The organism is Streptomyces gelaticus (assembly GCF_014649535.1).
GTDB lineage: Bacteria > Actinomycetota > Actinomycetes > Streptomycetales > Streptomycetaceae > Streptomyces > Streptomyces gelaticus.
On sequence record NZ_BMTF01000025.1, the window covers coordinates 75373 to 118681 of the forward strand.

At 71.2% G+C, this 43309-nt stretch carries 40 protein-coding genes; 21 read left to right on the forward strand and 19 right to left on the reverse strand.

Features of this window, described 5'->3' with window-relative positions; genetic code table 11:
* Window positions 1-335: 335 nt before the first annotated feature.
* On the reverse strand, window positions 336-1307 hold the full coding sequence (locus IE107_RS28230) for a tetratricopeptide repeat protein (protein WP_189547171.1): 972 nt from the start codon (window positions 1305-1307) through the stop codon (window positions 336-338).
* Window positions 1308-1624: 317 nt separating this feature from the next.
* Between IE107_RS28230 and IE107_RS28235 the strand changes: the two genes are divergently transcribed.
* The gene (locus IE107_RS28235) at window positions 1625-2254 is read left to right on the forward strand and encodes a TetR/AcrR family transcriptional regulator (protein WP_373302515.1); all 630 of its coding nucleotides are present in this window, start codon (window positions 1625-1627) and stop codon (window positions 2252-2254) included.
* Window positions 2255-2263: 9 nt separating this feature from the next.
* On the opposite strand, the gene icmA is transcribed toward IE107_RS28235, so the two are convergent.
* From icmA to IE107_RS28260, 5 genes are all read right to left on the reverse strand, one after another.
* The gene (icmA, locus tag IE107_RS28240; RefSeq protein WP_189547172.1) at window positions 2264-3964 is read right to left on the reverse strand and encodes a coenzyme B12-dependent isobutyryl-CoA mutase large subunit; all 1701 of its coding nucleotides are present in this window, start codon (window positions 3962-3964) and stop codon (window positions 2264-2266) included.
* 100 nt (window positions 3965-4064) lie between these two features.
* On the reverse strand, window positions 4065-4397 hold the full coding sequence (locus IE107_RS28245) for a DUF3817 domain-containing protein (RefSeq protein WP_189547173.1): 333 nt from the start codon (window positions 4395-4397) through the stop codon (window positions 4065-4067).
* A gap of 98 nt (window positions 4398-4495) precedes the next feature.
* Entirely contained in the window at window positions 4496-5005 is a 510-nt protein-coding gene (locus tag IE107_RS28250) for a MarR family winged helix-turn-helix transcriptional regulator (protein WP_189547174.1), read from the reverse strand.
* 171 nt (window positions 5006-5176) lie between these two features.
* The gene (locus IE107_RS28255) at window positions 5177-5470 is read right to left on the reverse strand and encodes an MTH1187 family thiamine-binding protein (RefSeq protein WP_014048385.1); all 294 of its coding nucleotides are present in this window, start codon (window positions 5468-5470) and stop codon (window positions 5177-5179) included.
* Complete coding sequence (locus IE107_RS28260) at window positions 5467-5817, reverse strand: DUF3817 domain-containing protein (RefSeq protein ID WP_189547175.1); 351 nt, start codon at window positions 5815-5817, stop codon at window positions 5467-5469. Before IE107_RS28260 ends, IE107_RS28255 begins: the two co-directional genes overlap by 4 nt.
* A gap of 234 nt (window positions 5818-6051) precedes the next feature.
* On the opposite strand from IE107_RS28260, the gene IE107_RS28265 reads away from it, so the two are divergent.
* The 4 genes from IE107_RS28265 to IE107_RS28280 all read left to right on the forward strand — a co-directional run bounded on the left by IE107_RS28265 (window position 6052) and on the right by IE107_RS28280 (window position 8697).
* Window positions 6052-6684 carry an AIM24 family protein gene (locus IE107_RS28265; protein ID WP_189547212.1) on the forward strand — a complete coding sequence of 211 codons (633 nt, stop codon included), beginning with the start codon at window positions 6052-6054 and terminating at the stop codon, window positions 6682-6684.
* Complete coding sequence (locus IE107_RS28270) at window positions 6684-7334, forward strand: AIM24 family protein (RefSeq protein ID WP_189547176.1); 651 nt, start codon at window positions 6684-6686, stop codon at window positions 7332-7334. Before IE107_RS28265 ends, IE107_RS28270 begins: the two co-directional genes overlap by 1 nt.
* Window positions 7331-8095, forward strand: coding sequence for an AIM24 family protein (locus IE107_RS28275; RefSeq protein WP_189547177.1), 765 nt, complete (start codon window positions 7331-7333; stop codon window positions 8093-8095). The genes IE107_RS28270 and IE107_RS28275 overlap by 4 nt, the downstream gene beginning before the upstream one ends.
* Window positions 8096-8220: 125 nt before the next feature.
* Complete coding sequence (locus IE107_RS28280; RefSeq protein WP_189547178.1) at window positions 8221-8697, forward strand: MarR family winged helix-turn-helix transcriptional regulator; 477 nt, start codon at window positions 8221-8223, stop codon at window positions 8695-8697.
* A gap of 18 nt (window positions 8698-8715) precedes the next feature.
* On the opposite strand, the gene IE107_RS28285 is transcribed toward IE107_RS28280, so the two are convergent.
* Window positions 8716-10188 (reverse strand): sensor histidine kinase, encoded by a 1473-nt coding sequence (locus IE107_RS28285; RefSeq protein WP_189547179.1) that lies wholly within the window; start codon window positions 10186-10188, stop codon window positions 8716-8718.
* A complete protein-coding gene (locus tag IE107_RS28290) occupies window positions 10185-10847 on the reverse strand; it encodes a response regulator transcription factor (RefSeq protein WP_189547180.1) in 663 nt (220 codons plus the stop codon). The genes IE107_RS28285 and IE107_RS28290 overlap by 4 nt, the downstream gene beginning before the upstream one ends.
* A gap of 119 nt (window positions 10848-10966) precedes the next feature.
* On the opposite strand from IE107_RS28290, the gene IE107_RS28295 reads away from it, so the two are divergent.
* On the forward strand, window positions 10967-11599 hold the full coding sequence (locus IE107_RS28295; RefSeq protein WP_189547181.1) for a PepSY domain-containing protein: 633 nt from the start codon (window positions 10967-10969) through the stop codon (window positions 11597-11599).
* A 20-nt stretch (window positions 11600-11619) separates the two neighbouring features.
* Here IE107_RS28295 and IE107_RS28300 read toward each other — a convergent pair whose 3' ends face one another.
* The 4 genes from IE107_RS28300 to IE107_RS28315 form a co-directional block, all read right to left on the reverse strand.
* Complete coding sequence (locus IE107_RS28300; protein ID WP_189547182.1) at window positions 11620-13941, reverse strand: serine/threonine-protein kinase; 2322 nt, start codon at window positions 13939-13941, stop codon at window positions 11620-11622.
* Between the two features lie 28 nt (window positions 13942-13969).
* Entirely contained in the window at window positions 13970-16453 is a 2484-nt protein-coding gene (locus IE107_RS28305; protein ID WP_189547183.1) for a serine/threonine-protein kinase, read from the reverse strand.
* A gap of 167 nt (window positions 16454-16620) precedes the next feature.
* Window positions 16621-17580, reverse strand: coding sequence for a methylmalonyl Co-A mutase-associated GTPase MeaB (meaB, locus tag IE107_RS28310; RefSeq protein ID WP_189547184.1), 960 nt, complete (start codon window positions 17578-17580; stop codon window positions 16621-16623).
* 68 nt (window positions 17581-17648) lie between these two features.
* Window positions 17649-18851: an acetyl-CoA C-acetyltransferase gene (locus tag IE107_RS28315; protein ID WP_189547185.1), complete on the reverse strand. Its 1203-nt coding sequence runs from the start codon at window positions 18849-18851 to the stop codon at window positions 17649-17651.
* A 134-nt stretch (window positions 18852-18985) separates the two neighbouring features.
* On the opposite strand from IE107_RS28315, the gene mce reads away from it, so the two are divergent.
* From mce to IE107_RS28350, 7 genes are all read left to right on the forward strand, one after another.
* Complete coding sequence (gene mce / locus IE107_RS28320; protein WP_189547186.1) at window positions 18986-19414, forward strand: methylmalonyl-CoA epimerase; 429 nt, start codon at window positions 18986-18988, stop codon at window positions 19412-19414.
* 164 nt (window positions 19415-19578) lie between these two features.
* Window positions 19579-23439 carry a polarized growth protein Scy gene (gene scy, locus IE107_RS28325; protein ID WP_189547187.1) on the forward strand — a complete coding sequence of 1287 codons (3861 nt, stop codon included), beginning with the start codon at window positions 19579-19581 and terminating at the stop codon, window positions 23437-23439.
* Window positions 23440-23623: 184 nt separating this feature from the next.
* Window positions 23624-24562: a coiled-coil domain-containing protein gene (locus IE107_RS28330; RefSeq protein WP_189547188.1), complete on the forward strand. Its 939-nt coding sequence runs from the start codon at window positions 23624-23626 to the stop codon at window positions 24560-24562.
* 85 nt (window positions 24563-24647) lie between these two features.
* Window positions 24648-25640, forward strand: a complete 993-nt coding sequence (locus IE107_RS28335) for an ABC transporter ATP-binding protein (RefSeq protein ID WP_189547189.1) — start codon at window positions 24648-24650, stop codon at window positions 25638-25640.
* Window positions 25641-25645: 5 nt separating this feature from the next.
* Entirely contained in the window at window positions 25646-26425 is a 780-nt protein-coding gene (locus IE107_RS28340; protein ID WP_189547190.1) for an ABC transporter permease, read from the forward strand.
* Between the two features lie 145 nt (window positions 26426-26570).
* A complete protein-coding gene (locus tag IE107_RS28345) occupies window positions 26571-27698 on the forward strand; it encodes an ABC transporter ATP-binding protein (protein ID WP_189547191.1) in 1128 nt (375 codons plus the stop codon).
* Window positions 27695-28579: an ABC transporter permease gene (locus IE107_RS28350; RefSeq protein WP_189547192.1), complete on the forward strand. Its 885-nt coding sequence runs from the start codon at window positions 27695-27697 to the stop codon at window positions 28577-28579. Before IE107_RS28345 ends, IE107_RS28350 begins: the two co-directional genes overlap by 4 nt.
* 21 nt (window positions 28580-28600) lie before the next feature.
* Here the strand turns inward: IE107_RS28350 and IE107_RS28355 are convergent, their stop codons facing one another.
* Window positions 28601-28930, reverse strand: a complete 330-nt coding sequence (locus tag IE107_RS28355) for an Rv1322 family protein (RefSeq protein WP_189547193.1) — start codon at window positions 28928-28930, stop codon at window positions 28601-28603.
* Between the two features lie 408 nt (window positions 28931-29338).
* Between IE107_RS28355 and IE107_RS28360 the strand changes: the two genes are divergently transcribed.
* Complete coding sequence (locus tag IE107_RS28360; RefSeq protein WP_189547194.1) at window positions 29339-30382, forward strand: LLM class flavin-dependent oxidoreductase; 1044 nt, start codon at window positions 29339-29341, stop codon at window positions 30380-30382.
* Window positions 30383-30484: 102 nt separating this feature from the next.
* Here IE107_RS28360 and IE107_RS28365 read toward each other — a convergent pair whose 3' ends face one another.
* The gene (locus IE107_RS28365; protein ID WP_072486734.1) at window positions 30485-30877 is read right to left on the reverse strand and encodes an SCO5389 family protein; all 393 of its coding nucleotides are present in this window, start codon (window positions 30875-30877) and stop codon (window positions 30485-30487) included.
* Between the two features lie 270 nt (window positions 30878-31147).
* Here IE107_RS28365 and nucS point away from each other — a divergent pair, with 270 nt between their 5' ends.
* On the forward strand, window positions 31148-31819 hold the full coding sequence (nucS, locus tag IE107_RS28370) for an endonuclease NucS (RefSeq protein WP_189547195.1): 672 nt from the start codon (window positions 31148-31150) through the stop codon (window positions 31817-31819).
* Between the two features lie 68 nt (window positions 31820-31887).
* On the opposite strand, the gene IE107_RS28375 is transcribed toward nucS, so the two are convergent.
* The 4 genes from IE107_RS28375 to IE107_RS28390 form a co-directional block, all read right to left on the reverse strand.
* A complete protein-coding gene (locus tag IE107_RS28375) occupies window positions 31888-34356 on the reverse strand; it encodes an ATP-binding protein (protein ID WP_189547196.1) in 2469 nt (822 codons plus the stop codon).
* Window positions 34357-34572: 216 nt separating this feature from the next.
* The gene (locus IE107_RS28380) at window positions 34573-34896 is read right to left on the reverse strand and encodes an STAS domain-containing protein (RefSeq protein ID WP_072486732.1); all 324 of its coding nucleotides are present in this window, start codon (window positions 34894-34896) and stop codon (window positions 34573-34575) included.
* 236 nt (window positions 34897-35132) lie between these two features.
* Window positions 35133-35981, reverse strand: a complete 849-nt coding sequence (locus tag IE107_RS28385) for a 3-hydroxyacyl-CoA dehydrogenase family protein (RefSeq protein WP_189547197.1) — start codon at window positions 35979-35981, stop codon at window positions 35133-35135.
* 165 nt (window positions 35982-36146) lie between these two features.
* A complete protein-coding gene (locus IE107_RS28390) occupies window positions 36147-36788 on the reverse strand; it encodes a TetR/AcrR family transcriptional regulator (RefSeq protein ID WP_189547198.1) in 642 nt (213 codons plus the stop codon).
* Window positions 36789-36871: 83 nt separating this feature from the next.
* Between IE107_RS28390 and IE107_RS28395 the strand changes: the two genes are divergently transcribed.
* The 3 genes from IE107_RS28395 to IE107_RS28405 are packed head-to-tail and all read left to right on the forward strand — an operon-like array spanning window position 36872 to window position 39005.
* Window positions 36872-37663 (forward strand): ABC transporter ATP-binding protein, encoded by a 792-nt coding sequence (locus IE107_RS28395; RefSeq protein WP_189547199.1) that lies wholly within the window; start codon window positions 36872-36874, stop codon window positions 37661-37663.
* Window positions 37663-38412 carry an ABC transporter permease gene (locus tag IE107_RS28400; RefSeq protein WP_189547200.1) on the forward strand — a complete coding sequence of 250 codons (750 nt, stop codon included), beginning with the start codon at window positions 37663-37665 and terminating at the stop codon, window positions 38410-38412. The genes IE107_RS28395 and IE107_RS28400 overlap by 1 nt, the downstream gene beginning before the upstream one ends.
* 20 nt (window positions 38413-38432) lie before the next feature.
* Window positions 38433-39005 carry a cob(I)yrinic acid a,c-diamide adenosyltransferase gene (locus IE107_RS28405; protein ID WP_189547201.1) on the forward strand — a complete coding sequence of 191 codons (573 nt, stop codon included), beginning with the start codon at window positions 38433-38435 and terminating at the stop codon, window positions 39003-39005.
* A 52-nt stretch (window positions 39006-39057) separates the two neighbouring features.
* On the opposite strand, the gene IE107_RS28410 is transcribed toward IE107_RS28405, so the two are convergent.
* Window positions 39058-39600, reverse strand: a complete 543-nt coding sequence (locus IE107_RS28410) for a hypothetical protein (protein ID WP_189547202.1) — start codon at window positions 39598-39600, stop codon at window positions 39058-39060.
* 151 nt (window positions 39601-39751) lie between these two features.
* On the opposite strand from IE107_RS28410, the gene IE107_RS28415 reads away from it, so the two are divergent.
* From IE107_RS28415 to IE107_RS28425, 3 genes are all read left to right on the forward strand, one after another.
* The gene (locus IE107_RS28415) at window positions 39752-40948 is read left to right on the forward strand and encodes a sensor histidine kinase (protein WP_229867298.1); all 1197 of its coding nucleotides are present in this window, start codon (window positions 39752-39754) and stop codon (window positions 40946-40948) included.
* Window positions 40945-41595, forward strand: coding sequence for a response regulator (locus IE107_RS28420; RefSeq protein WP_189547204.1), 651 nt, complete (start codon window positions 40945-40947; stop codon window positions 41593-41595). The genes IE107_RS28415 and IE107_RS28420 overlap by 4 nt, the downstream gene beginning before the upstream one ends.
* Before the next feature lie 179 nt (window positions 41596-41774).
* A partial coding sequence (locus IE107_RS28425; protein WP_189547205.1) for a glycosyl hydrolase family 18 protein occupies window positions 41775-43309 on the forward strand: 1535 nt, incomplete at its 3' end.

Genomic DNA, 43309 nt, shown 5'->3' on the forward strand with positions numbered 1-43309 from the left:
CGCCGCACCGACTGGCAGCCGGGCTGGCGTTATTGGACCGAGCGTGGCCGATCGTGGTGCATTCCCGCCCTTGGCACAAGGGGGTTCGTTACTCACTAGTAACGGCCCGATAACCGATGCGCGACCGGCTGGTACCGCCCGGCCACACAGGGTGGTGCCGGACCGAAGGACGAAACGGAGGATCAGGTCGCCAATACGGACAGATCCCAGTGCGCGATTTACTGCGAGTAACAGGCCTCTGCTTTATCAAGATTTGGTAAAGCAGAGGCGCCTCTTATCGCCCGATCGCGAAAACGGCCGCGGCACCCGGAAGGGCACCGCGGCCGCTTGTCACATCAGAACAAGACCCGCGCCAGCGCCGTACGCGCGGCGACGACCCGCGGGTCGTCGGGGCCGATCACCTCGAACAGCTCCAGCAGCCGCACCCGCGCGGCATCCCGGTCGTCGCCCAAGGTGCGGCGCACCGTCTCGACGAGCCGGCCGAAGGCGTCCTCGACATGGCCGCCGACCAGATCCAGATCGGCGGCGGCGAGCTGCGCCGCGACATCGGCCGGGTTCGCGGCGGCGTCCTCACGGACCCGCTGCGCGTCCATGTCCTTGACCCGGGAGAGGAGTTCGGCCTGGGCGAGGCCGAGCTTGGCCTCCGTGTTGGCCGGGTCGTCGGACAGGACGTTCTTGTACGCCTGGACGGCACCGGCGAAGTCATTGGCGTCCAGGGCCTGCACGGCCGCTTCGAGCAGGGCGTCGTACGGTCCCGCGGGCACCTCGGCCGGGACCCGGTCGGCCCCCTCGGCGTCCTGGTCGACCTCGATCCCGGTGAGTCCGAACCGCTCCTCACCGACCTGGATCAGCTGGTCCAGCGTCTGCCGGATCTGGGCCTCGGGGGCCGCGCCCTGGAAGAGCGGGAGGGCCTGCCCGGCGACGACGGCGAAGACCGCCGGGATGCCCTGGATGCCGAACTGCTGCATCAACATCTGGTTGGCGTCGACATCGACCTTGGCCAGCACGAAGCGGCCCTTGTACTCCAGGGCCAGGCGCTCCAGGAGCGGACCCAGCTGCTTGCACGGCTCGCACCACTCGGCCCAGAAGTCGATGACGACCGGGACCTCGGCGGAACGCTGCAGGACATCGCTCTCGAAGCCCGCCTCATCGACATCGATCACCAGGGCGGAGGGCGGTACGGCGCCGCCGCCACCCTGCCGGGCGGCCTCGGCACGGGCCTGCTCCGCCTTCACCTTGGCCTCGCCGGCCGCCTTCACCGCGGCGAGGTCGACGACGCCGCTCATGGACATGTTCCTAGGCTGCATACGTACATCCTCCCCCCTTGGCGCACCGATCCGGAAAGCGATACGGGAACCGCGCCCGTCCGCCGCCCCCGCCGGAGTGCGGGGTGCACGGACAGACACGGCCCGAGGGCCCCTGAAAGACCCGTTTCGGCGCCGGGTCCCCACCCGGTGCCTGTGGCTGTCAATCGGTTGCGGCGTCACGACGGCACGACCGTCGTCTTTACGCTACGACCCGTAGCGTAACTGTCCGGCACCCTTCGCGCACAGGTGCGTCCGGTGATCTGTCTCACGGAGATCGGGACCGGTCCGTTCTACTTACTGACCGGTATGGTCACGGCATGCTGAGCCGCAGCAACCCCAGAAACCTTCGAACGGGACGCCCGCGCAGTGCCGCGGCCGATGAAGCGATCCTGGAGGCGACCAGGGCCTCCCTGGTCGACCTCGGCTGGTCGAAGCTGACGATGAGCGACGTGGCGGCGCGGGCCGGGGTCGCCAAGACGACGCTGTACCGCCGGTGGGCGGGCAAGAACGAGCTGGTCGTGGATGCCGTGGCGGTCCTCTTCGACGAGCTGGAGATGCCCGATCTGGGCAGTCTGTCGGCCGATGTGCAGGCAATGGTGCTGCAGTTCGCGGCATTGCTGGAACGGCCGGAGACCCGGACGGCACTGATGGCGGTGGTCGCGGAGTCGACGCGCGACGAGGCGCTGCGGACCCGGATCCGCGACTCGATCGTGGACCGGCAGAAGCGGCTGGTACTCCAGGGGCGCCAACGGGCCCAGGAGCGCGGGGAGTTGCCCGTGGAGGCGGACGAGGAGGCGGCGTCGGCGACCGCCGATCTGATCTTCGACGTGATCGCCGGCGCGGTCGTGCACCGGACACTGGTGAGCGCCGAGCCCGTCGATGCCGACTGGGCCGGGCGCTTCACCGCGCTGCTGCTCGCGGGGCTGGAGGCGGCGGCCTCCACGTAAGCCCTGTCCTCAGAAGCCGGGTGGCTCCGTGTAGGTGCCCCACTCCTCGCGCAGAACCCCGCAGATCTCGCCGAGCGTCGCCTCGGCCCGCACCGCGTCGAGCATCGGCGCGATCATGTTGGAGCCGTCGCGGGCGGCGGCCAGCATCGCCTCCAGCGCCGACTTCACCCGGGCATCGTCCCGGGCGTCCTTGCGTCCGCCGAGCACCCGTACCTGCTCGCGCTCGACCTCGTGGCTGACCCGCAGGATCTCCAGGTCGCCGGTGACCGAGCCGTGGTGGACGTTGACGCCGACGACCCGCTTGTCGCCCTTTTCCAGCGCCTGCTGGTAGCGGAAGGCGGACTCGGCGATCTCGCCGGTGAACCAGCCGTCCTCGATGCCGCGCAGGATGCCGGAGGTGATCGGCCCGATGGGGTGCTGCCCGTCCGGGTGGGCCCGGGTGCCGCGCTCCTTGATCTGGTCGAAGATCTTCTCGGCCTCGGCCTCGATCCGGTCGGTGAGCTGCTCGACGTACCAGGAACCGCCCAGCGGGTCCGCCACGTTGGCGACGCCGGTCTCCTCCATCAGCACCTGCTGGGTGCGCAGCGCGATCTCGGCGGCCTGCTCCGAGGGGAGCGCGAGGGTCTCGTCGAGGGCGTTGGTGTGCAGCGAGTTGGTGCCGCCGAGGACCGCGGAGAGCGCCTCGACCGCCGTCCGTACGACGTTGTTGTACGGCTGCTGGGCGGTGAGCGAGACACCGGCGGTCTGGGTGTGGAAACGGAGCCACTGCGCCTTGTCGGTCTTCGCGCCGTACGTCTCCTTCATCCAGCGGGCCCAGATCCGGCGGGCCGCGCGGAACTTGGCGATCTCCTCGAAGAAGTCGAGGTGCGCGTCGAAGAAGAAGGAGAGGCCGGGCGCGAAGGTGTCGACGTCCAGACCGCGGGAGAGGCCGAGCTCCACGTAGCCGAAGCCGTCGGCGAGGGTGTACGCGAGCTCCTGCGCGGCCGTCGCCCCGGCCTCGCGGATGTGGTAGCCGGAGACGGAGAGCGGCTTGTAGGCGGGGATGTCGCGGGCGCAGTGCTCCATCAGGTCGCCGATGAGACGCAGATGGGGCTCGGGCTGGAAGAGCCACTCCTTCTGCGCGATGTACTCCTTGAAGATGTCGGTCTGGAGCGTGCCGTTGAGCACGCCCGGGTCGACACCCTGGCGCTCGGCGGCGACCAGGTACATGCAGAAGACGGGCACGGCCGGGCCGCTGATCGTCATGGACGTCGTGACGTCGCCGAGCGGGATGTCCTTGAAGAGGACCTCCATGTCGGCGGCGGAGTCGATGGCGACGCCGCAGTGCCCGACCTCGCCGAGCGAACGGGGGTCGTCGGAGTCGCGGCCCATCAGGGTCGGCATGTCGAAGGCGACGCTGAGCCCGCCGCCGCCCGCAGCGAGGATCATCTTGTACCGCTCGTTGGTCTGCTCGGCGTTGCCGAAGCCGGCGAACTGGCGGATGGTCCAGGTCCGGCCGCGGTAGCCGGTGGGGTGGAGCCCCCGGGTGAAGGGGTACTCACCGGGCCAGCCGATCCGCTCGAATCCCTCGTACGTGTCCCCCGGGCGGGGACCGTACACGGGCTCCACCGGGTCCCCGGAGAGCGTGGTGAAGTCCGCGTCACGCTTGCGGGCCTTGTCGTAACGGGCCTGCCAGCGGCGGCGGCCTTCCTCGATCGCGTCAGCGTCCATACCATCGAATTTACTAGGACGTCCTAGTAAATGTCGATGGCAAACCGCCCGGTGCTTCGCACGGGGCGGTTCGGGCGGCGCGGACCGGGGTCCGGCCGGGTCAGGCCTCGGCGGTCGCGGGGGCGCCGTCGGCGATCAGCGGCTCGACCTCGCGGACGACCTTGCGCTCGACGAAGAACGCGGCCGTCGGGATGGTGCCGGAGATCAGCACCCAGAGCAGCTTGCCCATCGGCCACTTCGCCTTGGAGCCGAGGTCGAAGGCGAAGATCAGGTAGATGATGTAGAGCACACCGTGGACCTGGGAGACGACGAGCGTCAGGCCCTCGCCCTTGTCGAAGCCGTACTTGAAGACCATGCAGGTGCAGAGCACCAGCAACATGACGGCGGTGACGTAGGCCATCACCCGGTACCGGGTCAGCACACTGCGTTTCATGGCATCGAGCGTAACCGGACGGCCTGGGCGATCTTGCAGCGGGCCGGGCTCTCGAAACGCCGTTCTACGCCCCGTGTTCTCTCCGCCACGCCTCTCTTCTACGCCTCTTCGAAATCGTGGGCGGCGATCCGCAGCGGGCGCAGCATGGCGAAGATCTCCGCGCACTCCTCGGCGTCGTACACGCCGAGCCCGAACTCCATGTCGACCAGGTCCCTGGTCGCCGCCTCGACGACCTCACGGCCCTTCTCGGTGATGGAGGCGAGGGTGCCGCGGCCGTCGTTGGGATTGGGGCGCTTGGCGACCAGGCCGGAGCGCACCAGCCGGTCCACGGTGTTGGTGACGGAGGTGGGGTGGACCATGAGCCGCTCGCCGATCTTGGACATCGGCAGCTCACCGGCCTTGGAGAAGGTGAGCAGCACCAGCGCCTCGTACCGCGCGAAGGTCAGCCCGTACGGTTTGACGACCGCGTCGACCTCGGCGAGCAGGATCTGCTGGGCGCGCATGATCGAGGTGATCGCCCCCATCGAGGGCACGGGGCCCCAGCGCTGCTGCCAGAGCTCGTCGGCGCGGGCGATGGGATCGAAGGGGAGACTGAGCGGCTTCGGCACGGAACCGACCTTACCCACTGGTCATATGGTGGTCAGCCCTGTCTCGAACTTCGGTCCGAATGCGGTGGGCGGGGGTGGGCCGACGTCCTGTGCGCGCTCGCCGGACCGGCGGCGGGAACGTGACGAGCCCCCGGCCGGGGGCTCGTCACGGAGGCATCGTGCGCCGGGGTGTCAGTCCGCGAGGTAGCGCTCGACCGTCTCGACCTTGGAGGTCAGTCCATCGGTGACGCCGGGGCGGATGTCGGCCTTCAGCACGAGGGAGACACGTCCGGCGCGGGCCTCGACGGCGGCGACGGCCCGCTTGACGACGTCCATGACCTCGTCCCATTCACCCTCGACGGAGGTGAACATGGCGTCCGTACGGTTGGGGAGGCCGGACTCGCGGACGACCCGGACGGCGTCGGCGACGTACTCGCCGACGTCCTCGCCCACTCCCAGCGGGCTGACCGAGAACGCGACGATCACGCGCTGACCACGCCTTCGCGGCGGGCGCGGGCGGCGATCACGCCGTCGGCCTCGTAGCGCTTGAGCAGCTTGTCGCCGTACAGACCGCCGAACGGCACCAGCGCGAGCAGGAAGAAGAACGCCACGCGCTTCAGCGGCCACTTGGTCTTGGACCAGACGTCGAGCAGCAGGACGGCGTAGATCACGAAGAGCACGCCGTGCAGGATGCCGAGCGGCATCATCAGGAAGTCGATGTCGGAGACGCGGCTCAGGACCGAGCCGAAGATGATCAGCGCGGGGAAGGAGAGCGCCTCGGGAATCGAGATGAGGCGCAGCCGGTGCAGGGCGGTAGCGGTCTTGATGTCCACGGGGGCACCTTCGGTGGGAGGACGGTGACAGCTTGTGAATACAGGCACAAGCTCGCCCCATTGTGGCATCGATGTGCGCGGCACTCGGCGCCGGGGGCCGGATCGCCGCCGGGGATACGTCCTGATTGCGTACGGGTCCGGTACCGGATGCGTATCAGGGGCGGTTCAGGGGCCCGGATCCACCTTCGGGCCCTGTCCAGGCCGGGAGCCTGCCGATAACGTCGCCCCGTGGCAATGTTCCGACTCCAAGGCAGCAGGACGCTCGCCGTCGACCTGGCCGGCGACGCCGTCAAGGCGAAGAACGGTTCGATGGTCGCCTACGACGGCCGGGTGACGTTCAAGAAGATGACCGGCGGCGGTGACGGGCTGCGCGGCATGGTGACCCGGCGCCTGACCGGCGAGCAGATGTCCGTGATGGAGGTGACCGGCCAGGGCACCTGCTATTTCGCGGACCGCGCGAGCGAGATCAACCTCGTCCCGCTGCACGGTGACAAGCTCTACGTCGAGGCGAGCAATCTGCTGTGCACCGACGCCGGGCTGCGCACCGGCACCACCTTCACCGGCCTGCGCGGCGGGGCGAGCGGCAACGGCCTGTTCACCACCACCGTCGAGGGCACCGGCCAGGTGGCGATCATGTCGGACGGCCCGGCGGTGGCGCTGCGGGTCTCGGCCCAGTACCCGCTGTTCGTCGACCCCGGCGCCTACATCGCCCACCAGGGCAACCTCCAGCAGCACCTCCAGTCGGGGGTGAACTTCCGGACGCTGATCGGTGAGGGTTCCGGGGAGTCCTTCCAGATCCGGTTCGAGGGCGAGGGCGTCGTCTACGTCCAGCCGAGCGAGCGGAACACCCTCGGGGGCGATGTCTGATGCCGTTCCGTGAGATCAACTCGAAGATGATCGAGGCGACGGTGGTTCCCGGCCAGCGGCTGTACAGCCAGCGGGGCGCGATGCTCGCCTACCGCGGCGAGGTGTCGTTCACGCCGAACATCCAGGGCGGCCAGGGCGGCGTGATGTCGATGATCGGCCGACGGGTGGCGGGCGAGGCGACCCCGCTGATGACGGTCGAGGGCAGCGGAACGGTGATGTTCGGCCACGGTGGCCACCACATCCAGGTGATCGACCTGACCGGCGACACCCTGTACGTGGAGGCCGACCGGCTGCTCGCCTTCGACGGGACGCTCCAGCAGGGCACCATGTTCATGGGCTCGCAGGGCGGCGTGATGGGCATGGTGCGTGGCCAGGTGACCGGGCAGGGCCTGTTCACCACCACGCTCAAGGGCCACGGCGCGGTGGCGGTGATGGCCCACGGCGGGGTGATCGAGCTGCCGATCACTCCCGGCCGCGAGGTGCATGTGGACCCGCAGGCGTACGTCGCGCACCACGGCGACGTAAGGAACAAGCTCTCGACCGCGCTCGGCTGGCGCGACATGGTGGGGCGCGGCTCCGGCGAGGCGTTCCAGCTGGAGCTGAGCGGAAACGGCGCGGTGTACGTCCAGGCCTCGGAGGAGAAGCTGTGAGCACGCCCGTGGTCTTCGACCCGATGACACTGCCGTCGGACGACAACGTCGACGCGTACACCTTCTGCGTGGAACTCAAGGGGAGCCAGTGGTTCCTGCAGAAGGGCAAGATGATCGCCTACTACGGGCGGATCGATTTCAACGGCATCGGTCACGGCCGCTTCGAGCGGCTGCTCCGTACGAGCTTCCACTCGCCGCTGCACGCGAACGACTGGGTGGTGGCCGAGGGCAGCGGCAAGATGCTGCTCGCGGACCGAGCCTTCGATGTGAACTCCTACGACCTGGACGACGGGAATCTGACGATCCGGTCGGGCAATCTCCTCGCGTACCAGCCGTCGCTGGCACTCAAGCAGTCGATCGTGCCGGGTTTTCTGACCCTGATCGGTACGGGGAAGTTCGTGGCCGCCTCCAACGGTCCGGTGGTCTTCATGGAGCCGCCGCTGCGGGTCGACCCGCAGGCCCTGGTGGGCTGGGCCGACTGCCCCTCGCCGTGCCACCACTACGACCACGGCTACATGACGGGCGTACTGGGCGGACTGCGGTCGATGACGGGCCTCGGGGGCACCTCGGGCGAGGAGCACCAGTTCGAGTTCGTCGGCGCGGGGACGGTGCTGCTCCAGTCGACGGAGATCCTGATGGCCGAACAGCCGACGGGCGCGGTGCCGGGTCAGGCCGGGGTCCCGGGCGGCGGAAGTCAACCTGGCGCCACACCCCGCATGCCCGGTCAGCTCGGGGACCTCCAGCGTCGCTTCGGTTTGTGAACGGTAGTCTGCGGAGTGTGACATCGATCGTCCGCACCCCGCCCCCGGACCCGTCTCCGGACGGGTGCCGGCCGTCACACCCTGCTACTTCGTCCGGCTTTCAACTTCTTAGGTAGAATCCATATATGGAGACCGAGACGCCCACCCGCTGGCTGAACGACGCGGAGCAGTGCGCCTGGCGCACCCACCTGGACGTCAGCAGGCTGCTGATGCACCAATTGGAGAAGGATCTCCAGCCGTTCGGCCTGACCAACAACGACTACGAGATCCTGGTCAACCTCTCGGAGTCGGACGACCAGCGCATGCGGATGAGCGACCTCGCCGCCGCGACGCTGCAGTCCAAGAGCAGGCTCTCGCACCAGATCACCCGTATGGAGACCGCCGGCCTGGTCCGCAGGGAGAACTGCGAGTCCGACCGGCGCGGTCTGTACGCGGTCCTCACCGAGGACGGCGCGGAGACGATGCGCAAGGTGGCACCGCACCATGTGGCGTCGGTCCGCAAGCACTTCATGGACCTGCTGACGCCGGAGGCGCTGGCGAACCTGCACGCGGCACTGACCCCGGTCGCGGAACACCTGCGAGGACGACGCGGCAAGGTGTGACCCGGCGCCGGGCGGCGTTCAGCGGGCTCCGGGCAGCCAGAGCTCGAACCGGGCGCCGCCCTCCCGCGCACCGTCCACCGTCAGCCGCCCGCCGTGCCGGACAGCCACGTCCCGGGCGATGGCCAGTCCCAGGCCCGCGCCGCCTTCGTCCCGGGTGCGGGCCTCGTCGAGCCGTACGAAGCGCTCGAAGATCCGCTCACGCTCCTTCGGCGGCACGCCCGCCCCGTCGTCGCTGACCGCGACGACCACTGCGCCCCGCTCCGCCGCGCGCACCGAGACCGTCACCGTGCTGCGCGCGTGGCGCTCGGCGTTGTCCAGCAGATTACCGATCACCCGCGCCAACTGCCCGCGCGAACCGGCCACTTCGAACCGCCCCGGGTCCGGCCCGGGGTCCGGCACCGACACCGTCACCGCGATCCGGTCGCCGGTGCGCTGCGAGACCTCCTCGCGGACCAGCGCACCCAGGTCCACCACCGCGGGCCCCGGCCGCTCCCCCGCGTCCAGCCTGGCCAGCAGCAGGAGATCGGCGGCCAGTGCCTGGAGCCGTACGGTGTCGGCGACCGCGCCCGGCACGTCGAGCAGCTCCGGATGGGCCGCGCCCACCTCCAGCTGGGTGCGCAGCGAGGCGATCGGGCTGCGCAGTTCGTGCGAGGCGTCCGCGACGAACCGCCGCTGCCGCTCCACGGAGGCCTCCAGAGCGGTGAGCGTCTCATTGGTCGTACGGGCCAGCCGGGCGATCTCGTCGCGCGAGCCGGGCTCCGGCACCCGCCGGCTCAGGTCCTCGGACGCGGTGATCGCGGCCATCTCGCGCCGGATGCCCTCGACCGGGCGCAGCGCCCGCCGGGTCACCAGCCAGGTCACCCCGGCGACGACGAGCAGCAGCACCGGCAGCCCGATCAGCATCGCGCCGCGCACGGTGCCCACGGCTTCCTGCTCGGCGGCCAGCGGGGCGCCCCCGTGGACGGTCAGGGTCACCCCGGCGGGAGTCGTCGCCTTCAGGGACGCGAAGCGGTAGTCGGCCGTCTCGCCGTCGACGGTGGCGGTGCCGTTGTCGAAGTCCGCTTCGTCGGAGTCGACTTCGCCGCGACCGGGGGCTGCGCGACGGTCGTCGTCATCGCCTCCGTCCTCGCCTGCGTTGTCGTCGTCGCGCCCGCCGCCGGACGCCCCGAAGGCCGGTGAGGGGAGCGGGGTGACCCGGTCCGTGCCGGTGCCGGAGATCGCCTGGAGGTCCTTGGAGACGGCGACCACCCGCCCGTCCTCGTCGGTCACCTGGACCGGATGGTCCTCCTCGTCGCGCATCTCCAGCCGGTCGTACGGCACACCGAGGGCCAGCTGCCCGGCCACTTCCCGGGCCACCACCTCGGCCTGCAGCCCGGCCTGGTCGGTGAGGTCGGCGCGCAGCACGAGGAGTACCGAGAGCCCGGCGCCGATCAGCGCGAGGGCGACCACCACGGTGGCGCCGAGCGCGGCCCTGGCCCGTACCGATCTCACAGCGCCTCCAGCCGGTATCCCGCGCCGCGCACCGTGCTGATGGCTCCTGCGCCGAGCTTGCGGCGCAGCGTGCTCACGTACACCTCGACGATGTTCGGGTCGCCGTCGTAGGCGAAGTCCCAGACGTGTTCGAGGATGTCCGCCTTGCTCACCACCTGTCCGGGCCGCAGCGCGAGCTGTTCCAGCACCGCGAACTCCTTGGCCGTGAGGGTGATTTCGGCTTCGCCGAGGTGGACGCGGCGGGCGGCGGTGTCCATGCGCAGGGCGCCGACGGTGACCACCGGCGAGCCGGATCCGCCTCCCCGGCGCCGCAGCAGCGCCCGGATCCTGGCCACCAGGACGACGTACGAGAAGGGCTTGGTCAGGTAGTCGTCGGCCCCGGTGTCGAGGCCCTCCGCCTCGTCGTACTCCCCGTCCTTGGCCGTCAGCATCAGGATCGGCGTCTCGTGCCCGGCGGCGCGCAGGGCGGCGCAGACGCGGTAGCCGTTCATCCCGGGCAGCATGATGTCGAGGACGACGAGGTCGTACGCGCCCTCGGCGGCCCGGTGCAGCCCTTCGAGGCCGTCGTGCACCACGTCCACGGCGAAGCCCTCGGCGGTGAGCCCCGCGGCCAGGGCCGTCGCGAGCCGCTTCTCGTCCTCCACGATCAACAGGCGCATGCGCACAGGGTCGCAAACCGAACCTGAAGACGCCTTCAGGTGGCTTCAGGCTGCGTTCAGCATCACCCCGGCACTGTGGTCCCCGTCGAAACCGTCCACCCGATCGGGGAGGAACCCTCATGAAGCGCAAGATCGTCATCGCCGCCGTCACCGCGGCCGTGCTCGCCGGCGGCGGAGCCGCCACGGCGGTCGCCTTCGCGGGCGACGACGACCACGACCGCGGGACCCGCTCCAGCGTGAAGAGCGGTGAAACCGCCCGGATCGGCGTGGCGGAGGCGATCGAGACCGCCGTCAAGGCCGTCCCCGGCACCGTCAACGAGGCCGAGCTGGACGACGAGGACGGCGGGCTCGTCTGGGAGCTCGACGTGTACGGCTCCGACAAGGTCTGGCACGACGTGACGGTGGACGCGGGCAACGGAAAGGTGCTCGGCGAGCACACCTCCGACGACGATGACGACGACCGTGACCGGCATGCGCCCCGGTCGGCCCCCGTGTCGCTGAAGGAGGCGGTCGACGCCGCGCTGAAGGCGAACCCGGGGACGGTGACCTCGGTCGACCTGGACGACGACCACGACGACCGGAGCGGTGGAGCGCCGCACTGGGAGGTCGACGTCCGGGGCAAGGACGGCAAGCGGCACGAGCTGAACGTCGACGCGAACACGGGCAAGGTGACGGCGGACCGGGTGGACGACGGCCATGACCGTCATGACGACGGCCACGGGGACGACCGGGAGGACCATGACGACGACTGACGCCCGGGGCCGCCGGGCCGTCAGGGCGCGTAGACGGATATGACCGTCCCGTCGTCGAAAGTCAGAAACACCGCGTCGCCCCGTGCGACGAGCGTGATGGACGACGGGTCGAGTGGGCCGTCGGGCGTGTCGGGCCATTCGGAGGGCAGGCCCGTGCCCACGTCCTCCGCCTCCCCGACGGAGGCCACGGCCAAGGCAGTCATCCCGTACCCGTCCACGACAACGGCGTTGTCACCGGCCACGGCCAGCCCGCCCGCGGTCTCCAACCCCTCACCGCCGTCGTACGTCGCCCAGTACTGCCGCCCGTCGGCCAGGCCGAACGCGTACACCCTCAGTCGGCTGCTCACCAGGACCTTGCCGTCCCGTGATACGGCGGGCCGGTAGGCGACGTCCACGCCGTCGGCGATCGTCCGGCGGTTCTGCGGGGCCGTCACATCGACGACCGTCAGGCCGTTCGAGCCCGAACAGAGGAGTTCCTTGCCCTTCAGAACGGGCGTACGGCAGGTGATGTCACCGGCCCCGATACCTCCCAGCCGTGCACCGTTCGCGCTCTTGAACACGGTGACACCGTCGCCGACCGCGACGAGCCGGCCGTCGGCAAGAGCCAGTTCGACTTCGGCGGCCGGGTCGTCCCACGGCTTGTCCCACTTGAGGGCGTGCTTGCCGGTGAGTTCGTGGGCAAGGATCCTGACCCCACCCGTGCCGGTGGCCTTCGTGGCGTAGTAGAGGACGCCGCCGGACTGGACGGAGTCGGCCACCCCGGTGCTGTCCGGCAGCGGCTCCCGCCACTTCTCGGCACCGTCGGCCAGGCCGCGTGCCACCAGGGCACGGCCCTCGAAGGCATATACGGTCGTGCCGATGACGGCGGCCACCGAAGCCGGACCCGTGCCTGCCTTTCCCGGCGGGGTCTGCCAGCGCTGCCGGCCGTTCGCGGCGTCCAACACGGTGATGCGCTTCGGGCCGCCGCAGACCAGGGACGTGTCCGCGAGTACGCACTCCACCGGGCCGTCTGCGATCTTGGCCTTCCATGCCTTCCAGCCCAGTGGCTTGGTCGAGACGTCCGCGGCGGCCGCTCCGAAGTCACCGGTGTGCCCGGCGTCCGCGCCGGGAATGACGGCGGGCCCGGCCTTGGTCCGCGCCGCGTCCGAGGCGGAAGCGGTCGGATTCGCCGCTCCGCCGCCGGTTCCTCCCGCGTTGTCGTTGCCTCCGCCGTCCCTGCTGAAGAGCCCCGGCAGCAGTACTGCCCCGAGCACCACGCACACCGCGACGGCGGCTGCCGTCAGCCCGATCCACAGTCCCTTGTTCCCCCGGCCGTCGCCCGGCACGGCCACCGGCACGACGGGCGTCGGGGCGAGTGCGGCCGGACCGCCACGATCCGGGGTGTGGAACGGGGCCGGCGGCGCGGCGGCCGACGGTACCTCCGCCTCCGCGACGGCGCGCGCCCCGGCCGCGTGTGTGGCGAGCAGCCCGCGTATCGATTCCGTCCAGCGAAACGGCCCGGTGGCCGCGACGCCCGCCCGGTCTCCCGGTAGCAACATGTCGACCAGTTGCCGAGGGCTGGGCCGCGCCTCGGCATCGCTGCGCAGGCACTCCTCGATGACGGCGCGCAACTGCGGTGGTACTCCGGAGAGTTCGGCCTCTCCCTGGGCGATCCTGAAGATCACGGCAGCCATGTCCGAGTCGTCGAACGGCCCCCGTCCGGTCGCCGCGAAAGCGAGCACCGCACCGAGGCAGAACACGTCCGACGCCGGTACGAGCGACTGTGAGCCGTTGACGTGCTCGGGCGAGATGTAGCCGGGGCTGCCCACCACGACACCGGTCCGGGTCAGCTGGGTGGCGTCGAAGGCCTGCGCGATCCCGAAGTCGATCACCTTCGCCCCGTCGGCGCCGAGCAGCACGTTGCCGGGCTTGAGGTCGCGGTGGAGCACACGTACGGCGTGCATGTCGGCGAGCGCGCGGGCGAGGTCGGCGCCCAACTCCCGTACGACCTGCTCGGGCATGGGCCCGCCTCGGGTCACCGCCTCGGCGAGCGAGGGGCCGGGGACGTACTCGGTCGCCAGCCAGGGCAGCCGGCCGCTCGCGTCACCGCCGACGAGGGCCGCCGTGTACGGACTGCGGACGGCACCCGCCGCGTCGATCTCCCTGCGGAAGCGGATCCGGAAGCCGTCGTCGAGGTCGAGGTCCGGGCGCACGGTCTTCAGCGCGACCAGCCCGGCGAAGGCGTCCCGCGCACCGGCCGGCCGGGCCAGGTACACCTCGCCCATACCGCCCGCGCCCAGCAGGCCGAGAAGCTGGTACGGGCCGATCAGCCGGGCCCGGCCGGGTGGAAGCGGCTCGATCACTGCGCGGTCCCCTTCCTCGTCCGACGGTTCACTTGGGCAGCGGCACCGAAATCACGGTGCCGTCGTCGTACACGACATGCACGACACCGCCGACCGGCAGCACCTGTGGGTCGAGCAGTTCCTGCTCCAGATCGACGCCATTGGTGACGGAGTCGTACGTCGGTGTCCTGGTCGGGCCCGGAGCGCCCGGAATCCGAGTCCGGGTGAGTGAGCCCAGGGTGCCATCGGGGCGGATCGGGACCGTGTACAGCGTCGTGCTGTCCGCCCACACCACGGTGTCCGCGACGATCATGGGGTCGGAGACCGGGTTGCTCATGCCCTGTGCCACCTTCCCGCCGAGCGGGAACCGGCCGAGCGCCCGACCGCCATCACGGCCCACGACGACGAGTTCGTCCGGCACACCCGACTGGTACTCGCTGCTCCGCCGCAGCGTGATCACCCGGTCGCCGAGTGCTGTCAGCGTCGCGCCGGCGGCGAGCGAGGAGTCCACCGGCACCCGCCCCCGCGTCCGGAGCGTCCCGGCTGCGAACCGCAGCACGGCCATGTCCTCGCCGAAGCCGGAAGGGTCGTCGTTGATGACGTACGTCGCGCAGAAGGCGAAACGACCCCGCACCCGGAGCGATCCACACCCCGAGTTCGTCCTGTCACCGGCCCCCTGCACAGCCTCGCCTCCGGCCGTGCCCAGCAACGAGCCGTCCTTCGGCCGGAAGGCCCTCGGTGCGTCCTCGCCGACCGCGTACACCACCGTGCCGTCGGTGGCGACCGGCCAGAAGTTGCCCTTCTGCGCGTTGGAGATGTCCTGCGAAGCCAGCGGCTTCTGCCACTTGCGGGCGCCGGTCTTCAGGTCGTACGCGGCGAGCGCTGCGTCCTCGGGCGTCGATGTGGTGGCGGCGAGGACCAGGCCGTCGACGACGACCGGCGCGCTGTTCAGGTCGTGCGCGCCGCCGGACCGGGTCTCCCAACGGACCGCGCCGGTCTTCGCGTCGACCGACTGCAGCCGTCCGCCCGCGGCGAGCAGCACGGTGTCGTCGTACACGGTGGGCCGGGTGGCATTGGCCGGCATGAAGAACTGGTTACGGGGGCCCCAGCCCGCCCTGTTCGAACTCTGTCCGGTGTCGAGTGTCCACATCCGGTGACCGTCGGCCGCCGACACCGCCTCGTACGTGCCGTCGACCAGTCGGCAGACCACCACGTCACGGCCTGCGGAGCAGCCGATCGGCGGCTGGGCGAACGCGCCCTTCCAGGACTTCTTCCACCCCGCCGGACGGACATTGCGGCCGTACGGGACCGTGCCCGAACCGTCCGGGCCGCCGTTCTTGTCCACACCGGCCACGATCCTGGGGGCAGCGGGTGAACCACCCCCGGGGGATGCCCCGTTGGGCGTGGTGCGGTTGTTGCGCCACGCCAGGATCCCCCCGGTGGCCGCCCCCAGCACGATCAGCGCGGCAAGGGCCGCCCCCAGGGCGCGGCGGGAGCGGCGCGGGGGCGGGGCGAGGCCGGGGCCCTGGGTGGGCGCGATGTGCAGACCGGGGGTGAAGTCGGTGCCCCGGGTGGGCAGTTGGTGGGGCGCGACGCGGCTTCCGGTGGCCGCCTCGGTCGGTGTGTATCCCGGCAGCAGCGGCCCGTCCAGCGCCATCACCCGGGCCAGTTCGCGCTCGTGCTCGGCGATGTGCTGCGCCACCGGGTCCGGCCACCGGTCCCCCGCGCCGGGGTCCAGCAGCTCCGCGAGTGCGGCGGCGGCCGGGCGGGCGGCCGGGTCGGCCACCAGGCAGCGCTCCAGCACGGCACGCAGCGCGTCCGGCACGCCGTCGAGATCGGCCTCGACGTACTTGACCCGGTAGAGCACGGCGGCGACCGGCCCGTCGCCGAAGGGGTCGCGTCCGGTGACGGCGTAGCAGAGCAGGGAGGCGAGGCAGAAGACGTCCGAGGCGGGGACGACGCGTCCGCTGCCCGCCACGTGTTCCGGCGACATGAAGGCCGGGCTGCCGACCATGCGGCTGGTGGTGGTGAGCGGGGTGGCACCCGAGTCGCGGGCGATCCCGAAGTCGATCAGGCGGGGGCCGTCCGCCGCGAGCATCACATTGCCCGGCTTCACGTCGCGGTGGACGATCCCGGCCGCGTGCACGGCGGCCAGGGCGCGGGCGAGTCCGGCGCCGAGCATCCGCACCTCGGCCTCGTCCATCGCGCCCGCCCGGCGGACGGCGGCGGACAGGTTCGGCCCGGCCACGTAGCCGGTGGCGAGCCAGGGCACCTCGGCGTCGGCGTCCCCGTCGAGCAGCAGCGCGAGATGGGGTCCGGCGACGGACCGGGCGACGGTGATCTCTCGGCGGAAGCGGCCGCGGAAGCCGGGGTCCTTGGCCACGTCGCGGCGGACGGTCTTGACGGCGACCGGTTCGCCGCCGCCGTCCCGGACGCCGAGGAAGACCTCCCCCATGCCGCCCGCGCCGAGCCTGGCCCGTATCCCGTACGGACCGATCCGTCTCGGCGAGTCCTCCCGCAGCGGACCCAGCATGCGCCACTCCCCCCATCGGTACGCATGGTCAGCGGGCACTCCGTGCACGCATCCGGCCGTATCTTGCCACGGACACGTCACCGGCCACAGCGGCGGACGAACGTGACCGGGCGGCACCGGGAGCGGCCCGCACGCCGCCCCCGGTGCCGCCCGGTCGAATCGTCCGGTCAGGCCCCGCCGGTGAGTCCCGCCACCAGTTCGTCGGCCGCCGCGTACGGATCGAGGCCACCGGCCACGATGCGCTCCGCGAGCGCGCCGAGGTGGCGGTCGCCGTGCAGATCACCGATGCGCTCGCGCAGCCGTGTGACGGCGATGGTCTCGACCTCGTGGGCCGCACGGGCCGTGCGCCGCTCGGCGAGCACTCCGTGCTCCTCCATCCACGCCCGGTGCTTCTCCAGCGCCTCGACGACCTCGTCGATGCCCTCGCCCCGGGCGGCGACCGTCTTCACGATCGGCGGCCGCCAGTCGCCGGGACCCCGCGCCTCGCCGAGGCCCAGCATGTGGTTGAGCTCGCGCGCGGTGGCGTCCGCGCCGTCCCGGTCGGCCTTGTTGACGACGTACACATCGCCGATCTCCAGGATTCCGGCCTTCGCCGCCTGGATGCCGTCGCCCATGCCGGGTGCCAGCAGGACGACGGAGGTGTCGGCCTGGGAGGCGATCTCCACCTCCGACTGGCCGACACCGACCGTCTCCACGAGGATCACCTCGCAGCCCGCCGCGTCCAGCACCCGGATCGCCTGCGGTGCCGACCAGGCGAGACCACCCAGATGGCCGCGGGTGGCCATGGAGCGGATGTAGACGCCCGGGTCGGAGGCGTGCTCCGACATCCGGACCCGGTCGCCGAGGAGCGCGCCGCCGGAGAACGGCGAGGACGGGTCGACGGCCAGGACGCCGACCCGCTTGCCGGCCCGCCGGTACGCCGAGACCAGCGCCGAGGTCGATGTCGACTTGCCGACACCGGGCGAGCCGGTCAGGCCGACGACGTACGCGTTGCCCGTCAGCGGCGCCAGGGCCGCCATCACCTCGCGCAGTTGCGGCGACGCCCCCTCCACCAGGGAGATGAGCCGGGCCACGGCCCGCGGCCGGCCCGCACGTGCCTGCTCGACCAGGGTGGGGACGTCCACCATCACCGCTCCGTTCACTCGCCGGTTGCTCTACGTGTACCGCGTACTGCCTGTTACTTGCCCGGAACCCGTCACTTGCCCGGAACGCGGATGATCAGCGCGTCGCCCTGACCGCCGCCGCCGCACAGCGCCGCCGCCCCGGTGCCGCCGCCGCGCCGCTTCAGCTCCAGCGCCAGGTGCAGCACCACGCGGGCGCCGGACATGCCGATGGGGTGACCCAGCGCGATGGCACCGCCGTTGACGTTCACCTTCTCCGGGGTGACACCGAGGTCCTTCATCGACTGGACGGCGACCGCGGCGAAGGCCTCGTTGATCTCGATGAGGTCGAGGTCCGCCACCTCCAGGCCCTCCTTCTTGAGGGCGTGCTTGATGGCGTTGGAGGGCTGTGACTGGAGCGAGTTGTCCGGGCCCGCCACATTGCCGTGGGCGCCGATCTCGGCGATCCAGTCCAGGCCCAGCTCCTCGGCCTTGGCCCTGCTCATGACGACGACCGCGGCCGCGCCGTCGGAGATCTGCGAGGAGGTGCCCGCGGTGATCGTGCCGTCCTTGGCGAACGCGGGGCGCAGCTTGCCGAGGGACTCCGCGGTCGTCTCCGGGCGGATGCCCTCGTCCTTGACGAAGAGGACCGGGTCGCCCTTGCGCTGCGGGATCTCGACCGGGGTGATCTCGGCCTCGAACAGGCCGTTCTTCTGGGCCGCGGCGGCGCGCTGGTGCGAGAGGGCGCCGATCTCGTCCTGGTCGGCGCGGCTCAGCCCGAGACGGGAGTTGTGCTTCTCGGTGGATTCGCCCATCGGGATGTTTTCGTAGGCGTCGGTCAGACCGTCGTACGCCATCGAGTCGAGCATCTCGATCGCGCCGTACTTGTGGCCCTCGCGGGACTTGGGGAGCAGGTGCGGGGCGTTGGTCATGGACTCCTGGCCGCCGGCGACGACGACGTCGAACTCACCGGCGCGGATGAGCTGGTCGGCGAGCGCGATCGCGTCGAGCCCGGACAGACACACCTTGTTCACGGTGAGCGCGGGAACGTTCATCGGGATGCCCGCCTTGACCGCGGCCTGGCGCGCCGGCATCTGGCCCGCACCCGCCTGGAGCACCTGGCCCATGATCACGTACTCGACCTGGTCGCCGCCGATGCCGGCCCGGTCCAGCGCGGCCTTGATGGCGATGCCGCCGAGGTCGGCGCCGGAGAAGCTCTTCAGCGAGCCGAGGAGGCGGCCCATGGGCGTACGCGCGCCCGCGACGATCACTGAGGTGGTACCGGTCGTTCCAGACATGAGGGGCGCCCCTTGGGATGAGGAGTGAACGAGGGTTTACTTGAATGTACTGAGCGGTACCCCGCCCGTCATCCGGCAGCGGGTGTGACGGCGCGCACGTTGCGTAACCATCCGTGTGGCGCTGCACTGGTTTCATGCTGACGCGAATCGATCACATCGGGATCGCCTGTTTCGACCTCGACAAAACCGTCGAGTTCTACCGCTCGACCTACGGGTTCGAGGTGTTCCATTCCGAGATCAACGAGGAGCAGGGCGTACGGGAGGCCATGCTCAAGATCAACGATACGTCCGACGGCGGAGCTTCCTACCTCCAGCTCCTGGAGCCGACCCGGGAGGACTCGGCCGTCGGCAAGTGGCTGGCGAAGAACGGGGAGGGCGTCCACCACATCGCCTTCGGCACCGCGGACGTCGACGCCGATGCCGCGGACATCCGGGAGAAGGGGGTCAGGGTGCTGTACGAGGAGCCCAGGACGGGTTCGATGGGGTCCCGGATCACCTTTCTGCACCCCAAGGACTGCCACGGAGTCCTCACCGAACTGGTCACGTCCGCAGCGGAGCACTGACCTCCGGATACCCGGCCCGGTAGAGTGGGCCGTTCCGGGCCGGGGCCGGGTCGGGGCCGCGCCGCGTCCCCAGCCGTTGATCTGTCACCATTCCCCGGGGGACCGTTCACCGGGGAACGGTACTCGTTGGAGAGTTGCGACCAGGGGACGGATGGGACCGCGCAGTGCGGGGCTACGAACGCCAGGAGAGCCACCGAGCTGACGACGACCATCTCTCGCGGTTCGAAGCCAAGATGGACCGGCTGAAGACCGACCGGGAGAAGGCCGTCCAGCACGCCGAGGACCTCGGTTACCAGGTCGAGGTCTTGCGCGCCAAGCTGCACGAGGCTCGGCGCAATCTCGCGACCCGTCCCGCGTACGACAGCGCGGACATCGGCTACCAGGCCGAGCAGTTGCTCCGTAACGCCCAGATCCAGGCGGAACAGCTGCGGACCGACGCCGAGCGGGAGCTCCGCGACGCCCGCGCGCAGACACAGCGGATCCTCCAGGAGCACGCCGAGCACCAGGCCCGGCTCCAGGCCGAGCTGCACAACGAGGCGGTGCAGCGGCGCCAGCAGCTCGACCAGGAGCTCGCGGAGCGCCGCCAGACCGTCGAGTCCCACGTCAACGAGAACGTCGCCTGGGCCGAGCAGCTGAGGGCCAGGACGGAGTCCCAGGCCCGTCGGCTGATGGAGGAGTCGCGGGCCGAGGCCGAGCAGTCCCTGGCGGCCGCCCGCGCCGAGGCGAGCCGGCTGGCGGAGGAGACCCGCCAGCGGCTCGGTTCCGAGGCGGAGTCCGCCCGTACCGAGGCCGAGGCGATCCTGCTGCGCGCCCGCAAGGACGCCGAGCGGCTGCTGAACGCCGCCTCCAGCCAGGCGCAGGAGGCCACCAGCCACGCCGAGCAGCTGCGTACGTCGACGACGGCCGAGACCGAGCAGACCCGGCAGCGGACCGCCGAGCTGAACCGGGCCGCCGAGCAGCGCATGCAGGAGGCCGAGACCCAGCTGCGCGAGGCCCGGCTGGAGGCCGAGAAGGTCACCGCCGAGGCGAAGGAGGCCGCGGTCAAGCGGCTGGCCGCCGCGGAGTCGCAGAACGAGCAGCGCACCCGTACGGCCAAGTCCGAGATCGCCCGGCTGGTCGGCGAGGCGACCAAGGACGCCGAGACGCTCAAGGCGGAGGCCGAGCAGGCGCTCGCCGACGCGCGCGCCGAGGCGGACCGGCTGAAGTCCGAGGCGTCCGAGAAGGCCCGCACGGCCGCCGCCGAGGACGCCGCGGCCCAGCTCGCCAAGGCCGCCAGGAGCGCCGAGGAGGTGCTGACCAAGGCGTCCGAGGACGCGAAGTCCACCACCAGGGCGGCGAGCGAGGAGGCCGACCGGATCCGCCGCGAGGCGGAGGCCGAGGCGGACCGGCTGCGCGGCGAGGCCGCCGAGCAGGCCGATCAGCTCAAGGGCGCGGCCAAGGACGACACCAAGGAGTACCGGGCCAAGACGGTCGAGCTCCAGGAGGAGGCGCGCAGGCTGCGCGGCGAGGCCGAGCAGCTGCGCTCCGAGGCGGTCGCCGAGGGCGAGCGGATCCGTGGCGAGGCCCGCCGCGAGGCCGTCCAGCAGATCGAGGAGGGCGCGAAGACCGCCGAAGAGCTGCTGGCCAAGGCGAAGGCGGACGCGGAGGAGCTGCGCGGCGCCGCGGGCACCGAGAGCGAGCGGGTCCGCGCCGAGGCGTCCGAGCGGGCCGGTGCGCTGCGCAAGCAGGCCGAGGAGGCCCTGGAGCGCGCCCGTGCCGAGGCCGAGCAGCTGCGTACCGACTCCGAGGAGCAGGCCGGCGCGACCACCACCGCGGCCGAGCAGGCAGCGGCCGAGCTGCGCGAGGAGACCGAGCGCGCGGTGGCGGCCCGGCAGGCGGAGGCGGCCGAGGAGCGGGCCCGGCTGCACACCGAGGCCGAGACCAGGGTCGCCACCGCCGAGCAGGAGCTCACGGACGCGCGCGCCGAGGCGGAGCGCATCCGGCGCGAGACGAACGAGGAGTCCGAGCGGCTGCGCGCGGAGGCCGCCGAGCGGATCCGAACGCTGCGGGAGCAGGCGGAGACCGAGGCGGAGCGGCTGCGCGACGAGGCCGCGGCGGACGCGTCGCAGGCGCGTGCGGAGGGCGAGTCCGTCGCCGTACGGCTGCGCTCCGAGGCCGCCGCCGAGGCCGAGCGGCTCAAGTCCGAGGCTCAGGAGAGCGCCGACCGGGTGCGGTCCGAGGCCGCCGCCGCCGCGGAGCGGGTCGGAACGGAGGCCGCGGAGGCGCTGGCCGCCGCCCAGGAGGAGGCCAACCGGCGCCGCCGGGAGGCCGAGGAGACCCTCGACGCGGCTCGCACCGAGGCGAACCAGGAGCGCGAGCGGGCCCGCGAGCAGAGCGAGGAGCTGCTCGCCTCCGCCCGCAAGCGGGTCGAGGAGGCGCAGGCCGAGGCGCAGCGGCTGGTGGAGGAGGCGGACAGCCGGGCGGCCGAGCTGGTCTCCGCGGCCGAGCAGACCGCCCAGCAGGTACGGGATTCGGTCAGCGGGCTGCAGGAGCAGGCCGAGGAGGAGATCGCCGGGCTGCGCTCGACCGCCGAGCACGTCGCGGAGCGGACGAAGTCCGAGGCGCAGGAGGAGGCGGACCGGGTCCGCGCCGACGCGCACGCCGAGCGGGAGCGGGCCGGCGAGGACGCGGCCCGGATCCGCCGGGAGGCGCAGGAGGAGTCCGAGGCCGCGAAGGCGATGGCCGAGCGGACCGTCGCGGACGCGATCGCCGAGTCGGAGCGGCTGCGGGCGGACACCGCCGAGTACAGCCAGCGGATGCGTACCGAGGCCTCCGACGCGCTGGCGTCGGCCGAGCAGGACGCCTCGCGCAGCCGTGCCGAGGCCCGCGAGGACGCCAACCGGATGCGTTCCGATGCCGCGGCCCAGGCCGACCGGCTGGTGGGCGAGGCGACCAGTGAGGCCGAGCGGATCGGCGCGGAGTCGACGCAGCAGGCCACCGCGCTCGTGGAAGAGGCGACGCAGCAGGCCACCGCGCTGGTCGACGAGGCGAAGCAGCAGGCGGCCCGGCTGTCGGACGAGGCCGCGGACGAGGCCGAGCGGCTGCGTGCGGAGGCGGCGGCCACCGTCGGCTCGGCGCAGGAGCACGCGGCCCGTACCCGCGAGGAGTCGGAGCGGGTGCGCGCCGAAGCGGAGGCGGCGGCGGAGCAGTTGCGCACGGAGGCCCGCCAGGAGGCGGACCGGCTGCTCGACGAGGCGCGGGAGGCGGCGGCCAAGCGCCGGGCCGATGCCGCGGAGCAGGCCGATCAGCTGGTGAACAAGGCACAGGAGGAGGCGCTGCGCGCCGCCACCGAGGCCGAGGAGCAGGCCGACACGATGGTCGGCGCGGCCCGCAAGGAGGCCGTGCGGATCACCTCGGAGGCGACCGTCGAGGGCAACTCCCTGGTGGAGCGGGCCCGTACGGACGCGGACGAGCTGCTGGTCGGCGCGCGCCGGGACGCCACGGCGATCCGGGAGCGGGCCGAGGAGCTGCGGGCCCGGATCGAGGGCGAGATCGAGGAGCTGCACGACCGCGCCCGGCGGGAGACCTCCGAGCAGATGAAGACCGCGGGCGAGCGCGTCGACAACCTGATGAAGGCGGCGACGGAGCAGCGCGACGAGGCGGCGGCCAAGGCCAAGGAGCTGCTGGCGGACGCCAATTCGGAGGCGAGCAAGGTCCGGATCGCCGCGGTGAAGCGCGCCGAGTCGCTGCTCAAGGAGGCCGAGCAGAAGAAGGCCACGCTGGTCCGTGAGGCCGAGAAGCTGCGCGCCGACGCCGAGGCCGAGGCGAAGCGCACGGTCGAGGAGGGCAAGCGCGAGCTCGATCTGCTGGTGCGCCGACGCGAGGACATCAACACCGAGATCTCCCGCGTCCAGGACGTGTTGGAGGCGCTGGAGTCCTTCGAGACGCCGACGGGCGGCGGCAAGGGCTCGGGCGGTTCCTCCGGTAACGTCAAGGCCGGGGCCGCGGCTGGCACTCGATCGAGTGGCAAGTCGTCCGAGGGGTAGTCACCTTGTCAGTTCCCGTACTCAGACAGGAACGTTCAACCCTCCGAGTGGCAAGAGTTGCGGGGGTCAGCCACTCAAAAGGGGTGTCATTCTCCAGACCAAAAGGGCATCCGCTCGATGACACGCCGTTCCGGCCCCTAGGATTCCCCCTAACACCTCACCGGTCTCATTCGACAGGAACCCCATGAGCGACCCTTCCTCCCCCTTCGGCTTCGAGCTCGTGCGACGTGGATACGACCGCGGTCAGGTGGATGACCGCATTACCAAGCTCGTCGCCGACCGTGATAATGCCCTGACCCGCATCACTTCTCTGGAGAAGCGCATCGAGGAGCTCCACCTCGAAACGCAGAACGCCCAGGCCCAGGTCAACGACGCGGAGCCGTCGTACGCGGGCCTCGGCGCGCGCGTGGAGAAGATCCTCCGCCTGGCCGAGGAGGAGGCGAAGGACCTGCGCGAGGAGGCCCGTCGCGCCGCCGAGCAGCACCGCGAGCTCGCCGAGTCGGCCGCCCAGCAGGTGCGCAACGACGCCGAGACGTTCGCCGCCGAGCGCAAGGCGAAGGCCGAGGACGAGGGCGTCCGGATCGTCGAGAAGGCCAAGGGTGAGGCCGGCACGCTGCGCGCTGAGGCGCAGAAGGACGCCGCGCAGAAGCGCGAGGAGGCGGATGCCCTCTTCGAGGAGACCCGCGCCAAGGCCGCCCAGGCCGCTGCGGACTTCGAGACCAACCTGGCCAAGCGCCGCGACCAGTCGGAGCGCGACCTCGCGTCCCGTCAGGCCAAGGCCGAGAAGCGTCTCGCCGAGATCGAGCACCGCGCCGAGCAGCTCCGCCTGGAGGCCGAGAAGCTCCGTACGGACGCCGAGCGCCGGGCCCGTCAGACGGTGGAGACCGCGCAGCGCCAGTCCGAGGACATCGTGGCCGACGCGAACGCCAAGGCCGACCGGATCCGCAGCGAATCGGAGCGTGAGCTGGCCGCGCTCACCAACCGCCGCGACTCCATCAACGCCCAGCTGACCAACGTCCGCGAGATGCTGGCCACGCTGACCGGTGCCGCGGTCGCCGCCGCCGGCACGCCTGCCGACGACGAGCCGGTCACCCGTGGTGTCCCGGCCCAGCAGGGCCGCTGACCCCGAGTACCGCAGCTGTAGCCCTCGCGCGCCCGGTTCCGCCCTTGTGGTGGCGCCGGGCGCGCGGCCGTTCTAGCGTGAACGCATGATCGAGCTCGATGGCCTCACCAAGCGCTTTGGCAACAAGGTTGCCGTCGACCGGCTCTCCTGCCAGGTCAGACCGGGAATGGTGACGGGTTTTCTGGGGCCCAACGGGGCGGGCAAATCCACGACGATGCGGATGATGCTCGATCTCGACAACCCCACCGGCGGTTCGGTGCGCATCGACGGCAAGCACTACCGCGACCTGGAAGAACCCCTCAAGTACATCGGGGCGCTGCTGGACGCCAAGTCGATGCACGGCGGGCGCAGCGCGTACAACAATCTGCTCTGTCTCGCGCAGAGCAACCGCATCCCGGAGAGCCGGGTCGCGGAGGTCCTGGACACCGTGGGGCTGACCGCGGTGGCGAAGAAGAAGTCGAAGGGATTCTCCCTCGGCATGGGCCAGCGGCTCGGGATCGCGGCGGCGCTGCTCGGCGACCCGCAGGTGCTCCTCTTCGACGAGCCGGTCAACGGGCTCGACCCCGAGGGCATCCACTGGATCCGCAATCTGATGAAGTCGCTCGCCGCGGAAGGCCGGACGATCTTCGTCTCCTCGCACCTGATGAGCGAAATGGCGCTCACCGCCGACCACTTGATCGTGATCGGCCAGGGCCGGCTGCTCGCCGACACGTCGATGGCCGACTTCATCCACCAGAACTCCCGCAGTTACGTACGGCTGCGCTCGCCGCAGCAGGAGCAACTGCGCGATGTGCTGCACGGGGCGGGCCTGGTCGTGATCGAGACGGGCGGCGGCACGCTGGAGATCGACGGCGCCACGACCGAGGCACTGGGCGAGCTCGCCGCGCAGCACCAGATCGTGCTGCATGAGCTGAGTGCCCAGCGTGCCTCCCTGGAGGAGGCGTTCATGCAGATGACGGCGGACTCCGTGGAGTACCACGCGCACTCGGACCACGCCCCGGCGCCACCTCCGGCGGGCCCGCAGTGGGGCGAACAGTGGAACCAGCGGACCGGCGGCAGCGCCGGCAGGGAGGTGTGACGACGATGGCATCGGTACCCGCGGTCCTGGCCTCCGAGTGGACCAAGATCCGTACGGTCTCCTCGACCGTCTGGACGCTGATCTCCGCGTTCGTCGTCACCGTCGCGATGGGCGCGGCGCTCTGCGCCCTGATGAACGCCCAGTTCGACGACCTCCCGGTGGCGCAGCGGGTCACCTTCGACCCGACCCTCATCAGCTTCTCCGGCATGGTCCTCGGCCAGCTGGCCATGGTCGTCTTCGGTGTGCTGGTGGTCGGAACGGAGTACAGCTCAGGCATGATCCGCACCTCCCTGGCGGCCGTGCCCCAGCGAGGTTCCTTCCTGTTCAGCAAGGTCGCGGTGGCCGGTGTGCTGGCCCTGGTGGTCGGCATCGCGACCAGCTTCGTCTCGTTCTTCCTCGGGCAGGCCCTGCTCGGCGAGCACCGCACGGACATCGGTGCGGACAACGTCCTGCGCGCGGTCGTCGGCGGTGGCGTCTACATGGGCCTGATCGGGATCTTCTCGATGGGTGTGGCGACGATGCTGCGCAGCTCCATGCTGTCGCTCGGCATCCTGATGCCGTTCTTCTTCCTGGTCTCCCAGATCCTGTCGGCGGTCCCGGGGGCGAAGAAGGTCGCCCGTTACTTCCCCGACCAGGCGGGGTCCAAGATCATGCAGGTGGTTCCCGACGCCATGAACAGCAACCCGGCTCCGTACGGGCCATGGGGAGGGCTCGGCATCCTGGTCGCCTGGGTGGCGGCCGCGCTGATCGGCGGCTATCTCGTACTCAAGAAGCGGGATGCGTGAGCGTCCGCCCGGCCCCGAGCAGGACGCGCGCCCGCAACGGCTTGGCCGGAACCGTCACGGCCTGGATATCCTCCTAAGTCTTACGGGGGCGTGCGGCCACTCGGCCTGGGCCCCGACGACAGCAGTGAGTCGATGGGGCTGAAGCATGATCGAGGCAGTCGGCCTGACAAAGCGCTATGGCGCGAAGACGGCCGTGTCCAACCTTTCCTTCCAGGTGCGGCCGGGCACCGTCACCGGATTCCTCGGTCCCAACGGGTCGGGCAAGTCCACCACCATGCGCATGATCCTGGGCCTGGACCAGCCGACCTCCGGTCATGTGACGATCGGCGGCCACCCCTTCCGCAGCCTGCCGAACGCCCCGCGCCAGGTGGGCGCCCTGCTGGACGCCAAGGCGGTGCACGGCGGCCGCAGCGCCCGTAACCACCTCCTCTCGCTCGCCCAGCTCGCGGGCATCCCGGCCGCCCGGGTCGACGAGGTGCTCGGCGTCGTCGGCCTCCAGGACGTCGCCCGGAAGCGGTCCAAGGGCTTCTCGCTCGGCATGGGCCAGCGGCTCGGGATCGCGGCGGCACTGCTCGGCGACCCGCAGGTGCTCCTCTTCGACGAGCCGGTCAACGGCCTGGACCCCGAGGGCATCCTCTGGGTCCGCAATCTGATGAAGATGCTGGCGTCCGAGGGCCGTACGGTCTTCGTCTCCAGCCATCTGATGAGTGAGATGGCGCTCACCGCCGACCACCTGATCGTGATCGGCCGAGGGCAGCTGCTCGCCGACATGAACGTCAAGGAGTTCATCTCCGTCAACTCGGCCGACTTCGCCCGGGTCCGGGTCGCCGACGGCCTCGCGGAGCGGCGCGAGAAGCTGACGGCCTCGCTCACCGAGGCGGGCGGCCGGGTCATGTCCGAGCCGGACGGGGCCCTGCGGGTCACCGGGCTGCCGCTGCCGCGGATCAGCGAGGTGGCGCACGATTCGGACGTCCGGCTGTGGGAGCTTTCGCCGCACCAGGCCTCGCTGGAGGAGGCGTACATGCGGATGACCCAGTCCGTCGTGGACTACCGCTCGACGGCGGACCAGAAGGCGGGGCTCCAGCCGCCGGCGGACCACGGGTACGGACAGCCGGGGTACGGGGCGTCGCAGCCACCGGTCCTGGAGGCGCCGCAGCAGAACTGGTACGCCCCGCCGCCGCCAGGACAGAACCCGCCCGCGGCGGCCCCGGCCGCGCCCTCCACGACCACCGCAGACCTGACCGAGCGCGACACCAGCGAGGACGCCCGATGACCACGCCGCCGACCCCGCAGGCGCCGTCCCAGCGGCAGGCCCCGGCCCCGCAGTACAGCCCGCAGCCCGCACCGGCCGGTGCGTACACCTCGCCGATCCCGGTGCGCCGGGCCACCCTCGCCGACGCGATCGCCTCCGAGTGGACCAAGATCCGCTCGGTGCGCTCCACCATGTGGACGCTCGGCGTCATGATCGTGCTGCTGCTCGGCATCGGGCTGCTGGCCACGATCGCGGTCAACACCGTCGATTCCGACCCCGACCCCGACCTCGGCTCGACGCCGGTGCTGAGCCTCGGCTTCTTCGGAGTGCTGCTGGGCTCGATCTGTGTGATCACGCTCGGTGTGATGACCATCGCCTCGGAGTACAGCACGGGCATGATCCGTACGACGCTGACGGCCTGCCCCAGCCGCGCCCGCGTGCTGAGCGCGAAGGCGATCGTCTTCTTCCTGCTCACCTTCGTGATCACGACCGTGACGACCGCGCTGGTCGCGGGGATGCACACGGCGTTCATCGACAGCGCGGCGCCCAGTGCCGGAGACTGGCTGCGCGCGACGGTCGGGGTCGGCCTCTACATCGCGATGCTGGGACTGCTCTCCCTCGCGGTCGGCGCCCTCGTCCGGCACTCCGCCGGTGCGATCACGGTCATGATCGGGGTGGTGCTGCTGCCGCTGGTCCTGGCCATGTTCATGTTCGCGGAGTCGCTCTCCGACCTGCGGCTGGCGCTCTTCCAGTATTCGATCCCGAGCCAGCTCAGCGCCTTGTACTCCACCTCGGTCGCGGATTCGGGACCGTCCGGCTGGGACCCGCTGTGGATCATGCTCGGTATCACGGCCGCGGCCCTGATCTGCGCGTTCGCCTCCCTCGACCGCCGGGACGTCTGACCCGCCCCCGCCCGGCGGGGCTCAGTGACGAGGCGCGTTCCTGGACCGCTGCACCTGTGTGGTGCGGCGGTCCTTCGCGTTCCAGCACGCCTTGTGCCAGTGCCTGCGGTCGTCGATCCCGCCGTACTCGGACCAGGCCACCAGATGCGGGACACCGGACGGGATCTCCTGGTCGCAGCCGGGGCAGCGGTACCGCTTGCCCGCCGCGCTCGCGCCGCTGACCGGGCGGACGGACCACTGCTCGCCCCGCCATTCCTCGGCGCGTCCGCCGCCCCCGTACCGGCCCCCCGGCTCCTCGGCACTTTCGTGGGGACTCTCGCCGCCTCGGGGGCGGTTACGACGCGGGGACACCTGACACCTCACTGAACAGTCCGGGCAGTTCCCGAACAGCCTAAGGGCTGTCCCGTAGTCCCTGGCGGGCGTGCGACGACAGCCACGGCACCTCGCCGCGTTGTCGGGACGCCCGAATACACCCAGTATTCGGGCGTCCACTCCGCCTTGCGACGCACCGCATCCGACGCCGCACGCCGATCCACCAGGGTTTACGGGACAGCCCTTGGCCATTTGGCCGACACGGGCATCCGGCGCCGTACGGGGCGACGCTCCGTACGGGGCGACGCTCCGTACGGGGCGACGCTCCGTACGGGGTGAGTTACCGGAAAATCGCAACAACCTGCCGGCGGACCGTGCCTTTGGCACGTGTCAGACGTTGTTGCTCTACAGGGGAGAGCCGCGTCGGCCGCAAGGAGGCAATTGGCCATGCGTGTGGGAACGTTCGTACTGGCAGCCCAGTTTCCGGGGCAGGGACCGGGGGAAGCGCTGCACCGCGCGATCCGGTCCACCGAGGTCGCGGAGGAATCCGGGCTCGACTCGGTCTGGCTGGCAGAGCATCATTTCGTGCCGTACGGGGTCTGCCCGTCCGCCGTCACCCTGGCCGCGCTGCTGCTCGGCCGCACCCGCAGGATCCGGGTGGGCACGGCGGTGAGCGTGCTGTCGACCCAGCATCCGGTGGCGCTCGGCGAACAGGCCGCGCTGCTCCATCTCACCAGCGGCGGCCGGTTCACCCTCGGCGTCGGCCGGGGCGGCCCCTGGGTCGATCTGGAGGTGTTCGGGGCGGGCCTGGAGGCGTACGAGAAGGGCTTCCCGGAATCCCTGGAGCTGCTGCTGGACTGGCTGGGCAAGCCGCGGGTGGCCGGACACGGGGAGCGGTACGGCTTCCGCGAGGTCGCCGTGGTCCCCCGGGCCGACGAGCTCCTCGCCGAGGGCGGCGCCGAATGCCCCGGCGGCCTTGAGGTGGTCGTCGCGTGCACCTCTCCGAAGACGGTGAAGCTCGCCGCGGAGCAGGGGCTGCCGATGCTCCTCGGGATGCACTGCGGGGACCAGGAGAAGGCGGACATGGTCGCCCTGTGGCGCTCCACGGCGCTCGCCGCGGGCCGCTCCCCCGAGAGCGTCCACGGGGCCGGCCACGTCTCCGCCGGAGTGGCCCAGATCGCCGACGGCCCCGAGGAAGCGGTGGAGACGCTCGTGAAGGCGATGCCGGGCTGGCTGCGGCAGGGGCTGGAGGCGCATGTGACGGTCGACGGCAGGCACCGGGTGATGCGCGATCCGGTCGCGTACACGGAGCTGCTGTGCGGCCTTCACCCGGTGGGCCCGCCCCGGCTCGCCGCCGACCGGCTCGCCGCCACCGCCGAGCGGACAGGCATCACCCGCTTCGCGCTCCTTGTGGAGGGTTCCGGGGATCTGGCAGCCACGGAGGAGAACGTGGCGCGGCTGGGCACCGAAGTGCTCCCGCTGCTCACCTGACACGTCGTAAGAGGTACGGGGGGCCGCCGCCCCGGAGCGAGTTGCATGATCCCGGCCCCGGAACGGCAGCAGAGGCGTCAAGGCCTGCCCGCCGGACAGGCCCTAGCAGTCCCGGAGTTCGGGCGACTGGTTGAGCAACTGGCCCCGCACCGAGGTGAAGCGGGCCAGGCGCTCGTCGACCGAGGCGTCCAGCGGGAACACCGCGACGCGGTGGCAGTTCTGGAATGCCAGGCGCACCCCGAAGTGCCGCTGCAGCGCACCGCGTATGGCATCGCTCGCGAGCGCGCGCAGCAGCTGACCACGTGCCTGTTCGTTGGGCGGCGGTGTCTGATTGTCGGCGAACTCCCCGCCGTCGACCTTCAGCTGGGCCACCAACGAGCTGATCATCTCCCATGCATAGGGCAGGGAGGTCCGGACGCAGTCGACGAAGTCGGCTTCGTCGACCTCGCCTCGCTCGGCCTGTTCCAACAGCGCCGGTGAGACGTCGAGCGACATGGGTTCTCCTCTCGCGACCCCGGCAACGGGCCGGGGCCTTACGGGCTGGGAAGGAGGGCGGCGACGCAGCGTACACGGACGGCGACCTCCTGCTTACACGGTAAGGGTGCAGTCCTGGCCGCACCAGGAGATTGGGAACACAACCGGCCAACAACGAAGGGGCGCAAAGAGGGGCAAGCCCGAACGGCACCCAGCGGAGTCGACCCGGGAGACGGGTGCGACAGGGGGAGAATCGCGTGGAGCACCCCTCGTCGAGTAGCGTTGCCGACCATGCGTCTCGTCATCGCCCGCTGCTCCGTGGACTACGCCGGCCGGCTCACGGCCCACCTGCCCTCCGCTCCCCGTCTGATCCTGGTGAAGGCGGACGGGAGCGTGTCGATCCACGCCGACGACAGGGCGTACAAACCCCTCAACTGGATGTCACCGCCCTGCACCCTCAAGGAGGGCGCGGACGACACCGCGGGTATCTGGACCGTGGTGAACAAAGCGGGCGAGAAACTGATCATCACGATGGAGGAGATCCTCCATGACTCGTCCCACGAGCTGGGTGTCGACCCGGGTCTCATCAAGGACGGCGTCGAAGCGCATCTGCAGGAACTGCTCGCCGACCGGATCGAGACGCTCGGCGAGGGCTACACCCTGATCCGCCGCGAGTACTTCACCGCCATCGGGCCGGTCGACATCCTGTGCCGGGACGCCGACGGCCGAACGGTCGCCGTGGAGCTGAAGCGGCGCGGCGACATCGACGGTGTGGAGCAGCTGACCCGCTATCTGGAGCTGCTCAACCGCGATCCCCATCTCGCCCCGGTGAAGGGCGTCTTCGCCGCCCAGGAGATCAAGCCGCAGGCGCGGGTGCTGGCGACGGACCGCGGGATCGACTGTGTCGTTCTCGACTACGACGCGCTGCGCGGCATCGAGGACGACAAGCTGCGGCTGTTCTGACCCTTTCCGCTCTCCCCCGAACGCCGGACGTGTGTGTCACGTCCGGCGTTCGCCGGTTCCGGGGCGGTTCAGGCCACCGTCGGGCTGCTCTCCGCACTCGCCGTGGACGACGACGAGGAGGACGAGGGCCCGCTCGCCGAGTCGGAGGTGTCGGGCGAGGACGGCTCGGGTTCGGTGGCCGTGTCCGTCGGGGTCGGTGAGCCACTGTCCGTCGGGCTCCCGCTCGGACTGGGCGACTTCGTCGGCGTGGACGACTTCGTCGGGCTGGGCGACCTGGTCGGCTTGTCCGACGAGGGCCTGCCGCTGGACGGGGTGTCGGACGAAGGGGTGTCACTCGGCCCCGAGGAGTCCGGGGACGGCGTCCCGCTGCTGCTCGGCGTGGTCTCGCCGCCCGACGGGCCGGGCGTCGACGTGCTGCCGCCGGGCTCCGCGCCATCGGGCGTCGAGCCGTCCGCCGGGGCTTCGTCCTCGCCGTCGTCCTGGTTCTGCGACTGCTCGGTGGTGACCCCCCGGTTCCCCGGGACGTCGTCGTCGCCGGAGGCCAGCCCCAGCGCCACCACCGTGCCGAGTACACCGGTCAGGAGTACGCCCGCGGCCGTCGCGACCAGGTTGCGCCGGGCCCCGGCGAGCGCCGCGAAGCGGCCCTTCCCGGCCTCCTTGGAGGTGCCCTGCGGCGAGATCACCGTGGCGGCGGCGACGTCGTACGGCCTCGACAGCGTCTGCGTCACGGACGGCGTCGCACGGGTGGGCGCCGTCGGCGGCTCCTCGGCCCGCGGGACCGGCAGCTCGTCCCCCGGCGGGGTGAGGACGAGGGGCAGCGGGCCGCCGGAACGGTCCGCGACCAGTGTGAGGGCCCGCCGTCCCGCCACCGCGCCGGACTTGTCGGCGAGCACCCCGCGCATGCCGATCGAGGTCTCCAGTTCGGCCCTGGCCCGGTCCGGATTGCCGGTCAGCAGCGCCAGGATGCCCAACTCGTGGTGGAAGTACGCCTCTTCGGCGACCTCTCCGGCGATCCTGGCCGCCTCCTGGCCGATCCTCAGCGCCCGCTCCCAGGCGCCCCAGTGCAGCCCCGCCGCGAAGGCCGGAGAGGCGCTGCGGGCCAGCAGCACGGCCACGCTGGTCTGTCCCGCCCCGTCGCCGGGCACCAGCTGCGCCATCGCCGCGACGATCGCGTCGCCCTCGGCCGCCACCCGCTCGGGTGTGACCGAGGGGTGACCGGCCCACCAGGCGTAGTGCTGGGCCACGGTCCGCGCCCGGTCGGTGGCGTCCTCGCCGTATCCGGCGGCCTCCAGCTGGGTCACCACACCGGCGGCCAGCCGGTAGCGGGGGCCGGCCGGGGAGAGCAGCCCGCAGCCGGCCAGCTCACCGAGCGCGGCATCGGCGTGGGTGTCCCCGGTGAGTGCCGGCAGATGTGCCTGGTGCGGCACCTCGCCACCGAGGGCCACCGCGAAGCGCAGGGTGTCGCGGGCGGACGCGCTCAGCCGTGAGGCGAGCAGCTCGGCGGGCGCCGCGCCCTCCCCGAGGCTGGGCAGCGGGATGTGGACGCCGTCGACGTTCTGGTCGTGGCCGAAGGGGACCTCCGCGGGCCGGCCGTCGCCGGACACGCCGTACGCCTCGGGGTCGGTACGCAGCATGTCGCGCTGGCGCAGCAGGGCACCCGCCTGGACGAAGCGCAGCGGCAGCCCCTCGGACTCGAACCAGAGGTCCCCCGCCCAGTTCGCCTCCTCCTCGGTGAGCGGGCGTTCGACGACCCGCTCCAGCAGGTCGACCGCGGCGCTGCGGCCGAGGCCCCCGAGGAAGACCTCTTCGAGGAGCGACTCGGTGCTGGGCGCGGCGACGTCCGGAACCGTCGCGAACAGGAAGGCGCACTCCGGTGTCGCGTCGAGCAGCTCCTCCAGCGCGGCCCCGCCGAACTCCAGGTCGTCGAGCAGGACGACGGCGCCGATGCTCCGGACCTTTTCGAGCAGGCCGGCGCGGTCGGGGCGGTGCAGCGGCGAGTCATGGACGGCCTCGAAGAGCCCGTACAGCACATCGGTGGCGGTGCGCCGGTAGCCACTGAGCCGTACGACTCCGTCCGGTGCGAGGTCCGCGCAGTCGGCCGCGACGGCGTCCAGCAGTGCCGTACGGCCGGATCCGGCCGGTCCCGTGAGCCGCACCGAGCGGCCCTGGGCCAGCAGGCGCGCCAACCGTTCGCGTTCCTGCGCACGTTCCAGGAGCGGCAGTTGGGGGGCGGGCGGGCCCGGCGGTACGGGCGGCGCGGTGGCGCGTTCGCGGTCGGCGCGTCCGGCGGCGGTACGGCGGGCCGGAGGACCGGGCTGCTCCCCCGGCGGGCACAGCTCGACCTCGCTGCCGTCGACCGGGTTGACGGTGAGGAGGTACTCGCCCGATATGAGCCGGACGACGCGGGCCTGCGGCGGCGCCGGGTGACCGGGGTCCGGGGTCAGCTGGTCGCGGGCTGGCCGTCTGCGGACGGGCCCCTCACCGGAGCCGTCCTTGTCCCGGCCGTACTGTTCCGGTCCCCGGTGTGTCGGGTCCATCGCCAAAGCCCCCAGACGCGTCGCGCACGATTGCCCCTCCGGCCTCGCACGCCCCGCTGTCGCTTCTGGTCCGGTGTCCGCCCGGTGGGGTTCGTCAATCGGCGGACGGGCCGAACCCTAGACCGTCGCCCGGTGCCCCCGCACAGTCGGGGGGCCACGCCGCCCGAAGCGCACGTTCTCGTACGGATTGCGCGATTCCGGCCGCGGCGCACGCCGCTACACGCGCGGCAGCGAGTCCGCGGCGATTCCGCCCTCGATGGCCAGGATGCGGTGCAGCCGGGTCGCCACCAGCAGACGCTGCATCTGCGGCGGCACGCCGCGGAGCACCAGCCGCCGCCCGGCCCGTCCGGCCCGGCGGTGTGCGCCCATGATGACGCCGAGTCCGGTGGCGTCCCAGGAGTCCAGCTCGGTCAGGTCGAGCACCAGGTCGCCCACGCCGTCGTCGAGGGCCGAGTGCAGGGCCGTACGGGCGTCCGCCGCGCTTCGGACGTCGAGGCGGCCCCCGACGACCAGCTCGGCGTGGTCGCCCCTGATGTGCATATGCGCTCCCCTGAAATGCTCCGTGGCAAGGTTCGTCCGTCTGTTCTGTCTCTCCCACAACTGACTGCGGCGGAGACAGGGAAGTTTCCGTCTGTAAGCGAACCGATACCGAATTCACTCCGCGGAGTGACTGAGGCACGGCGAGGGCCCACACGGATCCACTGCTTCCGGAAGACTCCCCCGGCCCTCCGGGCCCGACCGACGAGCAGATCGGGCAACCGGAGGACCGAAATCGATCAGTACGTGTAGAAGCCCTGCCCGCTCTTGCGGCCGATGTCACCTGCATCCACCATCCGGCGCATCAGCTCCGGCGCTGCGAACTTCTCGTCCTGCGACTCGGTGTAGATGTTGCTCGTGGCGTGCAGCAGGATGTCGACGCCGGTCAGGTCCGCCGTGGCGAGCGGGCCCATGGCGTGGCCGAAGCCGAGCTTGCAGGCGATGTCGATGTCCTCGGCCGAGGCGACGCCCGACTCGTACAGCTTGGCGGCCTCGACGACGAGCGCCGAGATCAGCCGGGTGGTGACGAAGCCGGCCACGTCGCGGTTGACGACGATGCAGGTCTTGCCGACGGACTCGGCGAACTCCCGTGCGGTGGCGAGGGTTTCGTCGCTCGTCTTGTAGCCGCGGACGAGTTCGCAGAGCTGCATCATGGGGACCGGCGAGAAGAAGTGCACACCGACGACGCGCTCGGGGTGCTCCGTCACGGCCGCGATCTTGGTAATCGGGATGGCGGAGGTGTTGGAGGCGAGGACGGTGTCGTCCCGGACGATCTTGTCGAGGGCCCGGAAGATCTCGTGCTTGACCTCCAGCTTCTCGAAGACGGCCTCGACGACGACATCCGCGTCGGCGACCGCGTCGAGGTCGGTGGTGGTCGTGATGCGGGCGAGCGCGGCCTCGGCGTCGGCCGCGTCCAGCTTGCCCTTGGAAACGAACTTGTCGTACGAGGCCTTGATGCCGTCACGTCCACGGGTCAGGGCTTCGTCGGTGACGTCGCGCAGCACCACGTCCCAGCCCGCCTGGGCGGAGACCTGCGCGATGCCGGACCCCATGAGTCCGGCTCCGATGACGGCGAGCTTCCTGGCCACGTGTGCACCCCTTGGTTTCTGTTCGCCTCTGCAGCTGGTCCCTGCACGGCCGGTCTTAACGGATATTCACATGCTCTCCGGCGGAGATTAGTACCCGTGAGGGGCGCTGGGGCCGTGAAGAGATGCGCGTCACGTCTCACATGACGGACATCACACCGGTCCGCCTCATTCGGCGGCGCGCCGGGCGTAGTTGAGGACCTTTTCGCCGAGGAGCTCCTCGATCTCGTCGAGCAGGGCGAGCGCGTCGCGCGAGACCTCGACCGCCTTGCGTCCGGCCAGCATCTCCTGGCTGATGTGGGCGACGAGGGCGCCCTCTATCCAGGTGAGCTGACCGCCGACCAGATCCGGCAGCGGATCGCCGGCCGGTGCGCCGGTCTCCTCGCGCAGGGTGGCGACGACGGCCTCCAGGACCTCCTGCTGGAGCCGCGAGAGGCGGGCCTGGAGTGTGGGCGCCTCCTCGACGACCCGCATGAAGTCGGCGAAGCCGTCCATCAGCCCGAGCTCCGGCGACACCGCGACGACCAGGGCCCGCAGCTCCCGCAGCACCGCCTCGGCCGCCGACTCGCCCTTGTCGCGGGCGCGGACGAAGCGGGCCACCCGCTGGGTGACGCCCTTCATCCGGTCGAGGAAGAGGTCCTCCTTGGCGGGGAAGTAGTTGTAGACCGTGTTCACGGAGACGTCCGCCAGTTCGGCGATCTCGGCGACGGTCACCGTCACGAATCCGTGCTCCAGGAACAGCCCGGTCGCGAGGTCCGAGATGTGCTGCCTCGCCTGGCGCTTCTTGCGTTCCCTGAGTCCCTCGCCCATCCGCCCATCATAGGCCCGGAGCCGGAGGCGATGAAAAGTTGGTGTCATTGCATTTTTTCAGTGGCTCTGTTTTTGTGGTCACTATGCCAATCATCAGTACGTCCGGCCTCGCCCGGACCTTCGACAGCGGGAACGGGCCGGTGCACGCCGTGCGCTCCGTCGACCTGGCGGTCGCGGCGGGCGAGATCGTCTGCCTCCTCGGCCCCAACGGAGCGGGAAAGACCACCACTCTGCGGATGCTGACCACGCTGCTCGCCCCCACCGGCGGCGCGGCCACCGTCGCCGGACACGACCTGGCCGACGACCCGGCCGGAGTGCGCGCGAAGTGCGGATACGTCGCCCAGTCGGGCGGGGCCGACCCCCACCTCACCGTGCGGGAGGAGCTGGTCACCCAGGGGCGGCTGTACCGGCTGAGCAGGACGGAGGCGGGCGAGCGGGCCGCGGAGCTGGCCGGCCTGCTCGGGCTCGGCGATCTGCTCGACCGGAAGGCGGCCGCCCTCTCGGGCGGTCAGCGCCGGCGCCTGGACATCGCGATGGGCATCGTCCACCGCCCTCCCGTCCTCTTCCTCGACGAGCCCACCACCGGCCTGGACCCGGGCAGCCGGTCCGACCTGTGGGACCTGGTGCGCGCTCTGCGCGACGACCACGGCACCACGGTCGTCCTCACCACCCATTACCTCGACGAGGCGGACGCGCTCGCCGACCGGCTGATCGTGATCGACCGGGGGGTGGTCGTCGCCGAGGGCACCCCGGCCGCGCTCCGGGCCGAGTACGCCGACTCCCCCGCCGCCCCGCTCCAGGACGTCTTCCTCGCGATCACCGGCCGCGCCGCCGCGCCCGCCGATGCCGCACCTCTCTCCGTACAGGGACTCTGATGCTGGTCCACGACACCGCACTGGTCTTCGGGCGGTACGCCCGCCAGACCCTGCGCTCCCGCTTCCAGATGCTCTTCGGCGTGCTGATGCCGCTGCTGTACCTGCTCTTCTTCGGCCCGCTCCTCGACGGTCTGCCGCTCGGCTCGTCCGGTGACTCCTGGCAGGTCCTGATTCCCGGACTACTGCTTCAACTCGTGCTGTTCGGCGCCTCGTTCACCGGGTTCTCGATCATCGTCGAGAAGTCCACCGGGGTCGTGGAGCGGATGCGGGTGACGCCTGTCAGCAGACTGGCTCTGCTGCTGGGCCGGGTCCTGCGGGACGCCCTGCTCTTCGTGGTCCAGGCCGTGCTGCTGGTCCTGGCCGCTCTGGCGATGGGCCTGCGCGCGCCGCTGCCCGGGGTGCTGATCGGCTTCGCGTTCGTCGCTCTGCTCACGGTCGCGCTGGCCTCGCTGTCGTACGCGCTGGCCATGAAGGTCGCGACGCCGCAGGAGTTCGGTCCCGTCATCAACGCGGTGGCCATGCCGGCCATGCTGCTCTCCGGCCTGATGCTGCCGATGACACTGGGACCGGCCTGGCTGGACATCGCGTCGCACTTCACACCCTTGCGCTATCTCGTGGACGCGGTGCGGGACGCGTACGTGGGCTCGTACGCCACCTCGCACATGCTGTACGGGGCACTGGTGGCGGTCACCTTCGCGGTCGCGGCCCTGGCGGCGGGCGCCCGGGTCTTCCGCCGGGCCGGTGCGTAACCCGGCACTAGGCTGGCGACATGGTCAATCTGACACGTATCTACACGCGCACTGGCGATCAGGGCACCACCGCCCTCGGCGACATGAGCCGCACCGCCAAGACCGATCTGCGGATCTCCGCGTACGCCGACACCAATGAGGCCAACGCCGTCATCGGTACCGCGATCGCGCTCGGGCAGCTCTCCGAGGACGTCGTGAAGGTCCTCGTCCGTGTGCAGAACGACCTGTTCGACGTGGGCGCCGATCTGTCGACCCCGGTCGCCGAGAACCCGAAGTACCCGCCGCTTCGGGTGGAGCAGAGCTATGTCGACAAGCTGGAGGCGGACTGCGACCACTATCTGGAGCAGTTGGAGAAGCTGCGCAGCTTCATCCTGCCCGGCGGTACGCCCGGGGCGGCGCTGCTGCACCAGGCGTGCACGGTGGTCCGGCGCGCGGAGCGGTCCACCTGGGCGGCGCTGGAGGTGCACGGCGACGTGATGAACGCGCTGACCGCGACGTACCTCAACCGTCTCTCCGACCTGCTGTTCATCCTCGCGAGGACGGCGAACAAGGAGGTCGGGGACGTGCTGTGGGTACCGGGCGGGGAGCGGTAGCCACCGGGTGCGGAAGCCGCCGGACGGGTGTCGGCCCCGCCCGGCCGGCCGCTCAGCGCCCGGCCGGCTCGCGTTTCGGGAACAGCGTGTAGCTCCCCGCGATGACCACGTTGATCCCGATGACGAACAGCATCGTCTGCTGCCACGCCTGGAGCGACGAGACGTCGCCGTCCCCGCCCACGTACCAGACGGCCGCCTGGAGCAGCGCCAGCGCGGTCACCGCCGCGACGGTCCAGCGCCCCGCGACCTTCCATTCGTGCGCCGCGCGCGCCATGCCGTACTTGGGCGGCTTCACCGGCCGCGGTGCGCCCGCGAAGCGATGGGCGACCCAGGAGTCGACCCAGCGGATCGTGGAGTGGCCGAGCCCCACCGTGAAGCCGATGTAGACCGCGGCGAGCCCGTGCTTCCAGTCGGGCTGCGCCCCGTTCTTCAGGTCGATGGCCGTCACCACCAGCAGTACGACCTCCAGCAGCGGTTCGCACAGCAGCACACCCGCACCCAGTCTCGGCTTCTTCGCCAGGTACCGCAGCGCGAGCCCCGCGGCCAGCAGCACCCAGAAGGCGACCTCGCAGAGCACGATCAGCGTGACGATCACGACACTTCTCCTTTCCCTTGCCTCCAGCCTCCCGGCCCGACCGCGGCGAATCGTCGTCGGCAGTGACGAACTACGACTGCATCCTTCGATGTACTCGCTCCTCACCCCCGGTAGGGAGGTCCGGGCGCGGGGGGCCGTGTTGGATGGGAGGGTGTACTCCCTCGCCCGGCCGCACCGCCACGACGTGCTCCTGGCCGCCATCGGACTCCTCGGCGGCCTTCTGCTGTGGTCGCTCGGCCTCCAGCTGCAGGGCGACCGGGCCTTCGTCGCCCCGTGGGTCTCCCTGCTGCCCCTCGTCGTCGTCTCGGCGCTCGAACTGGTCCGCAGGACCGCTCCGCAGCCCGCCCTGGTCATCGGCACGCTCGCACTGGTCGCGGACCAGTTCACGGTCGGGAACCTCGCGACGGTCCTGATGTTCACGGACCTCATGTACGCGGCCGTGCTGTACGGGAAACCGTCCGCCGCCCGCCGCATCCCGGTGACCACGTTCCTGATCACGGTCGGGATCACCATCGGGTTCCTGGCCTGGTTCCGCAACCCCCAGGCACTGCTCATCGGCGTCGTCACCGGCATGGTCTCGTTCGGGCCGGCCATCACCGGGGCCAGTGTCCGCAACCACCGGGACGCCGCCGAGGCCGCCCGGCTGCGTGCCGACCAGACCGCGCTGCTGGCCGAGATGGACCGGGCCCAGGCGGTGACCGCCGAGCGCACCCGGATGGCCCGCGAGCTGCACGACATGGTGGCCAACCACCTCTCGGCGATCGCCATCCACTCCACCGCCGCGCTCTCCATCGACGACCCGGACACCTCGCGCGAGGCCCTCGGCGTGATCCGGGAGAACAGCGTCGACGGCCTCGCCGAGATGCGCCGGCTGATCGGCCTGTTGCGCACCGGCGGCGGAGCCCTGGAACCGGCCGCGTCGCCCACCCTCGCCTCACTGGACGCACTGGTCGAGCAGACCCGTACGAGCGCCGCGCCGAGCAGCCTGACCTGCGACTTCGAGGACACCCGGGAGGAACGGGGGCCGCTTGCCGCGCCGGTCGAGCTGGCCGCGTACCGGATCGTCCAGGAGTCCCTGACGAACGCGCTCAAGCATGCCGCGCCCGGCCCGGTCACGGTGCGGCTCGGGCAGTCCGGGCGGCTGCTCACGGTGGAGGTCAGCAGTGTGCTCGGGGACCGCCCCGGGCCGCGCGCACCTGGTTCGGGGGCCGGCCTGGTGGGGATGCGGGAGCGGGTGGCGCTGCTGGGCGGCACGATCGAGGCCGGTCCGTCGTCCACCGGCGGTGGTACGGGCATCTGGCGGGTACGGGCCGAACTGCCGGTGGAGGAAGGGGTATCGAGGACATGACGATCAGGGTTGTGGTCGCCGAGGACCAGTCGGCCGTCCGGGCGGGACTGGTGCTCATCCTGCGCAGCGCGCCCGACATCGAGGTCGTGGGCGAGGCCGGGGACGGCGAGGAGGCGGTGCGCCTGGCCCGCGAACTCCGGCCGGACCTCGTGCTGATGGACATTCAGATGCCGCGGCTGGACGGGGTGTCGGCGACCGGGCAGGTGGTGGCCGAAGGGCTCGCGGACGTACTCGTGCTGACCACCTTCGATCTCGACGAGTACGTCTTCGGGGCCCTGCGGGCGGGGGCCGCGGGCTTCCTGCTGAAGAACACCGAGGCACGCGATCTCCTCGACGCGGTACGCACGGTGGCGCGCGGCGAAGGTCTGATCGCCCCGGCCGTGACGCGCCGCCTGATCGCCGAGTTCGCCGGGACCGCTCCCGCCCGGCCGGTGAAGGAGCCCGACCGCTCGGTGCTCGACGGTCTCACCCGGCGGGAGCGGGAGGTCCTGGGCTGTCTCGGCGAGGGCCTGTCGAACGCCGAGATCGCGGTCCGGCTCTCCATGGCGGAGGCGACGGTGAAGACCCATGTGAGCAGGCTGCTGGGCAAGCTGGGCCTGCGCAGCCGGGTCCAGGCCGCCGTACTCGCACAGGAGTTGGGCATCTGACGTTCAGGACCGTCCGGCGGCGAACGTTGGTCCAGACCTCTTGACGATTGGTCCAGACCTTCCTAGTCTCACCGAGCACACTGCGGTGAGCACGCCATGACAAGGCGGGCTCAGGGCGGCGCAGGGTTTGCAGTCCACGGACCACCCCCGAATGTCCGGACCTCACCCGAGGAGCACCGTTGAGCACTGAAACCCCCCTACGCCGGACCCGATTCAGACTCGGGACCGGCAGAGCCACCAGATCCAGAGCGGTCGCGGGTCTCACCGCGCTGCTGCTCCCATTCGCCGCCATGGTCGGCCTGGCCACCCCCGCCGAGGCCGCCACCTCGGCGACCGCGTCGTTCGTCAAGAAGTCCGACTGGGGCTCCGGCTTCGAGGGCCAGTGGACGGTGAAGAACACCGGCACCACCGCCCTGTCCTCCTGGACCATCGAGTGGGACTTCCCCTCCGGCACAGCGGTCGGCTCCGCCTGGGACGCCACCGTCACCAGCTCCGGCACCCACTGGACCGCCAAGAACCTCGGCTGGAACGGTTCGGTCGCCCCCGGTGCCTCCGTCAGCTTCGGCTTCAACGGCACCGGCCCCGGCGCCCCCACCGGCTGCAAGCTGAACGGCGCCTCCTGCGACGGCGGCAGCGTCCCCGGCGACAACGCCCCCTCCGCGCCGGGCACCCCCACCGCCAGCGCCGTCACCGACACCTCGGCCAAGCTGAGCTGGACCGCCGCGACCGACGACAACGGCATCAAGAACTACGACGTGCTGCGGGACGGCACGGTCGTCTCGACCGTCACCGGCACGACGTACACCGACTCCGGCCTCAAGGGCGGCACCGACTACTCGTACACCGTGCAGGCCCGTGACACCGCCGGCCAGACCGGTCCGGTCAGCGGCGCGGTCAAGGTCCGCACCACGGGTGGCGGCGGCAACCCCGACCCCGGCACCGGCGGCAAGGTCAACCTCGGCTACTTCACCGACTGGGGCGTCTACGGCCGGAACTACCACGTCAAGAACCTGGACACCTCGGGTTCCGCCGCGAAGATCACGCACATCAACTACGCCTTCGGCAACGTCCAGGGCGGCAAGTGCACCATCGGTGACTCCTACGCCGACTACGACATGGCGTACACCGCCGACAAGTCCGTCGACGGCGTCGCCGACACCTGGGACCAGCCGCTGCGCGGCAGCTTCAACCAACTGCGCAAGCTCAAGGCGAAGTACCCCCACATCAAGGTGCTGTGGTCGTTCGGCGGCTGGACCTGGTCCGGCGGCTTCGGCGAGGCGGCGAAGAACCCGGCCGCGTTCGCCGAGTCCTGCCACAACCTGGTCGAGGACCCGCGCTGGGCCGATGTCTTCGACGGCATCGACATCGACTGGGAGTACCCCAACGCCTGCGGCCTGACCTGCGACACCAGCGGCCCGGCCGCGCTGAAGGGGCTCACCTCGGCGCTGCGCACCAAGTTCGGCAAGGACTACCTGGTGACGGCCGCCATCACCGCCGACGGCTCCGACGGCGGCAAGATCGACGCCGCCGACTACGCCGGCGCCGCCCAGTCCCTGGACTGGTACAACGTGATGACCTACGACTTCTTCGGCGCCTGGGCCGCCAAGGGCCCGACCGCCCCGCACTCCCCGCTGACGTCCTACGACGGCATCCCACAGGCCGGCTTCAACTCCGCCGACGCCATCGCCAAACTGAAGGCCCAGGGCGTCCCCGC

Bases quoted from the DNA above. Each gene is read 5' to 3' on its own strand.
- meaB (WP_189547184.1), bottom strand. From the start codon at position 17,580: ATGGTGGACGTCCCCACCCTGGTCGAGCAGGCACGTGCGGGCCGGCCG.
- IE107_RS28380 (WP_072486732.1), bottom strand. From the start codon at position 34,896: ATGCACATCAGGGGCGACCACGCCGAGCTGGTCGTCGGGGGCCGCCTC.
- IE107_RS28230 (WP_189547171.1), bottom strand. From the start codon at position 1,307: ATGCAGCCTAGGAACATGTCCATGAGCGGCGTCGTCGACCTCGCCGCG.
- IE107_RS28360 (WP_189547194.1), top strand. From the start codon at position 29,339: ATGCGTGTGGGAACGTTCGTACTGGCAGCCCAGTTTCCGGGGCAGGGA.
- IE107_RS28335 (WP_189547189.1), top strand. From the start codon at position 24,648: ATGATCGAGCTCGATGGCCTCACCAAGCGCTTTGGCAACAAGGTTGCC.
- IE107_RS28395 (WP_189547199.1), top strand. From the start codon at position 36,872: ATGCCAATCATCAGTACGTCCGGCCTCGCCCGGACCTTCGACAGCGGG.
- IE107_RS28315 (WP_189547185.1), bottom strand. From the start codon at position 18,851: ATGTCTGGAACGACCGGTACCACCTCAGTGATCGTCGCGGGCGCGCGT.
- IE107_RS28305 (WP_189547183.1), bottom strand. From the start codon at position 16,453: ATGCTGGGTCCGCTGCGGGAGGACTCGCCGAGACGGATCGGTCCGTAC.
- IE107_RS28365 (WP_072486734.1), bottom strand. From the start codon at position 30,877: ATGTCGCTCGACGTCTCACCGGCGCTGTTGGAACAGGCCGAGCGAGGC.
- icmA (WP_189547172.1), bottom strand. From the start codon at position 3,964: ATGGACGCTGACGCGATCGAGGAAGGCCGCCGCCGCTGGCAGGCCCGT.
- IE107_RS28330 (WP_189547188.1), top strand. From the start codon at position 23,624: ATGAGCGACCCTTCCTCCCCCTTCGGCTTCGAGCTCGTGCGACGTGGA.
- IE107_RS28280 (WP_189547178.1), top strand. From the start codon at position 8,221: ATGGAGACCGAGACGCCCACCCGCTGGCTGAACGACGCGGAGCAGTGC.
- IE107_RS28345 (WP_189547191.1), top strand. From the start codon at position 26,571: ATGATCGAGGCAGTCGGCCTGACAAAGCGCTATGGCGCGAAGACGGCC.
- IE107_RS28390 (WP_189547198.1), bottom strand. From the start codon at position 36,788: ATGGGCGAGGGACTCAGGGAACGCAAGAAGCGCCAGGCGAGGCAGCAC.
- IE107_RS28235 (WP_373302515.1), top strand. From the start codon at position 1,625: ATGCTGAGCCGCAGCAACCCCAGAAACCTTCGAACGGGACGCCCGCGC.
- IE107_RS28245 (WP_189547173.1), bottom strand. From the start codon at position 4,397: ATGAAACGCAGTGTGCTGACCCGGTACCGGGTGATGGCCTACGTCACC.
- IE107_RS28295 (WP_189547181.1), top strand. From the start codon at position 10,967: ATGAAGCGCAAGATCGTCATCGCCGCCGTCACCGCGGCCGTGCTCGCC.
- IE107_RS28265 (WP_189547212.1), top strand. From the start codon at position 6,052: ATGTTCCGACTCCAAGGCAGCAGGACGCTCGCCGTCGACCTGGCCGGC.
- nucS (WP_189547195.1), top strand. From the start codon at position 31,148: ATGCGTCTCGTCATCGCCCGCTGCTCCGTGGACTACGCCGGCCGGCTC.
- IE107_RS28290 (WP_189547180.1), bottom strand. From the start codon at position 10,847: ATGCGCCTGTTGATCGTGGAGGACGAGAAGCGGCTCGCGACGGCCCTG.
- IE107_RS28270 (WP_189547176.1), top strand. From the start codon at position 6,684: ATGCCGTTCCGTGAGATCAACTCGAAGATGATCGAGGCGACGGTGGTT.
- IE107_RS28400 (WP_189547200.1), top strand. From the start codon at position 37,663: ATGCTGGTCCACGACACCGCACTGGTCTTCGGGCGGTACGCCCGCCAG.
- IE107_RS28420 (WP_189547204.1), top strand. From the start codon at position 40,945: ATGACGATCAGGGTTGTGGTCGCCGAGGACCAGTCGGCCGTCCGGGCG.
- IE107_RS28350 (WP_189547192.1), top strand. From the start codon at position 27,695: ATGACCACGCCGCCGACCCCGCAGGCGCCGTCCCAGCGGCAGGCCCCG.
- mce (WP_189547186.1), top strand. From the start codon at position 18,986: ATGCTGACGCGAATCGATCACATCGGGATCGCCTGTTTCGACCTCGAC.
- IE107_RS28340 (WP_189547190.1), top strand. From the start codon at position 25,646: ATGGCATCGGTACCCGCGGTCCTGGCCTCCGAGTGGACCAAGATCCGT.
- IE107_RS28405 (WP_189547201.1), top strand. From the start codon at position 38,433: ATGGTCAATCTGACACGTATCTACACGCGCACTGGCGATCAGGGCACC.
- IE107_RS28375 (WP_189547196.1), bottom strand. From the start codon at position 34,356: ATGGACCCGACACACCGGGGACCGGAACAGTACGGCCGGGACAAGGAC.